The following is a 57,194-nucleotide window of genomic DNA, read 5'->3' as shown; positions in this document are numbered from 1 at the left end:
CACTTCGATTGTATTACCATCAGTTTCTGCTTGCGGAATGTAACGGATAAAGAAAAAGCGCTTCGTTCAATGTATCGCGTGCTTAAGCCTGGTGGTCGTCTGCTGGTTCTGGAATTTTCTAAACCTGTATTCGAGCCGCTTTCTAAAGTCTACGACGCGTATTCGTTCCATTTACTGCCTAAAATGGGCGAGTTGATTGCCAACGATGCTGAAAGCTATCGCTATTTGGCGGAATCCATCCGAATGCACCCAGACCAAGAAACACTGAAAGGCATGATGGATGAAGCTGGTTTTGAGCAAACCAAATACTACAATTTAACGGGCGGTATTGTTGCATTACACCGTGGCTTTAAATACTGAGGTTACTATGCCATTTGAACCTTTGGTCACCGCTGTGGTGGAAACCACGCTTAATACCCTGATTCAGGATGACCCTGCCTTAGTGAAACGCATGACCCGTCTGAAAGGGCAGGTGATTCAGGTTCACGTAAAAGAAATCAACAAAACCCTCACCTTTATTTTTAGCCAGCAGATTGATGTGCTGGCACATTTTGAAGGGGATGCAGACTGTTATCTGTCTTTGAGCCTAAGCGTTTTGCCCGAGTTACGTGAACAGGCGAATATTACGCAACTGATCAAACAAGACAAACTGGTGCTGGAAGGCGATATTCAACTGGCACAAAAGTTCTCTCAATTATTAACGGATGCCAAACCTGATCTCGAAGAGTGGCTTTCTCGTGTAACAGGGGATGTGATTGCCCATACATTTGTCTCTGGCGCGAAGCAAAGCGTTGAGTGGGTTAAAAAAAATGCCGAAAAAAAGCAAGACCATATCGCTCAAGTTTTGACGGAAGAGTGGCGTATTGCGCCTCCTCCTCTTGAAGTCGCACATTTTTGTGATCAAGTGGACGATATTGCCAGTGCTGTGGCACGCACAGAATCTCGCCTAAATGCACTGCTGGAGAAAGTATGACACCAGCTGAATTACGCCGCCTATATCGAATTGTAAAAGTTCAGCTTGAATATGGGCTGGATGAATTATTACCCGAACATCACCTGACCCGTGCTCCACTTCTTGCTCGTAAAGGGCTGTTTTGGCTTAAAAACAAACATCAAGACAAAGAGCTCGGCAATCGCATTCGTTTGGCGCTGCAAGAGCTAGGTCCTGTTTGGATTAAATTCGGTCAAATGATGTCGACTCGCCGCGACCTCTTTCCTCCTCACATCGCCGACCAATTGGCGTTGTTGCAAGATCAAGTTGCCCCTTTTGATGGTCAGCTAGCGAAAGATCAAATGGAGAAAGCGCTTGGCGGCAGCCTAGATAACTGGTTTACAGATTTTGATATCAAACCGCTTGCCTCGGCTTCGATTGCCCAAGTACATACTGCAAAGCTGAAAGACAGCGGACGCGAAGTGGTGTTGAAAATTATTCGTCCAGACATCAAACCCGTGATCGACGCGGATTTGAAGTTAATGTATCGGATGGCGAAAATCGTTGCCAGAGCATTACCAGAAACTAGGCGATTAAAGCCTGTTGAAGTGGTTCGAGAATACGAAAAAACTTTGCTGGACGAACTCGACCTGAGACGAGAAGCCGCCAATGCGATTCAGCTAAGACGCAACTTTGAAGGCAGTAAAGAGCTGTATGTACCCGAGGTGATTTCGGATTTAAGCAGCGAAACCTTGATGGTATCTGAACGGATTTATGGCATTCAGGTGTCTGATATAGCGGCGCTTCACGCTAACGGTACGAACATGAGCCTGTTGTCTGAGCGCGCTGTTAGCGTTTTCTTTACTCAGGTATTTCGCGACAGCTTCTTTCATGCCGATATGCATCCAGGAAATGTCTTTGTGAAGCCTGAACATCCAGACGACCCAATGTGGATTGGCTTGGATTGTGGCATTGTCGGCACTTTGAACAGGGAAGACCAGCGCTACTTGGCTGAAAACCTGTTGGCGTTTTTCAACCGCGATTATCGTAAAGTTGCCGAGTTACATGTGGATTCTGGCTGGGTACCCGCCGACACCAATGTGCAGGAATTTGAATTTGCTATCCGCATGGTGTGTGAACCGATATTTGCCAAGCCACTGGGGGAGATCTCGTTTGGGCATGTACTGCTCAACCTTTTCAATACCGCCCGACGCTTTAATATGGAAGTGCAACCACAGCTGGTACTTTTGCAGAAAACGCTTCTATATGTGGAAGGGCTGGGGCGTCAGCTTTACCCTCAGCTTGATTTGTGGAAAACCGCGAAGCCATTTCTAGAAACTTGGATGGCAAATCAAGTAGGTCCACAGGCAGTGATCAATGCAGTAAAAGATAAAGCACCATTTTGGGCAGAAAAACTGCCAGAATTGCCAGAGCTGTTGTACGATAGCCTTAAGCAAGGTAGGGCTTTAGATCAGCGCATGGATAGGCTTTATCAAGGATACCGTCAATCCAAACGCCAACAAGGAACCGGAAGGTTTTTGTTTGGGATTGGGGCAACTTTAATTGTGTGCGGGGCTATCTTACTTGATAGTCAATATGAACCATTTGCTTTAAGCAGTGGCCTCGTTGGTGTCACATTTTGGTTGTTTAGTTGGCGTGCTTACCGTAAATAGGCGGTAGACTTTCTTTAAAAGATTATATTTTTACAAAAACTAACCCGAGGTGAGCGAAATGGGTATTAGTGTAACTCAACTAATTATTATAGCCGTTATTGTGCTATTGCTGTTTGGAACTAAGAAGCTTCGTAACATTGGTGGCGACTTAGGCGGTGCTGTAAAAGGCTTCAAAAAAGCGATGAGCGACGAAGACAAAGCATCGACTGAAAAGAAAGACGCTGACTTTGAGACGCAAAACATCGAACAGAAGAAAACAGACGCAACTTCTGATACTGATACCGCTAAAAACAAAGAGCAGGCGTAACACGTGTTTGATATCGGTTTTTGGGAACTGGTATTAATATCTGTCGTCGGGCTGGTGGTTTTAGGTCCGGAGCGGTTACCCGTTGCCATTCGTAGTGTTTCCCGATTCATCGGTGCAGCGAAGAGCATGGCAAATAACGTTAAAGACGAATTGTCGCACGAGCTGAAAGTGCAAGAGCTGCAAGATAACCTGCGTAAAGCGGAACAAATGGGGATGGAAGATCTCTCTCCCGATTTGAAAGCGTCTGTTGATGAACTTAAACAGGCAGCGCAGGATGTACAGCGACCCTATGCAAATAAAGAAGATGCCCCGGCACCTTCCGATAAAAAAGCCGATGAGTAAAGTAAAGAGCTGCATCAGGCAGCTCTTTTTTGATCCCCGTTGTTGAGGTTCGATATGTCTTCTGTTGAGCAAACGCAACCATTGATCAGTCACTTAATTGAACTGCGCAACCGACTATTGAAAGCAATCGTGTCGGTTATGGTGGTTTTCTTAGGGTTGATCTGGTTTGCCAACGAAATCTATGAGTTTGTTTCCGCGCCTTTAATTGAAAGGTTGCCGGAAGGTGCGACGATGATCGCGACCGATGTAGCATCGCCATTTTTTACGCCCCTGAAGTTAACCTTGGTGGCGTCGATTTTTGTTGCTGTTCCTTTGATTCTTTATCAAATCTGGGCTTTTGTTGCCCCTGGTCTTTATAAGCATGAACGCAAGTTGATCATGCCACTGCTGTTTTCGAGCTCAGTGCTGTTCTATTGCGGTGTCGCGTTTGCGTACTTTGTGGTTTTCCCACTGGTGTTTGGTTTCTTTACTGCGATTTCCCTTGGTGGCGTTGAGTTTGCGACGGACATTTCCAGTTATCTAGATTTTGTGCTGGCTCTGTTTATGGCGTTTGGCATAGCGTTTGAAGTGCCTGTTGCGATTATTTTATTGTGTTGGACTGGTGCCACGGATGTCAAAAGCCTCAGTGAAAAGCGCCCTTACATCGTTGTCGCAGCGTTTGTTGTTGGTATGATGCTGACGCCGCCTGATATGATCTCTCAAACATTATTGGCGATTCCAATGTGTTTGTTGTTCGAGGTAGGGCTGTTCTTTGCTCGCTTCTATGGGCGGCGAGAACCTCAAGAAATCGGGCAACCGGAAGAATAAAAAAACTGCGCCATTCGAGCGCAGTTTTTATTTTTAGAGGCGATGTTTTCACACCAAGTCTTACGATAAGCGGAACAGTTTTTTCGCATTCTGCGTCGTCAGCTGATCGACTTGGTCTAATGATAACTCTCTAAGATCGGCCACACGCTGAGCAACAAGCTGAGTGTAAGCAGGCTCGTTTCGTTTTCCACGATGAGGGACTGGTGCTAGGTAAGGGCAGTCGGTTTCCACAATCACGTAATCCATATCTAAATGAGGGATCACTTTGTCCATTCCGCCGTTTTTGAACGTAGACACACCACCTAACCCAAGATGAAAGCCTAAGTCATTGATCGCTTTGGCTTCTTCTAAGCTTCCACCAAAACAGTGGAATACACCCGAAAGGCGACCGTCTTGTTCTTTAGCAAGTAAAGGCAGAGTTTGCTCTATGGAGTCTCGAGTGTGGATCACAACCGGCAAATCTAACTCTTTTGCCCAATTGAGCTGGGTTGTGAAGGCTTTTTCTTGTTCGGTTCTAAAGGTTTTGTCCCAATACAGGTCAATACCTATTTCACCGACGGCAATGAAATTATGTTTATCAAACCAAGAATAAATTTCTGCTAGAGTGCTCTCGACGTCGGCATTCACGTAGCAAGGATGCAGCCCCATCATAGAGTGGCAAACATTGGGAAATTGTTCCTGTGTTTTTAGCATGGGTACTATCGAATCGAGATCGATATTCGGCATCAAAATTTGGTCTATATTTTGTTCTAAAGCACGAGCAATAACGGCTTCTCTGTCTTCATCAAATTCTGCGGCGTAAATGTGAGCGTGAGTATCTATCATATTGGTACTTGAGCGTTGATGACAAAATTCTCGTCTCAGTATACCCGAGATTTTAAAACTCATACTCGGGATTTTAAAACTCTCGCTCGGAACTTTAAAACCATGCGTCTAAGGGCATTTTTGTCGATTCTTACTGGCGTGATCAGGCGAGAGTGATATAGTTTCTGCCAGAATTTTTCCAGACAAGGAGAAGAGCGTGTCTGTTTCCATCCAAGGTCAATTTCCAGGTCGCCGTATGCGACGTATGCGAAAGCATGATTTCAGCCGCCGTTTAATGGCAGAAAACCAAGTAACAGTTAACGATTTGATTTACCCAATCTTTATCTTGATGGGTAAGAACCGACGTGAGCCAGTAGAATCGATGCCGGGTATTGAGCGTTTATCGATCGACTTGATGCTAGAAGAAGCGGAATATTTGTCTAAATTGGGTGTTCCAGCGATTGCGCTTTTTCCTGTTGTTACTCAAGACGCTAAAAGCCTATGTGCGACAGAAGCGTATAGCCCTGATGGGTTGGTGCAGCGTGCTGTGAAGTTGTTAAAAGAGCATATCCCAAATATTGGTGTGATCACTGACGTTGCGTTAGACCCTTTTACGACACATGGGCAAGACGGCATCATTGATGACGATGGCTATGTGTTGAATGACGAAACGACGGAAGTACTCATCAAGCAAGCTATCTCTCATGCCGAAGCAGGCGCTGATGTTGTCGCCCCTTCCGATATGATGGATGGTCGAATTGGCAAAATCCGCGAGGCGTTAGAAGAAGCCGGTCATATTCACACTCAGATCATGGCCTATTCTGCGAAGTACGCCTCTCACTATTACGGACCTTTCCGTGATGCGGTCGGATCGGCATCTAACCTTAAAGGTGGCGATAAGAAAAACTACCAAATGGACCCTGCTAACAGTGATGAAGCATTGCAAGAAGTCGCAATGGACATCAACGAAGGCGCAGACATGGTAATGGTTAAGCCTGGCATGCCATATCTGGATGTGGTTCGCCGCGTGAAAAGCGAATTACAGGTTCCAACTTTTGCTTACCAAGTCTCTGGTGAATATGCCATGCACAAAGCCGCTATCCAGAACGGTTGGCTAAAGGAGCGCGAGACTGTACTTGAATCTCTGTTGTGCTTTAAACGTGCAGGTGCAGACGGTATTTTGACTTATTTTGCTAAAGACGTCGCTGAGTGGCTTGCGGAAGAAGGCGCTCAAGCAAAAGAGAATACCCAGCCAGAATAAATGTTGACCGGTATTTTTTATCAATTAGAAGCTGAGCCTTATGGTTCAGCTTTTTTGTATGGAATCATTATGAAAATTCGAACGGGAAGCCTAAATGAGTGTATTGAGGTGGCGAACGCTATCCCTGAATTTGTGCAAAAAGAAACTGTCACTAACTTAGCCAAGAGGTTACAAGACAAGGTGAATCTCATCCTCATTGCAGAGGAAGGTGATAATTTGCTTGGTTTCAAAATAGGCTACGAACTGGATAAAGACAGCTTCTATAGCTGGTTTGGCGGTGTTTTACCTGAAGGCAGAAAAAGAGGAGTTGCCCAACTTTTACTGGAAGAACAGGAGAAATGGGCGATAAAAAGTGGGTATAAGCAAATAAATGTGAAGTCTCGTAATGAATTTCCCGCTATGCTGCGCCTTTTAATACGTAACGGATATCTGGTTGATATGGTTGAAAAATATCCTGATGTCATAGAGTCTCGAATCCATTTTATAAAAGAAATTAAAAAATAAATGAGAAAAATTCTCGTTTAGCTATTGACCTGCAAATGAGAATCATTATTATTGAACTCGTCTTAGGGAATAAGGAACAGTTCAAAAGGAATTGATTTCAGTTTCAAGCGAACTTGCACTGATTCTTGAATGACACGACATTGCTCACATTGCTTCCAGTGTAATTTAGCTTTAAGGCGAAGTGATATATTTCATCATTTCGGCCACTTCTGCTAGGCGACATCATTAGATGTCGCTTTCTTTTATCTAAAATTTATTTCTTTCTCTCCATCATTGCTTCGTTTTCCATTACCTCAATATCATCTCGACAGATCAACAAACCCTTAATAGCGGTATCGTATTTAGATGATACAAATGGCGGCAAATTCGCCTCAAATGGTCCATAGATCGTTCATTATCGACTATTCAATACTCAGTATGATTCTTTCTTAAGTTACATTTGAATGTCGTACTCTAAATACTGATTAAAATATCAAATATTTCTATTGATTTTTTAGATTATTTTCTCTAACTCAAATTATTTTCCACAAGGCATGATCATAATAAGATCAAAGATCTTAGGATCTTGTTTTGCTTAACTTGTTGTATTTATTGATTTTAAAAAGAAAATGAGTGTGTGTTTTTGACTGTTAATCATCTGTGGGTAACTTTTACCAACAGAGTTATCCACAGTTATGGTTATGATTTGTTGCGCAACATACCTACTTTCAGGCTCGCTTTTTAAGACGGCTGAGAAATTGCACTCCGGCTTCATTTTGAGTTTGCGAACGTGGTATCCCAAGTCGAGTCATGGCATTCTAAGCCCATTATTTCTCGCACTGTATTTGGACAGACAGATTATGGCAACCATACCAGACAACCCTTTGATTCTCATCGATGGCTCATCGTATCTTTATCGGGCGTTTCACGCTTACCCCGGTACCATGAGCAATGGCGACATACCGACCAATGCGGTTTATGGTGTGGTGAACATGCTGCGTAGTATGATGCGTCAGTTCAGTTCTGAACGAATTGCAGTCATCTTTGATGCTAAGGGCAAAACATTCCGTGATGATATGTATCCGGAATACAAGGCTAATCGCCCACCTATGCCGGACGACTTGCGTTGTCAGATAGAACCTTTACACAATGTTATTAAAGCCATGGGGCTTCCACTTATCTGTGTACCTGGTGTTGAAGCCGATGATGTGATTGGCACATTGGCGGCTCAGGCTTCAAAAGCGGGAATGCCGGTATTGATCAGTACTGGCGACAAAGACATGGCGCAGCTAGTGGATGAAAATGTCACACTGATTAACACTATGACGAATGTCGTCATGGATCGTGAAGGCGTTGTGGACAAGTTTGGTATCCCTCCTGAATTGATTATCGACTACCTCGCATTGATGGGGGATAAAGTCGATAACATTCCAGGTGTTCCAGGTGTTGGTGATAAAACCGCAACGGCTTTGCTGCAAGGCATTGGCGGCTTGAGTAAGCTTTATGAAAACTTAGACGATATTGCACCTCTTGGTTTCCGCGGTTCAAAAACCATGGCGAAAAAGCTAACAGACAACAAAGAGAACGCATACCTATCTTACGAGCTAGCGACCATTAAACTGGATGTTGAGCTAGAAGAGACGCCAGAAACTCTGAAAAAAGAAACCCCCAATAAAGACGAGCTGATCAAGCTGTATGGGCAATTGGTTTTCAAATCTTGGCTAAATGAATTGCTTGAAGGCGGTACTGGCGAAGTAGAAGCCATTGGTAACAATACGTCTGGGTCAAGCTCTGCTTCTTCTGCTTCTGCTTCTGCAGATAGCATGGATACCAGCGCAGTTTCGATTGATCGCAGTCAGTACGAAACGGTGCTAACACAAGAGAGCTTTAGCAATTGGTTAGAAAAACTGAAAGCTGCTCCGCTGATAGCATTTGATACCGAAACAGATAGTTTGGATTACATGGTCGCGAATCTTGTTGGCTTATCGTTCGCTACAGAAGAGGGTGTGGCTGCGTATGTGCCCGTCGCACATGATTACTTGGATGCACCAGAGCAATTGGATCGAGACTGGGTACTGGCGCAGCTCAAGCCTTTACTAGAAGACAGTAATGTTGCCAAAGTGGGGCAGAATTTGAAGTACGACGCCAGTGTATTGGCTCGCTATGACATCGAAATGCAGGGCATCAAGCACGACACCATGTTAGCGTCTTATGTGTATAACAGTGTCGGCGGTAAACACGATATGGACAGCTTAGCGCTTCGCTTCCTACAGCACAGCTGCATGTCGTTTGAGTCGATCGCAGGTAAGGGAAAGAATCAGCTGACGTTTAACCAAATCGATTTAGAAGAAGCTTCGCCATACGCTGCGGAAGATGCGGATGTTACTCTTCGTTTGCATAATCGTATTTACAGCAATTTAGAGCAAGATGAAAAGCTTAACCATATATATAAAGACATCGAGATGCCTTTGGTTCCAGTGTTATCACGTATTGAGCGAACGGGCGTTATTATTGACGACATGTTGTTAGGTGCTCAATCACAAGAAATTGCTGTACGGTTGGATGAGTTGGAACAAAAAGCGTACGAGCTTGCTGGTGACAAATTTAACCTGAGTTCTCCAAAACAGCTTCAAGCCATATTGTTTGAAAAAATGGGGCTGCCCGTTTTAAAGAAAACACCATCGGGTGCGCCTTCTACGAATGAAGAAGTCCTGCAAGATTTAGCCTTAGATTATCCGTTGCCGAAAGTGATTCTTGAGTATCGCGGTTTGGCAAAACTGAAATCTACTTACACCGATAAACTTCCGAAGATGATCAACCCGACAACTGGTCGAGTGCATACGTCGTATCATCAAGCGGTAACGGCAACGGGGCGTTTCTCTTCTACCGATCCTAATTTGCAGAATATCCCTATTCGAAATGAAGAAGGTCGACGAATTCGCCAAGCATTCGTTGCTCCTCATGGTTGGAAGATTCTCGCGGTCGATTACTCTCAAATTGAATTGAGGATCATGGCGCACTTATCGGGCGACCAAGCGCTTCTGGATGCCTTTAGCCAAGGGAAAGACATTCACTCAGCAACAGCCGCAGAAGTTATGGGTGTTGATATTGAGCAGGTCAGCAGCGAGCAACGTCGCCGTGCTAAAGCCGTCAACTTTGGACTCATCTACGGTATGAGTGCGTTTGGGCTTGCTAAACAACTTGGTATTCCCCGTGGTGAAGCGCAGGGTTACATGGATAAGTACTTTGAACGTTACCCTGGTGTGATGCAGTACATGGAAGACACTCGGAGCAATGCGGCAGAGCAAGGGTTTGTCGAAACTCTTGAAGGTCGTCGTTTGCATCTGCCAGAAATAAAGTCTCGTAACGGTATGCGTCGTAAAGCTGCGGAGCGTGCTGCGATTAATGCGCCAATGCAGGGGACGGCGGCAGACATTATTAAGAAAGCCATGTTATTGGTGGATGAGTGGATACAAGCTGAAGGCGACGGCAAAGTGAAGCTGTTGATGCAGGTACACGATGAATTGGTGTTTGAGGTAGAAGAGTCAGTTCTTTCCGAAGTTGAAAGTAAAGTACAAAAACTGATGGAATCTGCAGCAGATCTAAATGTCCCATTAGTGGCGGAAGCTGGGCATGGTGACAACTGGGATCAAGCCCACTAGCCAAATCTTGCTCTAATCCAGCAAATATATATGAGCCAGCGCACATGCTGGCTTTTTTATAGGCTAAAAAAAGTCGTGTAAAATAAAGTGTTAATGTACTTTTACAAATTATTGATGAAAAAAAACTACAAAAATAGTTTTCATCCCTGAGTAAATGTTGTACATTATCTCTCGTAGGGTACAGAGGTAAGATGTTCTATCTTTCAGACCTTTTGTTTCACGTTATTGGATTAGGCTGATTCAGCCGCCCCAGTCAGTTTTTGACTGGGGCGTTTTTTATTGTAATAAAAACAACATATTGCTGTAATAATGAGCATTTGATGCTTCTCTTTTCCACATATTATTATTTCTCCATGGAAAACCTTTCCAAACGTATTTGCTAGAAATTCGTAAAACAATTCTTTCATAGCCAAGCTAATGGCTTCGATTTTATGTAAATAAATACATTCAGACTTTTTTACTGAAGAGATTTTTGTAGTAAAAAACCGCATTGTCAATAAGATGATTTTTGTTGAAAAATAAGCTTGATGTGAAATTTAGTTATGTAAGGCATGAAACAAGAGCTTTATGCAAATAAGCCCTGATGGTAAAAGGTGCCGGGTGGCAAGGTTTTAAAAAAAAGTAGAGAAAGACCTTGAGTTTTGATGGGAGATCATGAATGCTTTTTACCTATAATAATAATACCTCCTATTTCTCTCCCGTTGCCCCACCAAAAAGGTGGGGACTTTTGTCTTTAAGAGAAAAATTGCTTACTCTTCAGTGGGTTGTTCTGGGTCTTCGCTCTCTTGAGTTTCTTCTATCAATGCTGGAGCAAACCACTCGTCCATCTTGGATCTTAGTTGGTCAACACCAATGCCTTTCAAAGAAGAAAATACGTCAACTTTTACTTCACCACCAAATGTCAGTGACGCTTCACGGATTTTAAGTAGCGTGGCTTTTCTTACTCCGCTTTTCAGTTTGTCTGCTTTTGTTAGCAGTACTTGAACCGGAATGCCAGAATCGACTGCCCAGTAAATAAGCTGCTGATCCAATTCTTTCATTGGATGGCGAATGTCCATCAGAACCACTAAACCTTTAAGAGACTGGCGTTTTTGAAGGTATTCCCCTAATGATTGCTGCCACTTCTTCTTCATTTCTAAAGGAACTTGAGCAAATCCGTAGCCAGGAAGATCAACAATGTGGCAGTTGTCGTATACTTTAAATAGGTTAATTAATTGAGTACGGCCTGGAGTTTTACTGGTTTTTGCTAAACTTCTTTGGTTAGTTAGTCGATTTAGTGCACTGGACTTACCGGCGTTAGAGCGGCCAGCAAACGCAACTTCTATTCCCTTATCCTCTGGCAAGTGACGTATGTCAGGGGCGCTGGTAATAAAATGTGTGTTCTGGTAATGAATTTTTGCGCTCACTGTTAACTCCATCTCGTCTTTGTGTAGTCGATTGATTACTTTTTTGTGAATTTGTGTAAAATATCCTTGCTCGGCATAAGGTCGTTTTATTGTACCAATAGCCAACCACATCATGTGGTACTGGAAGCTTGATAATTATAATGGAATGTCATGAAAAAATTAGTGCTAATCTTGAGTTTATTAGCCAGCTGCTCTGTATGGGCCCAAGGTAGTATTGAAGCTGGTAAAGCAAAATCTCTTACATGTGCAGCCTGCCACGGTGCAGACGGTAACAGTTTGATTCCAATTAATCCAAAATTGGCTGGTCAGCATGCCAAATATCTTGAGAAGCAGTTACAAGATCTCAAGCTAGGCGGGCAGACAGGCGGAAAGCAAGGTCGTTATGATCCTGCTATGAGCGCCATGGCCGTTCCATTGTCAGACGAAGATATCGCAGATCTTTCTGCTTATTATTCTTCACTGACAACCGCAGAAAGTACGACTCCTGATGAAGTAGTTGATCGCGGTAAAGTACTGTACGCCGCTGGTGATATGCAACGTGGCATTACAGCTTGTATTGCTTGTCATGGTCCTCGTGGTAACGGTACTGAGCTTTCAGGGTTTCCTAAAGTGTCGGGTCAACACCCTGACTACATCAAAGCTCAATTGGTTAAATTCCGCTCTGGAGATCGCAACAACGATATGAACGCTATGATGCGTGATATCGCGAAAAAGCTGACAGACGAAGACATCGACATACTGTCCAAATACATGGGCGGTTTGCACTAAGCCTTATTTGAAGACAACCCTATATTGTCTTTATTAAGACTAAAAAGCGGCGATTTTTTTGCCGCTTTTTACGTTTCAATCCCATCAACGGCTCTTTTTACCATGATTAAGCAGAAAGTGCTCAATAAAACTCCACTCTAACCTCACTTTCTGGTATGTTTCGCATCCCTAACTGAGGATGCCTACATGCATGTATGTCCGCTCTGCGACTCATCGCAGACTTCAGACTACTTTGAAGACCGTCGTCGACGTTATCATCAATGTCAGCAATGTGAATTGGTGTTTGTTGATCCCGCTCAGCGCTTGACGGCTGAAGAAGAAAAGACCATGTATGACTGGCACGAGAATGATCCTTCTGATGAAGGATACCGCCGTTTTTTGAGCCGAATGTCCACGCCTATAGTTGAGCGAGTCAAACCCCATTCGCATGGGTTGGATTTCGGTTGTGGACCAGGGCCAACACTGTCTCTCATGTTAGAAGAGAGCGGACATACCGTTTCTCTTTACGATCTCTACTATTATCCTGATAAGAGGGTACTTGATAGAGCGTATGATTTTGTAACTGCCACTGAGGTAATAGAGCATCTCTATCAACCTGATGAAGTGTGGCAGCAATGGTTGAGTTTAGTCAAACCAGGCGGATGGCTAGGGATAATGACCAAAATGGTGATTAGCCTTGAAGCTTTTGCGGGATGGCATTATAAAAATGATCTTACACATGTGATCTTTTTTAGTCGTGCAACGTTTCAATACTTAGCGCGACGGGACGGACTCCAACTCGAGTTTATTGGCAATGATGTAATTTTACTGAGGAAACCCAGTAATGAGTCGAAGTAAAAAATCTAGAAAACCAGGTGCTGTAATAGGCGAACCTGACGTAATTGTAACGCGTAATCGCAGCGAATCTGACGTTGAAGGTCGCTTGCGTAAAAAGCTGAAAAAACGTAAAGGTTTGAAGTCGGGTAGCCGTCATTCTGAAGCCTCTGAATCGAAGCACTCTGGCAACGGTCAAAAACGTGACCCTCGCTTGGGTAGCAAGAAAAAGATTCCGTTGATTATTGAACCAACGAAAAAGCCAACGAAGCAAGAGCGTCGCCTTTCCGCTGAGCAAGAGCTTGAAATGTTGGAAAATGATGCACAGCTGGCTGTACTCCTAGATCGAATCGACGCAGGTGAAAGCTTGGGTAAAGGTCTACAGCAGTTCGTGGATGAAAAACTGGATCGCATCGAAGTTCTGATGAATCAACTTGGGTTGATGGAGCCAGAAGTTGAGGAAGTAGAAGAAACGTTTGAAGCGCCTGCTAAAGCGAAATCTGACGATGATTTACTCTCTCAGTTCGAAGATCTAGACATAGATAACTTGAAAGAATAGGCGAGAAAGTAATGTCAGTAACCGCATTAGCTGTGATAGGTGGGCTCATCATTTTAGGGCTGGCCTCGTACGCAGGTTATCTTTTACTGCAACTGAAAAAGCAGAAGGAACTGCAAGCGAAACATAAAGCGCTAGCGATTAATAAGCGTAATGCCAACATTTTTGAAAATGTAGATACCCTGTGTGCTGCTGGTATTCAGGGGCAATGCGACTTGTCTGAAATCAGTATTCGCGTGTATTGCATCCTAGATTACGTGCAGGGTGAAGATCGAATTGACTTCGATAAAGAATACCCTGCAATTGCCGAGTTGTATCATGTCGTTAAGGATATGGCTCGCGGAGAAGATAGGCAAACACTGGCAAAAAAAGAACGCATGCAACAAACTCTGGCTCGCCAGAAGGCAGAAGTCCGCTTAAATGATGCTATTGTCGAAGAGCTTAAAATACTCAAAGACAAAATCAAACCGCTGAACAACCAGATCAATATCAATGTGGTCGCTTCCTGATTTATCTATCATCATGTGAATCGACCCAGATCGTGTTCTGGGATCGATCACAGAGTGCGAGTGATCTCACTAGCACTTCTGAACATTTCTATTATTAAATCTGACAGCGTATACCGTCACTGTCATTGTGATATGGCAAAATACGCCCCTAAGCACTAAACCGGAAGCACAAAGCAATGTCGAGTCACAAAGCTATGTCGAGTCATAAAACGATGTCGAGTGAGCAAATTGTTTGGGATCAAACTGTATTAGATAAATACAATTACTCAGGGCCGAGATACACCTCTTATCCAACCGCGTTGGAGTTCCATGAAGCCTATACCATTGCTGAATTCGATATGGCCTGCGCGCAATACCCAGAGCGCCCACTGTCACTGTACGTGCATATTCCGTTTTGCCACAAGCTTTGCTATTACTGTGGCTGCAATAAAGTGATCACTCGTCATCAGCACAAAGCGGATGAATACCTAGATGTACTAGAGCATGAAATTCGACAACGTGCTTCTTTGCTGCACCATCGTCATGTGACGCAATTGCATTTTGGAGGGGGAACGCCAACTTTCCTAGATAAGGCTCAAATATCACGCTTGATGTCACTCCTTCGGGAAGAGTTTCAATTTGACGCGAGTGCTGAAATCAGTATCGAAGTTGACCCAAGAGAAATTGAGCTAAATATGCTTGATCATCTGCGTGCTGAAGGGTTTAACCGTTTAAGCATTGGTGTTCAAGATTTTGATAAAGAAGTGCAAAAGCTGGTTAACCGTGAGCAAGATGAGCAATTTATCATCGACATGGTTGAAAAAGCCAAGCAGCTTGGCTTTCGCTCTACCAATCTGGATTTGATTTATGGTTTACCCAAGCAAACCCAAGCTTCTTTTGCGAAAACGTTAGAGCAAGTGCTGAAAATGCAGCCAGGTCGTTTATCGGTGTTTAACTATGCTCATATGCCTCAGTTATTCGCAGCACAGCGTAAAATCAAAGATGCCGATTTACCTGCGCCAAGTGAGAAGATGGCGATTCTTCAAGATACTATCGGTACTTTGACGGGCGCAGGTTACCAATTCATTGGAATGGATCACTTTGCTCAACCAGACGACGAGCTTGCAGTCGCGCAGCGAGAAGGCATTCTGCACCGTAATTTCCAAGGCTATACCACACAAGGCGATTGCGATTTAGTTGGATTTGGTGTGTCTGCGATTTCTATGATCGGAGACAGCTATGCTCAGAATCAAAAAGAGCTAAAGAAATACTACGCTCAAGTTAATGAACTGCGTCATGCACTTTGGAAGGGCGTATCACTGGATTCCGATGACCTACTGAGACGTGAAGTCATAAAGCAGCTAATCTGCAACTTTAAGCTGGATAAAACGTTCATTGAAAATGAATTTGATGTTGAGTTTAATCATTACTTCAAAGAAGACTTGGAACTGTTGCAAACTTTTGTGGATGACGGGTTGGTCGAAGTGGATGACAGCGAAATTCGCGTCACGTTGCGAGGTCGCCTGTTGATTCGAAATATCTGTATGTGCTTCGATAAATATCTACGAGATAAGGCACGTCAGCAGCAATTCTCACGAGTGATCTAGAGAAACTCAAATATTTGAATAAACAAAAGGGGCTAGATGCCCCTTTTTGGTGTCTTGCGTAGGTATATGGCTTTTGTGTATCTCGAACGAAGGCGACTTATAACGAAGGCTGTTTAAAGTTCGGCTCATTTAAGCTTCGCCAAGAATTTATCTGATTCTGTTATGGCTGACTTCATCTCTTTGATCGCCACTTCAATGTCTTTCTCTAAACTCATAAACTCGCCTTGCAGTGACCCAATGGCACTCGCATTCAAGTTATGCTTTAAATAGAGTGTGTTGTCTTGCAAGGTGTTGAGTACGGGCGTCATTTTTTTCTCTGCCCGCTTCATGGCACGTAGCATGGTATTGTATGACGCCTTGGTTTGCTTGAGTTTGGATTCACTATCGCGGCGCAGTTTGCTACTAGTGTAGAGGGTGAGTTCCTCTTCCCATTCCTCAAAAAGGGCATCCGACACATCTTCAATGGAACTGATTCGGCTAGAAACCGTTTCAGCTGCATCTACGCTGTCTTCATACTTGGCGTTGATTTTCTTATACATTGATTCCAAATCACCGCCATCAAATTGTGTTAACGCAGAAAGGGCTTCAAGTGCACTCGAAAATTCTTCTTGGGCTTCTTGTTGTGCGGTTCTGGCATCTTCAACCCTATCAACCATGATGTCACGTTTGTGAACGCCCACTTTCTCCATCGCTGAGTAATATGTTGATTGGCAGCCTGTAATAAAAAGCAAAGACATCGCCATAGCAAAAACAAAACGCATTTGGATTTCCTTTTCGTATAGAATTGAAAGAACTATGGACGACTTAACAAGGAGATACAAGTTGAAGTTCGAAGAGATAGCCGTTCATTCTCAACAATTTTTCCGCTATCTACTTGGACGCATGGGACGCGATCGTTTAACCGTGAGTGCAGGGTACATGGCGTACATTACGCTATTGTCGCTTGTTCCTATGTTGACAGTATTGCTTTCAGTGCTTTCTAAGTTTCCGGTATTTGCCAATGCAGGGGACGTGCTTCAGGAGTTCGTGATCACTAACTTCGTGCCAGCAGCCGGAGCCGCAGTGAAATCGGCGCTGAATGACTTTGTCGCTAACACTGGCAAAATGACCGCGGTTGGTGGTGGTTTTCTGTTTGTGGCCGCCTTGATGTTGATTTCCAACATCGATAAAAACTTAAACTATATTTGGCGTGTAGAAAAAAAACGTCGCCACGTGTATTCGTTTTCAATGTACTGGATGGTGTTAACGCTAGGACCGATCCTGGTCGGAGCCTCTATTGCTGCTACATCTTATGTCACGTCTCTCAATTTGATCGAAAGCGAAGCTATTTCTACGGTCTACTCAGAAATACTGAGTGGGTTGCCCTTTATTTTATCTTTTTGTGCATTTATGGGGCTTTACATGTTGGTGCCCAACAAGAAGGTAATGTTGAAAGACGCGGCGCTAGGCGCTCTCGTGGCTGCCATACTGTTTGAACTGAGTAAAAAGGGTTTTGCCATGTATATTACTCAGTTCCCGTCTTACCAGCTTATTTACGGTGCATTAGCAGCAATACCGATTCTTTTTGTTTGGGTTTATCTCTGTTGGTTGATTGTTCTGGTAGGAGCAGAAGTGACAGCAAGCCTTGGAGAACGAGAAATGTGGTACAGTACCGAGCCTGAAAATAAAGAAGAACAACAAGGAAGCGGCGGATGATCGCCTTAATTCAAAGAGTCAGTGAGGCTGCAGTCCACGTTGATGGCGATGCAGTTGGCGAGATCAATAAAGGGATTCTTATCCTGCTTGGCGTTGAAAGAGAAGACGATGAAGCCAAGGCGAAACGCCTGATGGAACGTGTTCTAACCTACCGAATTTTTGAAGATGATCAGGGAAAAATGAACCTGAACGTCCAAGAAGTGAACGGAAGTGTTTTAGTCGTGTCTCAATTTACATTACCGGCGGACACGAAAAAGGGAACACGACCGGGTTTCTCTAAAGGTGCCCATCCCGTTGAAGCGGAGCGTTTGTACGATTATTTCTCTGATCGATGCGCTGAAAAAATCAGTACAGAGAGAGGACGGTTTGGGGCTGATATGAAAGTGTCTTTGGTCAATGATGGACCAGTGACTTTCTGGCTACAGGTATAGCCAACAAAGCCAAGCTTCAAATCTCCGTACAAGCTTTCAATGTGCATATAAGCTTTCAATCTGCATACAGGCTTTCGATCTCAAAAGAGTGCTAACGAGCAAAGGAATCTCATGTTTAAACTAGTCACCCCAAAAACAGCGAACCAGCTGAATAAGTACTATCACTTTCGCTGGCAAATGCTGCGTGAACCTTGGCGCTTGCCTGTCGGTTCGGAAAGGGATGAATACGATGAACTTAGCCACCACAGAATGATCGTGGACGGTAAAGGTCGTCCGATGGCTATTGGGCGTTTATATATCACGCCTGATAACGAAGGTCAGATCCGCTACATGGCGGTGAAACCGAATCGCCGAAGTAAAGGCATCGGATCGTTAGTCATGGTGGCGCTGGAGTCATTTGCTCGTCAAGAAGGGGTTAAGCGCTTAGTGTGTAATGCACGTGAAGATGCGATTGCCTTCTACGAGAAAAATGGATTTGAAAGCCAAGGTGAACTCAATGACGAACGTGGTCCTATGCGTCACCAACAAATGGTGAAATCGCTGGATCCATTAGCGAATGTATTGCGACGCCCGGAATGGTGTGCAGAATTGCAAGATCGTTGGGAAAGCCAAATTCCTATCAGTGACAAGATGGGGATTAAAATCAATCAATACACGGGTTACCGTTTCGAGTGCAGCGCTCAGCTAAATCCCAATTTAAACCCTCACAACACCTTGTTTGCTGGTTCAGCGTTTACTTTAGCCACGTTAACGGGCTGGGGTATGACTTGGCTTTTGATGAAAGAGCGTGAATTGGAAGCGGACATTGTGCTGGTGGATAGCCGCATACGTTACTGCCATGCGGTTGAACAAAGCCCAATTGCGGCGACCTCGCTCGATGGAATCAGTGGTGACTTAGACAGGCTGGCCGCCGGGCGTAAAGCACGCGTGGTTATTAATGTAACTATTTACAGTGGCGAACATGCTGCTGTGGAGTTTACTGGCACTTATATGCTTCTGCCTAATTATCAGGGAATGCTTGGGCGCTAGGCATACTAAGGTATGAGCTTTTCTAACACCTTGCAGTCTTCTCGTGTAATAGGGGCATTAGAGAGTGGTTGATACCTCCACTCTCCACATTCTCCTTTTAACATGAGCGTAATGCTCCCCTTTTCTGCATTTACCAAATCAACATTTCCATGTATCGAACCGGCAAAGTCACCTCCTTGAATGCGTGACTGTTGCATTGTAATTCTTCCTCGGTCGACATCAATGATAAAGTCAGACACAGAGACGGGCTCAGGATCTTTCTTTGATAGCTCAAGGGGGATGCTTGGATCCATTAATGCAGCAAAGTGAGAAGCGGTTGTTAGGTCACGAAATTGGGTTGAAATAAAGCCTGAAACGCTGTGATTGAACGAAGCCGCATCACCAGACAACCCCGAGAGCTCAAATTGGGTATCAGTCAGGCCCGACAAGTCGAGAGGCAGCGGATGAACATACTGAAGTGTCTCTATCGGAATGCCATCACCTTGGAATTTGAGCGCCCATGGGCGGCTGTGTTGACGATAATCCCACTGCCCTTGCGCGCGAATAAGCCCATCATTAACTGGAATGATGACTTTATCCAAATAACTGATACCAGCATTGGCATGAGCTTCTATAAGCAGTTGAGAGCCAATCAGTTTTCCAAAGTTAGCGCTGTTTGCCGTTAGTGATAGTCGCCCTTGCCATAAGCCAACTTGACCATTTCTAAGTACATCTAATTGATTACCCTGAATATTTAACCCGGAGATCTGGCGCTTTGGCTCTGACTCTAGATCAATGTACTGCGCGCGTTTTACGGAAAGTTGGTCAATGGTTAGGTTGGCGAGACGGTCGATTTGTTCTTTAAAAGGCGTCAGTGACAGTTCGCTGTCGGTATGCCATTCAATACCTGTTAAGTTAAGTTGAGCTAAATGCCAGGTATCTGGCGTAAACTCACCATTAACCTGGATATAGCCTTGATCCATTCCGAGGTTGGCACTGTGCACAGTAATAAGATCAGGTGAAAAGCTGGCTTCAAGAGCGGGCTCTAGCCAAAGTTGATCGGCATAATCAATGCTTTCAGCATTGAGTGAAATCGAGCCTGAGGGCTGTTTCCATAATTCGAAAGGAAAGCGAATGTCTTCCAGTGTCATATCTGCCTGAACCATCGCGAAAGTTGGGAATTCAAGATCGCTGCGCAATACATCTAGGCGCTTTATGGCAATCTCAGAACTGTCGGTACTTGCCCATTTGAATTTCTTGAGGGTTTTCCAATCGTCTTTCGTTACCGTCAGTTCATTCAGTGCGGCGTTAACGACGTTCCAACGTCCATCTTCCCATTCAGCTTGCCCAGATAGCGTTCCTCCACGCCAACTGAAGGAGAGCCCATATATCTTTTTGCTGTCCGCAAAAATGTCGGCGTCTAACAATGCATGATTGAAAGCTTCATTTTGCCAATAGATTTGATCAGCGCTCAATTGAATTTCACCATACCAACGCCATACAGGATGATCACTAACAACAGGTTGTTTTATTTGGAATTTGAGCCCTCTTACTATCCATTCCGGATTGGAGAAATCGAGGTTGTCCACGGCGATCTGGTGAACTTTGACGAAAGAGAGTGGGCGAATATTGGGCACACCTTTTTGCAGTTGAAGTCCACTGAGCTGCAAACTCGCAATACTGATTTTTGTGCCATTAAAGATTTCAGGGTCGAGCCAGATATTGGCCGTTTCGATGAACATGGGCTCAGGCTGCGTTGAAAGCTCAACACCATGAAGGGTTAATTGATAAGGGGATTGATACTCCACGTTTTCTATTTGGATCGTGAGGTTACTCACTTGATTGGCAATGAAATTCACCACCGACGTAGCGTAGCGGGTATGCAGGCTGCCAAATAATGCCAGCACTGAAACAACGATCAGCAGTAAGAATAAAACCACAACCGTGGAGGCTTTTCTCATCTTCCTTGTTCCAAATTTCTCAATCCAGCTTTCAGATTGGCTCAATTATCGATTGGATTCAATAAAAAGCCCCTCGAAAGAGGGGCTTGGTAATGGATTTGCTACTTTAATCCACTTTCGTAAGCATTAGCCGAGTTGAGGACCAGCTGCAACTAATGACTTACCTTCATCATTGTCAGTGTATTGGGCAAAGTTATTGATGAAGCGATTGGCTAAATCTTCTGCTTTGCTATCCCACTGAAGTGGATCGGTGTATGTATCACGAGGATCAAGAATGCCTGAGTCAACACCATGTAAAGCGGTTGGCACTTCAAGATTGAAGACTGGAATGACTTTCGTATCTGCGTGGTCAATCGAGCCATCCAGAATCGCATCGATGATTCCGCGAGTGTCTTGAATAGAAATACGTTTGCCTGTTCCATTCCAACCCGTGTTGACGAGGTAAGCTTCTGCTCCAGCGGCTTCCATACGTTTCACCAGTACTTCAGCGTACTGTGTTGGGTGCAATGTTAAGAATGCAGCGCCAAATGCAGCAGAGAACGTTGGCGTAGGTTCAGTGATACCGCGCTCTGTACCTGCCAGTTTTGCTGTGAAGCCAGACAAGAAGTGGTACTTCGTTTGCTCTGGTGTCAGCTTCGATACTGGAGGGAGAACTCCGAAAGCATCTGCAGTAAGGAAAATAACTTTCTGTGCATGACCTGCTTTCGATACTGGTTTAACAATATTATCGATGTGATGAATCGGGTAAGAAACACGTGTGTTTTCAGTCTTAGAGCCATCATCAAAGTCGATTGAACCATCACCACGAACTGTCACATTTTCCAGCAAAGCATCACGGCGAATAGCATTGAAGATATCGGGTTCTGCTTCTTTGGATAGACGAATTGTTTTGGCGTAGCAGCCTCCTTCGAAATTGAAGATGCCGTCATCGTCCCAGCCGTGTTCATCGTCACCAATAAGTTCGCGTTTAGGGTCGGTTGATAAGGTAGTTTTCCCCGTACCTGATAAACCGAAGAATACGGCGACATCCCCTTCTTTGCCTACGTTAGCACTGCAGTGCATGGAAGCAATACCTTGCAAAGGTAGAAGGTAGTTCATTACGGCAAACATCCCTTTCTTCATTTCACCGCCGTACCATGTTCCTCCGATGATTTGCACGCGCTCTGTCAGGTTGAAAGCAACGAAGTTTTCAGAGTTCAGACCTTGGGCTTCCCAGTTAGGGTTGGTTGTCTTCGCTCCATTCATAACAACAAAATCTGGCTCGAACGAGGCGAGTTCTTCATCGGTAGGACGAATGAACATGTTTTTTACGAAGTGGGCCTGCCATGCCACTTCTGTAATGATTCGCACACTTAAGCGAGTATCAGGGTTGGCACCGCAGAAGCCATCAATCACAAAAAGACGCTTACCTGAAAGCTGATCCGTCACCAAATCTCTTAGCTCAGTCCATGTTTCTTGGGTAATCGGCTTATTGTCATTTTTCCCTTGATCAGACCACCATAGAGTGTCTTTCGTCGTCTCGTCTTTAACGATGTATTTATCTTTTGGTGAGCGACCAGTAAAAATACCAGTGTCGACAGCAACGGCACCAAGTTCTGTAACTGTGCCTTTTTCGTAGCCTTCAAGCTCTGGGCGTGTTTCTTCTTCGAACAACTGCTCATAACTTGGGTTACGCAAAACCTCAGTCACGCCAGTGATTCCGTGTCGGGTAAGATCGATGTGTGCAGCCTTTGTATGTTCCATAACGGTCATAGGTGCTCCTTGTAGGGTATAAATTGTAGGGGTTTTGTAATTATTTATAGTTTTCTGCTCACCACTTTGGCAACTTTGAGCAATTCTCATCTCAGGTCTTGTTGAATATTTTATCCCTGAGAGGAGTGGGGTTTTTACACTCTTGTCACAGTTTGGCTTGCTCATTTTATCGCTCGCGCAATCCTTTGCGCTAGATCAAAAGGATTAATACTTTGACAAAAATAAGTATAGCGTACGGTGATATAAATGCGTGTTTTAGTAGCGAAAAGGCATTAAAAAAGCCAGCATAGAGCTGGCTTTTAGAAAGTATTCACGGAGCTTATTAAAGCGTGAAAAATAATGGATTAATGAAGGGTGTCGTTGCTGTCAGTAGCTTGCTCATAAAGCTCAGACACATCATCCTCGTCAAACGAGTAATCTGTGCCGCAGTAATCACAATGTAAAGAAACGGATCCTTCAGTCGCTAAAATGTCATTAATTTCATCTCGCGAAACCGTGATTATGGCAGCCCCACTTCTTTCGCGTGAACAGCCGCAGAAAAACTCAACGGGTTGCGCTTTAAATAGTTGTACCTTTTCTTGGTTATAAAGACGATACAGTACATCGTTAGCGGGTAATCCAAACAATTCTTCATTTTTCACCGTGTCGGTGAGTTGCTCTAGGTGCTCAAAATCATTCGCTGAGCCTGTGCCATCTGGCATGGTTTGCAACAACATACCTGCTGCATGCGCTTTGCCTTCATGTTCACCAAGGCGGAACCATAGACGAGTTTGAAGCTGCTCAGAGCGTTCAAAATACCCTTCAAGTACTTCCGACAACGTTTCTCCTTCTAGACCAACTACACCTTGGTAACGTTCGCCTTGCTTGGGAGCAATAGTGATCACTAGATGGCCTTTACCCACCAATTGATGAAGCGTTGCGTCATCGGCGAGATCACCTTCCCAACGAGCGACTCCACGAACTTTCTGGTCATGATCGCCATTGATAACAACTAACGGAACAGGACCGTCACCCTGCAATTGAAGTGTGATAGATCCTTCGAATTTTAAAGTGGCAGTTAGTAGCGTTGTGGCAACGAGAAGCTCACCCAACAGGTTTTTAACCGGTACTGGGTATTCCTTGCTTGAAATGATTTCTTGGTACGTACTATCCAGTTGTACCAATTCGCCACGAACGGATAAATTTTCGAATAAGTAGCGATGCAATTGGTTGTTTGCCATGCGAGGAGCTCCAGCATTTATTGGTTCTTGAACTTAATGATGTCTCGACGCTGTTTTTTATCCGGGCGTCTTTCCGGGCTTGGGCTGTACAGGGTATTCAGCTTTCTTTTTTGCGCATTGTCTTCACGTTTAAGAAGGCTGTCTTCGGTTTCTCGGTAAAGCAGTTGAGCTTCTGGAGCACCGCGACGTTGATCCGATATCTTTTCAATGACCACCGTTTTTTCTTCATGCCCCTGTCTCAGCACTATGGTTGCACCAAGTTCGACAATTTTGCTCGGCTTGGAACGTTGACCATTATAATGGACTTTTCCACCATCAACCATATTCCGTGCTATAGATCGCGTTTTGTAGAAACGAGCGGCCCAAAGCCATTTGTCGAGCCTAACCGTGGCAGTATTTGAACTCATAGTAAATTCGTGCCTCTAATGATTGACTTGCCTCATTATTTACACAATGGTGACGAGTATGGGGGTTTTCAACCTAAAATGGGATGAAACGTAATCAGTCTAAAGTCTGTTAATGTGAATTGTTGCTAATCTTTATAAGAACGATATTTGGTATCACTCAATTTATATGACAATGCGCAAGCCTTTGTGTAGGCTTTGGCTTTTATTTATCAGACTGCCTTAACATATCTGAAGTTTTAATACAGGGAGCGCATGATACATGTCATCTTCGGTGGTGCAAAAATATCAATTAGATCAGAAGTTCACCGCTTTTCTGGCGTTCGTCGTCAAACAACAAGGAAAGCTGAGTGCCTGGTTGACATTATTGCTGATTGCCATCTCTGCTTGGATTGTCGGGCAGCTTAGTTGGCAATTGATTCCTCAAGACAGCAGTGTTACTCGCTGGTCACCGACAACAGTGGCTTCACAGGCTGGTCCGGGCTCTAACGAAGCGGCATCAGGTGATGCTATTGCTTCTTTACTCGATGCGCATTTATTCGGTCGTTACTCTGATAAACCAGTAGCAAAACCTAAACCAAAGCCTGTCGTGAAAGATGCACCCAAAACCCGTTTAAGTTTGGTATTGGTTGGGGTGGTTGCAAGTTCCTCAATAGACAGCAGCTTGGCTGTTATTGCTAACCGAGGTCAGCAACAAACATATGGTATTGGTGAGCAGATTGAAGGCACACGTGCATCACTCAAAGGGGTGCTGGTTGATCGTGTCATTATCGACAATCAAGGGCAAGATGAAACTTTGATGCTAGAAGGTGTCGAATACAGCAAACTGGCGCAACAAAATACATCAGAACCACCGCCGCCATCCGATTCAAATGTCGGAAGCTTTCCAGATGTAAACGAGATTGAGCAGATCAGACGCGAAATTTCTCAAAATCCTCAACAAATAATGCAATACATTCGTCTTTCTCAGGTCAGAAGAGAAGGCGATATTGTTGGGTATCGAGTGGGGCCAGGTAGCCAAAGAGATTTGTTTGATGCGGTAGGACTAAAAGAAGGCGATATAGCGACGCAACTTAATGGTGCGGATCTGAGTGACCCTTCTGCCATGGGAAAAGTATGGCAAAGCATATCTGATATGACGGAATTGAACCTGACAGTCGAGCGAGACGGTCAAAGGCACGAAATCTTTATTGAGTTTTAATACCGGCGCAGAACTGCGTTGGGGTATGAGTGGGAGTATCACGTGAAACAGTGGTTAAACAAAGGAACCTGGTTGCTTGCTGGTAGCCTTGCATGGTCACCAGTGTTGGTGGCAAGCGAGTTTAGTGCCAGTTTCAAGGGAACCGATATTAAAGAGTTCATCAATATTGTTGGACGTAACCTCGAAAAAACCATCATTGTCGATCCGGCAATTCGAGGCAAAATCGATGTTCGAAGCTATGACGTGTTGAATGAAGAGCAGTACTACCACTTTTTCCTAAATGTTTTGGAAGTGTACGGCTTTGCAGCAGTTGAAATGGAAAATGGCGTACTTAAGATCGTACGTGATAAAGATGCCAAGACGGCTGCTATCCCTGTTGTTGGAGACGAGACTCGTGTACAAGGCGATGCCGTTATCACGCGAGTTGTGGCAGTACGAAATGTATCCGTAAGAGAACTTTCTCCATTATTACGTCAGTTAAATGACAATGCAGGTGCAGGTAACGTCGTGCACTATGATCCTGCGAACATCATTCTGATCACCGGTCGTGCAGCTGTTGTTAACCGTCTTGCTGAAATTATCGAACGTGTTGACCGTGCAGGTGACAAAGAAATCGAAGTTGTAGAGCTTAGAAATGCCTCTGCAGCGGAAATGGTTCGTATTGTTGAGGCATTGAATAAATCAACGGCTCAGAAAAACACGCCTGCTTTCCTTGAACCAAAATTGGTCGCGGATGAGCGCACTAACTCGATTCTTATATCGGGCGATCCGCAGGTTCGTAAACGTCTGCGTAAGCTTATCATGCAGCTGGATGTTGAAATGGCAACTAAAGGCAACAACCGAGTTGTCTACCTTAAGTATGCTAAAGCGGAAGACCTCGTTGATGTACTTAAAGGTGTCTCCGACAATCTGCAAGCTGAAAAGCAAGGTGGAGCTCAAGGTGGCGGTGGCGCAAAAGCGCGTAACGAAGTCATGATTTCTGCTCACGTTGGTACTAATGCACTAGTTGTAACAGCTCCGCCAGATATTATGCGTGCCATCGAAGATGTGATTTCCCAATTGGACATTCGTCGTGCGCAAGTTCTTATCGAAGCGATGATCGTGGAGTTAGATGAAGGGGATGGCGCTAACCTTGGTGTTCAATGGGGTAACTTAAATACTGGTGCAGCCGTACAGTTTGCAAACTCCGGAGCGTCTATTGGCAGTGTTATGGTTGGCTTGGAAGAAGCGAAAGATACCACTGAGACAAAAGCGGTGTATGACTCCGATGGTGAGTTTTTGCGAAATGAAACGACCACCACTAAAGGTAGCTACGACACTTTAGCTAAAGCGCTTGGTGGTGTGAATGGTGCTGCGCTTAGTTTTATCGCTGGTGATTGGACTGCGTTAGTGAGCGCTGTTTCCAGTGATTCCAATTCGAATATTCTTTCTTCTCCAAGCATTACAGTGATGGATAACGGTGAAGCGTCATTCGTTGTTGGTGAAGAAGTACCTGTTTTGACTGGTTCTGCTACGGGATCTAACAATGACAACCCATTCAGTACGGTTGAACGAAAAGAAGTCGGTATCAAACTGAAAGTGGTCCCTCAAATCAACGAAGGCGATTCAGTTCAATTAACCATAGAACAAGAAGTGTCGAACGTATTGGGTGCAGATGGAGCGGTCGATGTGCGATTCGCTAAGCGTCAACTTAACACGTCGGTGATGATTCAAGATGGTCAAATGTTGGTGTTAGGCGGTCTGATTGACGAACGTGCTTTAGAAAGTGAAGCGAAAGTACCACTGCTAGGTGACATTCCGATACTTGGGCATTTGTTCAAATCAACCAGCACAAAAATATCGAAGAAAAACCTAATGGTCTTTATCAAGCCAACCATTATTCGAGATGGCGTAACCGCCGATGGCATTAGCCAGCGCAAATACAACTACATTCGTGCCGAGCAACTTCTTAAAGCAGAAGAAGGTTTGAAATTACTGAGTGATGAATTTGTTCCTGTGCTTCCTAAGTATGGTGAAGATATTCGCCACCCTGAAGAACTGCGAGCATTCATTGAGCAGCTGGAGGCGAAATAATGGCGGATACGCTGGTCGTTTCTGAAGGCTTTGTTCGCTTACCTTTTGCTTTTGCTAACCGACATAAAGTGGCGATGGAAGTTGCCGCTCAGCCGGGTGCTTTACCTAGCCTTTATTATGTAGAACCCTTGGCACTTGACGTACTCACTGAAGTACGTCGAGTGGTTCGAAAATCATTTACACCTGTTGCTCTTGCCGCTCAAGACTTTGAAAGCAAGCTGACAGAGTTGTATCAACGAGATTCTTCTGAAGCGCGTCAATTAATGGAAGATATCGGTGCCGACAACGACGACTTCTTCTCGTTGGCCGAAGAGCTGCCACAAAATGAAGACTTGTTGGAATCAGAAGACGATGCGCCAATCATCAAATTGATTAACGCCATGTTAGGCGAAGCAATCAAAGAAGGCGCGTCGGATATTCACATCGAAACCTTCGAAAAATCTCTTTCTATTCGATTCCGTGTTGATGGCGTTTTGCGTGAAGTTCTCGCACCAAGCCGAAAGCTCGCACCACTGCTGGTTTCTCGCGTTAAGGTTATGGCGAAATTGGATATTGCTGAGAAGCGGGTTCCACAAGATGGTCGAATTTCACTGCGAATAGGTGGACGAGCTGTCGATGTTCGTGTGTCGACTATGCCATCATCACACGGTGAGCGTGTGGTTATGCGTCTTCTTGATAAAAACGCTACTCGCCTTGATCTGCATAGCCTTGGTATGACACCTCGCAATCATGATGGCTTCCAAACTCTGATCAAACGCCCTCACGGTATCATTTTGGTTACCGGCCCTACGGGTTCCGGTAAATCCACCACTTTGTATGCGGGTCTTCAAGAGCTGAACAGCACAGAGAGCAACATCTTAACGGTGGAAGATCCGATTGAATTTGATATCGACGGTATTGGTCAGACTCAGGTAAACCCAAAAGTAGACATGACGTTTGCTCGTGGTTTACGTGCAATCCTTCGTCAGGATCCAGATGTGGTGATGGTCGGGGAAATACGTGACTTAGAGACCGCCCAAATTGGTGTTCAAGCATCATTAACGGGTCACTTAGTGATGTCGACTTTACACACCAATACAGCGGTCGGTGCGATTACGCGATTACGTGATATGAGCATCGAACCGTTCTTGATTTCATCTTCCCTACTTGGTGTTCTTGCACAGAGGCTGGTTCGTACACTTTGCCCTGATTGTAAGCAGCCATATGAAGCGGATAAAGAACAGAAAAAGCTGTTCAACCTGACTGAATCTGAGCCCCTCACTTTGTACAAAGCGTGTGGTTGTGAATCGTGTAACTTTAAAGGTTATCGTGGGCGTACTGGTATCCATGAATTGTTGGTTATCGATGATGACGTTCAAGAGCTCATTCACAGTGAAGCCGGAGAACAAGCCATTGAGAAACATGTGCGTGGTGCGACGCCAAGTATTCGTGATGATGGTTTGAGTAAGGTCCGCCAAGGGAAAACGACCCTTGAAGAAGTCATGCGAGTGACCAAGGAAGTATAATGGCGGCATTTGAATACAAAGCTCTGGACGCTAAGGGAAAACAGAAGAAAGGTGTTATTGAAGGGGATAACGCACGCCAAGTTCGTCAAAAATTAAAAGAACAAGGCTTGATTCCTGTTGAAGTGATTGAAACAAAAGTGAAAGAAGCGAAAGCCTCTTCTTCTGGTTTCTCCTTCAAGCGTGGGATCAGCACCAACGATTTAGCACTACTGACTCGTCAGCTCTCAACGCTCGTTCAAGCGGGTATGCCGCTAGAAGAGTGTTTGAAAGCCGTCGCGGAACAAACCGAAAAAGCGCATATTCGTACCATGATGGTGGCAGTTCGCTCTCGTGTTGTTGAAGGGTATACGCTTTCAGACAGTTTAGGTGATTATCCACATGTGTTTGATGATCTTTTCCGCGCTATGGTCGCAGCGGGGGAGAAATCAGGGCATTTAGATACGGTTTTAGATCGCCTTGCCGATTACGCAGAAAACCGTCAGAAGATGCGCTCTAAGCTTCAACAAGCCATGATATATCCTGTTATGCTGACGTTGATAGCTGTGTCTGTTATAGCTTTTCTTCTCGCGACGGTTGTTCCTAAAATTGTCGACCAGTTTGTTCAAATGGGACAAAAGCTGCCTGCATCCACCGAATTCTTATTACTGGCAAGTAACTTTGTTCTGAACTGGGGTGTGGTTTTGGTTGTGGTGGCTCTAGTCAGCATTGTGTTGTTTCAAGCTGCGCTGCGAAAACCGTCTATTCGCTTAAAGTGGGATCGTTGGATCCTCGGATTACCCGTTATTGGCAAAGTAGCACGCGGCCTTAATACCTCTCGTTTTGCACGTACGCTGTCGATTTGTACTTCCAGTGCCATCCCTTTGTTGGATGGTATGAAGGTAGCGGCAGACGTAATGAGTAACCAGTTTGTAAAAGAACAAGTCTTGTTGGCGGCAGATAAGGTCCGAGAAGGGGCCAGTTTGAGAAAATCCTTGGAACAAACTCGTCTTTTTCCACCCATGATGTTGCATATGATCGCCAGTGGAGAGCAAAGTGGTGAGCTTGAACAAATGTTGACTCGTGCTGCGGACAACCAAGACCGAGATTTTGAATCTCAGGTCAACATGGCGTTAGGGGTATTTGAACCGCTATTGATTGTTTGCATGGCAGGTATTGTTTTGTTCATTGTAGTGGCGACGCTTATGCCATTGCTAGAGCTGAACAATTTGGTGTCGGGTAAATAAGAATCGAGTTAACGAAGACGCTTTATCTTAATTTATTTAGTTTCATTTGTGTTTAAAGCGGATCAGAGTATTGAACTGGCTTTAAGCAGATTGGATGTCGGAATGTAACGTGCGCGTAGAATGATTACAGCGCGCATTTTGGAGGAAATATGCATAAAAAAAGTAATAAAAAGCAGTCTGGTTTTACGCTATTAGAAGTCATGGTTGTGGTCGTGATTTTGGGTATTTTGGCGAGTTTCGTTGTTCCTAACTTACTCGGGAATAAAGAAACGGCAGACCAACAGAAAGCCATTACTGACATTGTGGCTCTAGAAAATGCTTTAGACATGTACAAGTTGGATAACAGTGTGTACCCATCAACGGATCAGGGTCTTGAAGCGTTGGTTTCCAAACCGTCTGCTTCACCAGAGCCACGTAACTACCGCGATGGCGGATACATCCGACGCCTACCTAACGATCCTTGGGGTAATGAATATCAGTATTTGAGCCCAGGTGACAACGGCACAATCGACATCTTTACGTTAGGTGCCGATGGTCAAGAGGGCGGTGAAGGTGCTCAAGCCGATATTGGCAACTGGAACATGCAGGACTTCCAGTAATTTTACTGGCTTCCCATTTTGCATTTGGTAAGTAAGCAAATACGTATGCACAAGCTACGCGGCTTTACGCTGATAGAAATCATGTTGGTATTGGTTTTGTTGTCGCTCAGTGCAGTAGCGGTTATTACGACGCTGCCTTCCTCAAGTGATGATCGGCTTGAGGAGCATGCGCAGCGATTTTCTCAGCGCTTACAGCTTCTTAATGAAGATGCCATGTTGAATGGGAAAGATTTAGGTGTTTGGTTTGATGAAGACAAAGGGCAGTATCGATTTGTCACGCTTACCAGTGAAGGCTGGGAAAAAATGGCAGAAAACCGATACTACTCAGAATCGGATTTAGAAGCTGAATTTGCGATATCTTTGCAATTAGGTAGTGATGAATGGGGCGACGATGATCGCTTGTTCGAGCCAGGAAGCCTGTTTGATGAGGAGATGTTCGCCGATGAAGAAAAGAAAAAGCAATCACCTCCACCTCAGGTTATGGTTCTTTCAAGTGGTGAGATAACGCCTTTCCAAGTCGCATTTTATCCCAACGTTGGGGATGAATTTCGAGATGGATGGCGTATTAAAGCCGCAGATAATGGGCTAATAAGCATATTAAAGCCAGGAGAGCGCGATGAAGATGAATAGGCCAAGTGCCCATCGTACTCGTGGCATGACTTTGATAGAAGTGCTGGTAGCGCTCGCAATTTTCGCAACTGCAGCCATTAGTGTAGTAAGGGCGGTCACTCAGCATATCAATACGCTCGGTTACCTAGAGGAAAAAATGTTTGCTGCCATGGTAGTGGACAACCAAATGGCGAAAGTCCTGCTTGGTAAAGCCCCAAAAAAAGAAAGTAAAGGCAAGGAAGAATTGGCAGGGCAGACATGGTATTGGTCGGTTAAACCGGTACCAACGGATAATGGCGTAATCAGTGCTTTCGATGTGTCTGTTTCTAAAGAGGCAGATGGCAAAAGTGCGATAGTGACGGTGAGAAGTTATGCGTCACCATAAAACATCGGGATTTACTCTTATTGAAGTGCTGGTGGCGATCGCGGTATTTGCCAGCCTAAGCATGGCAGCGTATCAAGTTGTTAATCAGGTACAGCTGAGCAACGCGCAGTCGATTGAAAAAACAGAGCGCCTGCAAACTATGCAGAGAGCGCTTATCTGGATGGATAACGATTTCAGACAGATGGCGTTACGCCAGATGAGAAGCAACGGAGAATCGCCGTCTGAAACCTTGTTAAGTTACGGAGACTACGTCTTAGAATCTGATGATAAAGGCATTATTTTTAACCGATTAGGTTGGCAAAACCCGCAAAGTGTTTTCCCTAGAGGGGAAGTCACAAAAGTAGGGTATAGAATCCGTGAAGAAAAGCTTGAAAGGGTATGGTGGCGATACTCAGACACCCCAGCAGGTCAATTACCATTATCTCGGCCAATTTTGGAAGATGTTGAAGCCTTTTCCGTAACGTTTTACGAAAATGGTGAATGGAAAGAGGAGTGGATTAAGCCTAGAGCATTACCTGCAGCGATTGCGATAACTCTAACATTGAAAGATTACGGTGAAATAGAGCGAGTGTATCTGACGCCTGGCGGTGAACTTTCTATTGTTACTCCCAAGCAGCAACAAGGGTCTGATGGAGAAAATTCTGGCGGAGGAAATAATGGTTAAACGTTCCTCCCAATCTGGTGTGGCTTTAATCGTAGTTTTGCTCTTGCTGGCTGTCATGACGGCAATAGCGGCGTCGATGTCTGAGCGCTTGTTCATCAATTTTCATCGTGCGGGTAATCAGGTCAATCACCAGCAAGCCTATTGGTATAGCCTTGGTGTTGAGGCGTTAGCTAAAGTAGGTATTGAGCAAAGCTACAAAGATAATGAAACAATCAACCTCAGCCAGCCATGGGCGTTAAAAGAACAAACATACCCACTGGACTACGGCACTGCTAAAGGCAAGTTGGTTGATATGCAAGCGTGCTTCAACATTAATGTATTGACCAGTGTTAAAGCTCGTGTCGAAACTGCGCAGAAGCCGTTCCTCGTTAAGGTATGGCAAAACATAATTGAACAACAAGATGTCGAGCCCTATACCGCAGAAGTGATCGCGGATTCCAGTTGGGATTATGTTGATAATGATGCCAATGTGCTCACAAGTTATGGCGCAGAAGACAGTACCTATGAGGGGTTTCAGCCTCCTTATTTGACTGCGAATGGATTTTTGGCAGATCGCTCAGAATTAAGAGCGATCCAGCAGGTAAGTGCGCCTATTATGGATAAATTATCACCTCTAGTATGCGCATTACCAACCAACGAGTGGAAACTCAACGTAAATACAATTTCCGAAGATCAGGCAGACATTTTGGCGGCCTTATTTCAACCGCACTTAAGCAGCAGCAACGCCAAAGAGCTTATCGCCAATCGAAAGTTTGATGGGTGGGACAGCATAGACAGTTTTATGTCAGAGCCAGTCATTAACGGAATTGAAGAAAAAGTGCGTAAGGAAGCACAGGCGCATATTGCAGTAGACAGCCGATACTTTGAGCTGGATGCTCAAGTGACGGTCGATGAGTCAAGGGTCAGGATACGTAGCCTGCTCTACAGTAAGGATAGAAAACAAGCGACGGTCGTCCGTCGTAGTTTTGGAGGAATCAGTGAGCGAGTTTCTGACCGTAAGAGTAAGTAGTCAGGTAGACGCCCCAATACAGTGGCTGGTTTGGTCTCCGAGTCAGCAAGAGGTGATTGCAAGTGGCGATCTGAGTCATCGCGATCAACTGGGTGACATAGCGACTTATGCCGCACAGCGCCCGACCATTGTGTTGTTGTCTAGCAGTGATGTACTGCTTAAAGAAGTAGATATACCTGCAGGTGGAGCGCGACAGCTAAACACCATGTTACCGTTTTTGGTCGAAGATGATGTCGCGCAAGATGTTGATGAGTTGCACTTTTCTGTGTTGGCTAAACGAGGTGTAAAAGCCGATGTTGCCGCTGTAGATCGTCAATTTTTAGATAACCTATTAAGTGATTTACGAGAGCACCATATTAACGTCAGGCAAATTATGCCTGATTGCCTTGCGCTTCCTTGGCAAGACAGCGAGATAAGCGCACTCCAAATTAACAGTCAATGGCTGTTTCGTAGCGGAGCCCATTCTGGGTTTACTCTTCAAGATGAGTGGCTTTCATTACTGCCATCTGAACCATTTAGTTTGGTTTCAAATCAAGATGACGATCCAGAAGCGTCTACGGACGAAGAAACACTTCACGAGAAAGTCGTATCCAGCTATAGCCCTTTACCAGAAGATCATGAACAGCTTCCAGGTCGTTGGAAGGCAGAAAATGCTGAATTAGTGATGTCGCTGCTGACGCAAGGCGCGCTGGCATCGAAAGTAAACCTTCTTACGGGTAGCTTTAAGCCATCATCTTCTCTAACTAAACATTGGAAAGTGTGGCAGAAAGCCGCCATTGCTGCGGTGCTTTTATTAGGTGTACTGACCACAAAAAATGTACTTCAAGTGAATGCATTTGAAGCACAAGCAGCAGAGTATCGAGCGGAAAGCGAGCGCATTTTCCGTCAGGTATTTCCTAATAAGCGGAAAATTCCGACCGTCAGTTACCTAAAAAGACAAATGCGTGATGAGGAGTCTCGTTTGTCCGGTGGTGGAGGTGATGAATCCATGTTGGTTTGGTTGGCTCAGTTGCCACAAGCCTTGAAAAAAAATGGTGCTATTGACGTCTTAAGTGTGAAATACGACGGCGCTAGAAACGAAATTCGTATTCAAGCGAAAAGCAAAGATTTTCAAACCTTCGAAACAGCACGAGCGGATCTCGCGCAACAATTTGAGGTTGAGCAAGGTCAGTTGAATAGAAGTGGCAGCGAAGTGTTTGGCAGCTACGTGATTAGGAGAAAACCATGAATAAAGTTAATGCATGGTGGCAATCCATATCGCAAAGAGAGCAGCGTTTAATGGCTGGTTGCAGCTTTTTGGTGCTGGCATTTGCTATATATTGGGGTGGCATTGTGCCGCTAAATGAAAGAGCGGATACAGCACAGACTAAAATCGCTAGTGAAAAACAGCTCTTAGATTGGGTGACAAAAAGTGCGAACTCCATTACGACGCTTAGAGCGGCGTCGGGTGGAAGTGTGAATGTATCTGGACAACCACTTAACCAAGTCGTTTCTTCGACCACTCGACGTTATCAAATCGAACTCATTCGAATGCAGCCACGCAGTGAAAGCTTACAAGTATGGGTTCAACCAGTGCCATTTAATCAGTTAGTCTCTTGGCTTGCTGATTTACGCGAGCAACATGGTATCGAAGTGGAATTTCTTGATATCACTCGTACAGAAACTACTGGTCAAGTTGAAGTAAACCGATTACAGCTAAAAAGAGGCAGTTAACTTGAAGCGTATAATTGGGTATGTGTCCGTTTTTGTTTTAGTGCTCATCGTAAGCCTTGTTGTGCACATGCCAGTTGCATTTGTGTATCAATATGCCCCAAAAATTCAAGGGCTGAGCGTGGGAAGCTTGTCTGGAACATTGTGGCGTGGACAAGCTTCCAAGTTAACTTGGCAAGGTCAAAATTTTGGTCAACTTAGCTGGGACTTTCAACCTTCAGCCCTACTGACAGGCAAGGCTGAATATCAAGTCCGTTTTGGTCGTGGTAGTGAGCTTCAATTGCACGGTAAAGGTGCTCTGGGTATGGGCTTTGGCGGGCTTTATGGTCACAGCATTTTTGCGTCGATGCCTGCTGAAAAAGTATTAGGATTCGCGCAGATTCCTGCTCCAGTTCAGGTAGAGGGGCAATTTGAACTAGCGATTAAAGAGTTCCAATATGCTCAGCCATGGTGTGAAAGTGCAACGGGTAATTTGGCTTGGAATGGTGGCACGTTAGGCACGCCACTAGGCAGCCTCATCTTAGGTGAAGTCACTTCTGACTTGGCATGCCAAGATAATAAATTAACTGCAAAAGGCGAGCAGAAACATGCTCAAGTGACGAGCGCGTTTGACGCAAACTTGACGCCTGATCAGCAATACAGCGTGAATGCATGGTTCAAACCGGGAGCAGATTTCCCTCCATCGATGGGGAGTCAGCTGAATTGGTTGGGCAACCCGAATAACAAAGGGCAATTTCCTTTTCAGTACTCTGGGCGTCTTTAGAAGCGACTAGATGAATAAGAATGGCTCAGCATTGCTGGGCTATTTTGTTATTGATAACGTTATACTTATACCCAAGTAACCTCAAGATGCTAGGTTCAGCGAGAGTTAAATGGCTTTCAGGCAAGGCATCGAGTTGTAGATCTAGTGGTTCTAAATCAAGAATCGATAACGCAGTATGAAAGCCAGTTAAACTCGCCCTTGGGAGCTCATATTCTGCCTCACTTCCTCGTCAAAGAACTTGGAAAGGACTCGTCATTCCGCTGCGTTCCTGATTTTGAAGTAGAAAGGCTTGAATTGAAACAGAATATGAGGCTCTGAATCCTGCACCTTGAGGTTACTTGGGTATATACCACTTCAAGTTGTTAGCTCTGAATCCTGTATCTGGAGATGGTTTGCGTGTAGATTGAGCTAATACGAACAAAAATCAATCTCGAAATGCCAACAGTTCATTATTTTTGATGATATATTGTTCCATGTTAATGATTGGGTCAGATTTTTAAGGAAAGGTTATGGCAAGTGAAAAAAAGCCACAAATTTTAGCTACAAAAACGGTCGCCCAATCTAAACTATTTACTATAGAGTCGCTGGATTTACGTTTTTCTAACGGGGAAGAGCGAATCTATGAGCGAATGAAGCCCAGTGGTCGCTCAGCGGTCATGATTGTACCTGTGACGGAGCAAGGAGACTTACTCTTAATTCGTGAATACGCAGCAGGTACAGAGCGCTATGAGCTCGGATTCCCTAAAGGTTTAGTGGATCCTGGTGAGTTGCCAATTGAGGCAGCAAACCGAGAATTAAAAGAAGAAATTGGGTATGGAGCGACAGAATTAACCCCTCTAAAAGAGGTGGTGCTGGCTCCATCTTACTTCTCAAGTAAGATGACGTTGTTTCTGGCACGCGACCTATACTCAGAATCACTGGAAGGGGATGAGCCTGAGCCTCTAGAATTGGTACGTTGGCCATTACAGCAAGCTGATGAGCTGCTGACCCATCTGGATTTTTGTGAAGCCCGCAGTATTACTGCACTGATGTTAGCTCAGCGGTATTTAAACACGTCTGAGTAAGGAAATGCCCTATGGCGGAAGATCTTTCTCACCTTATCCCTTCAGTTATCACGGTTGCCCGCAGTGCTGGTCAGCTCATACATGATATCTACGAAAACAAACAATACGAAGAATACACCAAATCGGATGCTACGCCGGTTACGAGTGCAGATATTGCCGCGCACAAATTGATCCTTGAGCGGCTAACTGAATTGACTCCCGATATTCCTGTTTTGTCGGAAGAAGATTCGGATATCAGCCTTGAAAAACGGTGTCAATGGAGCCGTTACTGGCTCGTCGACCCTTTAGATGGCACTCAGGAGTTCATTGCACGCAGTGGCGACTTTGCCACGATTATCGCTTTAGTTGAAGACAACGAACCCGTTATGGGTGTGGTATATGCGCCAGTTTCGGGCGTCACTTATTATGCCTACAAAGGGAAAGGCGCTTGGAAAATCCCAGATATGGACGAAAGTGTGGCGATTGAAACGCATCGTCATCACAGCGAAAGCCAATCTTTAGCGATTGCCATTAGCCGCCGTCAAGACATCAATAGCATTACCAGTAAGTTGTGCCCATCTTGGAACTTTGACTTGGTGCCATTAGGTTCGGCAGCGCTCAAAGCCTGTTTAGTCGCAGAAGGGGCGGTAGATTGCTACTTAAGACTAGGTCCAACTGGGGAATGGGACACTGCCGCGACTCAGTGCATTGTCAGTGAAGCGGGTGGTCGTATTCTCAGCACCAAATTAGAACCACTTTCTTATAATGAAAGAGAAACATTAGAAAACCCTAATTTTATTGTTTTAGGTGATGAAGAACTGCCATGGAATTCGATTCTATTGGCTCATAATTAGTTCAATCTTTCTTTTTTATGCGCTTATTATTTGAGTGCACTTCTCAATTGTCATGAATGAGATTCCTTCTAATTACAGTGGGTTATTCTGTAATTAGAAGGGGTTCAATCAAAAAAAAATCACTGATAAACAGGTTAATTACCTTTTTATAAAATCACGCTCACAGCGTGAAATTTTTCCTATATCCAGCCCTTGGTTTTTTCAGAAAACATGCTTGTGTATTAAAGGTCGCTCGATACCTAAGAACGGCATTACACAAAAAATATGAGGATAATATTTTGAAAATAACAAGGAATATGGCCCTAGTCACAGCCATGCTTGCACCTATGACAACCATAGGTGCTGAAATACAAGGTGCTGGTTTTGAGATCTCACCGCGCATTGTTGGAGGAGGCAATGCAAATACGGCCAACTGGGGTTTTTACACCTATCTACTGACCACGAGAAACAATAAACGGTACGCTTGTGGAGCAAGCTATTTAGGCGATGGTTATGTGCTGACTGCGGCGCATTGTGTGGAGGGTGCAGCACCTTCCGGAATGTCGGTCAGGGTTGGAGCTACGACTCGCCGCGGTAACGATGGGCAGAGCGCGAAAGTTAGCCAAGTTTACATGCACCCTAACTATTCTTCTCGCACACTGACTAACGATGTCGCTGTGCTTAAGTTAGATAAATCCCTTCCAACTGCAACTACGGTAGAAATTGCGGATGGCTCGCTGAGTCAGTATGTCAGCATTGGTGACATGCTATCTGTCGCTGGTCTTGGTCGTACTTCAGAAGGTGGCTCATCGCCATCAAAGCTACAAGAAGTGGATGTTCCGTTGGTCTCTGATGCAACCTGCCGTGCAGCTGGCGGTAGCTATAACAGTGTAGGAGAGGTTGCATTCTGTGCTGGTTTCCCAAATGGCGGGAAAGATTCCTGTCAGGGTGACAGCGGTGGTCCTATCGTAATCAATCGCTCTGGCACGATTACTCAACTTGGTATCGTGAGTTGGGGGATTGGTTGTGCTCAAGCTGGCAAGTATGGCGTTTACAGCGATATTGCTGCTTTACGCAGCTGGCTAGATACGGTGATTACATCTAATCCTGGTGGAAGCTACGCAGTTGGGTACACCAAGAACCAGACATTGTCTTCGTTTAAAGTCGGTGAAACGAAATCCCATACGTTTAGCATTAAAAATAACGGCACACAGTCGTTTACTTTGAACAACGTCCGCGCATTGGCTTCGGGTGTTGCTACCTCAGCAGTTATCGGTCGTGATACCTGTTCTAAAACAACGTTGACTGCGAATCAAAGCTGTCAGGTCGCAGTTGAGTTTGGGGCAACCAAAGCGGGTCTAGCGAAGGCACAGCTTTCCTTCTCAACAGATCAAGGCACAAGTACGTACCAAGCAAATGTGAGTGCAGATGCTACAACGGCTGGTGGTGGCGGTGGTAATTATGATCACGTGTACCCACAAAATATTGGCAGCTACACATTTGGTACGGTGGTTCTGGCTGAAGATGGCAATCGTTACCAATGCCTAGGATTCCCTGGCGGACTTTGGTGTTCTGCTGGTGGGGCATACGCACCAGGTACAGGCTGGGCTTGGAATGATGCTTGGAGCAAGCTGTAATCGATGTGTTTTAAGTTTGCGGTAAAGCACCGCAAAACCAAATAAAAAGCCGGGAATCATGATTCCCGGCTTTCGTCTGTTTGGTTCTTTCTACCTGCGGCTATTTAGAGCTTAGTAGTAAGAATGTTCTCCTCGGTCGTGCTCGGTAGAGTCACGTACCGCTGTCAACTCACCTTCGAATTGAGCCAAGAGTTCTTTCTCAATGCCTTCTTTCAAAGTAACATCAACCATGGAACAACCATTACAGCCACCACCAAATTGAACCAGTGCGACACCGCTTTCTGAAATTTCAATAAGGCTAACATGACCACCGTGTCCTGCCAGCTGAGGGTTAACCTGAGTTTGAATGGCGTATTCAACTCGTTCCATTAATGATGCATCATCAGACACTTTACGCATTTTTGCATTGGGCGCTTTAAGTGTAAGCTGAGACCCCATTTTATCTGTGACGAAGTCGATCTCAGCATCCTCAAGGAATGGCAGGCTTAGCTCGTCGACAAACGCAGAAAAGAGTTCAAACGTTAGTTTAGTATCGCTGGCTTCCACAGCTTCTGGTGGGCAGTAAGACACGCCACACTCAGCGTTTTGCGTTCCTGGGTTTACCACAAAGACACGAATGTTTGTGCCTTCAGGTTGCTGCTCAAGCAATTTCCCAAAGTGCGATTGTGCGTTTTCCGTAATAGTAATTGTATTTGACACGACCAATACCCGAGTGATTTTGTAAAGTATTTAACCATTTTACCCCTGTCGATATTTCGATCCAGCTTTTTAAGTCATAACTTATTTACACTAGGTCGGATCAGGGGTTCGGCATACGCAGTAAATATCGACCCTTTCTACTCCAACATCAAGTAGTAATTGGCATAATTGTCGGATAGTGCTGCCCGTTGTCACTACGTCATCAACAATCGCCATGTGTTTTGCCACGCGAGACGAATCGAGAGTGAATGCGTTTTTTAGATTGAGAAGGCGGGCTTTTCTATTGAGCCCTTGTTGTGCACTAGTGTGCTTTATACGTTTGAATATTTGGTTATCAAAGCGCTCGGTGACACCAAGGTGCTGACATAATGATTTCGCTAGGTAATCACTTTGATTATAGCCTCGCCACAGTTGCCGACGCCAATGGAGTGGGACAGAGGTAATAATTTCTGCGGGTTGAGAAATTTGTTCAGCAAGGAGATAGGTTAGATCACCAGACAACCAGAATTGATGTTGATGTTTGAAGCTGTGAATATAGTTCGATAATGGTGGCTGATAATCTCCGACGCAGTGTAAGCGCCGCCATGGTGGAGGGGTAGAGAGGCATTGACCGCATTGTTCAACCGTATTGAAAGTGGGCAGCCCACATTGTAAACATCGGTGTTTTTCTCTCAGATCACCTAAACAAGCGTCACACCATCTGGTTTTTGGTGTACTTTCCTCAATGTTCAGACCACATGAGGGGCATTGAAGTTTAAAATGGTGGTGAATTTGAATTTTCAGCCAGTGAGAAAAAGCCATACTAAGTCTTTTGTATTCATTATGTTGAATATGTTACTAAATACACTCGCTGTACTAAATACGTTTTAAGGAAAAAGCATGACAACATCGTTGTATTGGCAATCATTCGGACAGGGGCCCGATCTGATATTGCTTCATGGATGGGGAATGAATGGTGCGGTGTGGCAACAAACGGCAGAGCGCTTGGCTCGCCACTTTTCTGTTCATGTGGTTGATTTACCTGGATATGGGCATAGTCATCAAGTTCATGCACAAGATCTAGAAACGATAGCAAATAGCATTCTGCAAGATGCGCCTGAAAAAGCAATTTGGGTCGGGTGGTCATTGGGCGGTTTAGTGGCAACCCACATAGCACTAAAGCATAGCGAAAGAGTCACCAAGTTGATCACGGTAGCCAGCTCGCCAAAATTTGCAGCCGAAAAGCCTTGGCGTGGTATTCAGCCTAACGTACTGACCTTATTTACAGAGCAGTTGGTTGAGGATTTCCAGCAAACCGTTGAACGTTTCATGGCACTCCAAGCCATGGGCAGTCCATCCGCTCGCCAAGATGTGAAGCAATTAAAACAAGCAGTGCTATCACGCCCACTACCTGATCCTAAAGTGCTGCTAGCGGGTTTAGACATGTTAGCGAATGTTGATCTCAGAGCGGAAGTGGCTGAGATCAATGTGCCTTATCTCCGAATGTACGGTCGCTTAGATGGACTGGTCCCCATTAAAGTGTCAAAAGACATGCAAACATGGGCTCCCAGCAGCCATCAGCACACGTTCGAACAATCTTCGCACGCTCCTTTTATGACAGAGCTCGAACAGTTTTGTGAAAAGATCACCGACTTCTGTAAATAAATTGAACAATCTGCCGTTATAAGAGTAAGCAGGCTAAACTGTAACCAGGTTGGTTTTGCCATTGCCATTATTGGCAAGAGGTCGTGAGGCTCGTTATATACTTGTTTCACGGCAACGTTACCGTTGTGGGAGGTTTGTTATGTTAGTGAACCCGACCAGTGCCAGCGTTCCGCTGATTGCCCCGTCGGTCAATATACAAACCGAACAAGTCGCACGAGACAATAAAGTCAAAGAGCCTGTGGCTCCCGCTACAGAATTGACCAAGTCGAGTGCAGAGCGAAAGGCAACGCTAGAGGAAAGGCGTCGAAAACGTGCCACTTGGAATGCAGATGACCATCCCGACTACGAGTTGGATTCCGATGCAGAAACTGAGTATCACGAAGAGCCTATCGATAAGCTTGAACGGTTGTTTGATTTAATTGCACTGCAATCTTACAGTGCCCAGCAAGGAAAGGGGTATACCATCCGTTTCCGTTTGCCAGCCAGTGTGCTGAACGATGCGATTAATGAAGGGAAGATGGCGAAACGCCGCACCATTATTAAATACCATTATGGGCATTCTGTCGCGCCTCATACGCCATCAGAAGTGATTGCGATTACTTAAATCGCCAAATCAAAAAGACCACCTTTTTTCGGTGGTCTCTTTTTTTAACGTTATGAGCGCTTTTTAACTTTCTGATTGCCGGCTTTCTTGTATGGTCAGTTTTACTTCCGTGGGCAGTAGCTTAGAAAGTGTTTCTGCCAACTGTTTGGTCTTGTCCAAATCACATTGTCCATCGACATCCAAGTAGCCTTGCTCTTTCAGAGTACTAAATAGAGCGGCGAATACACCTTTGTCAAAAAACTCTGGTGCGTTGATACCATGTAAACGCCCAAGCCTCTGTGCCACTTGTTGGCTGTGTTGCTCGAGTTCCGTTCTGCCCAATTCAGGTGCCGCTACGAGTTGGGTAATCGCTATGGAATATCGCTGTAGCGTTTCCTGTATGGTTCTGGCGTACAAAATCAGAGATTGTATCCGGCATTGGCTTAAGGACACGTTTCCATCATTGAGAATCACCAGTTCTTGTCGAGCAAATTCTTCGATTGTCTTGTTAACTACATCCGAGATATCACTTTCGTCATAATGGATAAACAGCTCTTTCTTTAAGAATGGGTACAAGGTTGTGACTGAATCCACGATTGCAGACAGTTTGATATTCTCATGCTGAACAACCAGTTGAGCTATCAAAGAGGGAATAGCAAACAAGTGGATAATGTTGTTTCGGTAGTACGTCATCAGAATGGATTGTTGGCGATCAAGTGAAATGATGTCGCCCATGCTGTCTGGTTCAATGACAAACTTATCTAAACTTATGGCGTGATGAACCAAGTCTTCCGCATTGTTATCTGGTGTAGTGCTGGTACAGGAATAAGGGACTTGGCGAAGCAACGCAAGATAGCTGTCTACCTGTTGAACTAAAGTTTCGCGAGACAAAGCACGTTGCCTGGATGCCGATAAAGCAAGAGCACACAAGGTTAGAGCATTAGTGGCCGCCGCTTTGTTTATGTGCGTCATCATTTTCTCAGCCAAATGGTTAACCACGGGAGTCATCCATTGGGGTTTAGGGCTGTTAACAGCGTCTATGTCGCTTGTCCAATCTGGTACATGTTCATTAAGGTATTGGTTCAGTGGAATAGGTTCGCCAAAGTTGACGTACCCTTGCCCAAAGTTACGAAGTTTGCGCAATGTTTTCAGAACAAGGCCCGCATTTTCTTTTTCTTTGCGTTTGCCTCTGAGTTCTTTTGCGTAGGTAGAAACTTCCATAACATGTTCGTAGCCGATATAGACAGGCACTAGAGTCACGGGGCGATTTAACCCTCGAAGCATTGCTTGAATCGTCATGGCTAGCATGCCAGTTTTCGCTTGCAATAAGCGCCCTGTCCTAGAACGACCACCTTCACTGAAGTACTCGACGGAATACCCTTTGGCAAACAGTTCTGCAAGATATTCACGGAAGATCGTGGAATACAGTTTATTGCCTTTAAAGCTGCGACGAATAAAGAACGCCCCTCCTCGGCGGAAGATAGGACCCGCCGGGAAGAAGTTCAGGTTAATCCCAGCTGCAATGTGCGGTGGAACCATCCCTTCTTGATACAACACATAGGACAACAGCAGGTAATCCATATGGCTACGATGACACGGTATGTACACAATTTCGTGACCATCCTGCGCCAGCTTTCGCACTGTGGAAGCGTTGTTGATGCTGAGACCTTGGTACAGCTTGTTCCACAACCAACCTAAGAAGCGGTCGCCGCGTTTCACCAATGAATAAGAAAAATCGGCGGCGATTTCATCCATGATCGCTTTGGCTTCTTTTTCGGCTTTTTCTTGGCTAATGTTTTTGCTTTTGACTTCGTCTGCGACCGCTTTTTTAATGGCTTCAGATTTCAATAAGCGTTGAAACAAAACTTGGCGGTTAGGAAGATTTGGACCCGACGCCGCCAATTTTTGGCGAGAAAAATGAATTCTAGCGACTCGTGTTAATTTGTGAGCGATTTCTTGGTCGGTACCGTGGCTATCTGCCATTGAACGCAGCGAAACCACAGGGCTAAATCGCACTAGACAGTCTCGCCCTGAAAGCAGTAATGCTTTTGCTTTTTGAGGACCATTTAAACTTTCAAGGTACGGTTTTTGGTTCTCTTCTTTTCCTGGTTTTCGGCCCCAAAGTACACTTACAGGCAGTACTTGAACATCTAAGTCACTGTCACTGTTGTGTAATCCGAGCAGCTTCGTAAACAAATCAACGGACTCAGAGGGAGCATCGTGATCATTTTGAATCAACGTCGGTCGTGAAGAGGTAAACACAAAACGTCCAAACGGTTGACCATTAATTTCCAGCGGAGCCAATGGATCAGGTAACCCTTTTTCTAGGGCATACCTTTGGAACGTCAGTAGGTCGACGTTAGAACGAAACGGCAGTGCGTAAACGATGGGTTTGGAAATATCGATTCCCAAATCTTCCACCGGATTCGATGGGATAGTTGTCCCTTTTACCAATACCGACAAAGGTAACTTCATCAAAGCTCGAGAAAGAGATTGTCCAGAAGACATAGCGAATGTTTGCCTCAACATGTTTGTTTCGATGGCGATTTGTATAGGGGCTGCTTATCTTTCGTGGTTAAATTTTGTTCGAGTTCTATGTCTTTTAATCGCGGCGCAAGGTGTGACGCCTAGTCATTCTAAGCAAATACCTTGCAACAAAGAGTAAAAGGCATAGAAACGAACCCTTCGAGCAGCATTTGTGGCTTATTTCTACTGCGTTATCGCTCATTGATGTAGAGCGACTACACCGAATGAGCTCTGCCTTGTATAAATCACCCACAAATTGCTGCAAAAATCATCTCGAAAGATAAACAGCCCCTAAAACATCACCACTTGATTAATTGCGCTGCAAGGATAGCAGAAACTGGTCTAACCTTTTATTCAAATTTGTCACTATCTCTAAAGCGCTACATCGGCTCGCATCAATGAAACGGAGATGAATCGAGCCCTTATTTTGCAAAGCATATCGAAGGCAAATGGAGATAGCATGAATGTAAAACAACAAACCCGTTAAAAAATAGACAATTGTCTTTGATTTCGTCGATTTACTGGATATACTCACAGTTAACTGTATAAAAAGACAGGTGGATCATGAAGCCATTAACGCCGCGCCAACAACAAGTTTTCGATCTAATCAAAGATAAGATCGATGTATCCGGTATGCCACCCACTCGTGCAGAAATTGCCCGTGAGTTGGGGTTCCGTTCTGCCAATGCAGCAGAAGAACATTTAAAAGCTCTTGCCAGAAAAGAAGTGATTGAGATTATTCCCGGTGCTTCACGCGGCATCCGAATTCTTCTAGAAGATGAAGAAGAAGACGGTTTGCCCTTGATTGGTCAGGTTGCAGCAGGTGAGCCTATTCTGGCTCAAGAGCACGTTGAAACACATTATCAAGTTGACCCGGCCATGTTTAAACCGCAAGCCGATTTTTTACTTCGTGTTAATGGTATGAGCATGAAAGATATTGGTATTATGGATGGCGACTTATTGGCTGTTCATAAAACCTCAGATGTGCGTGACGGGCAGGTTGTTGTTGCTAGAGTCGATGAAGACGTTACGGTTAAGCGTCTTGAGCGCAAAGGCTCCACGGTTCTGCTTCATGCTGAAAATGAAGAGTTTGAACCGATAAAAGTTGATCTCACATCGCAGCACTTAGCGATTGAAGGTATTGCCGTTGGTGTTATCAGAAATGCAGATTGGATGTAATTAAATTTTGCATTATTAAATGATAGTCATTATCATCTAGCTATTATTGTAGGGAAGATGATAATGACACAACCTCACTTCAAACGACCTAAGTCTCACTACCAGATTCCAGCGAATCTGCTTCAACCTATGTGGTTGCGAAGCAGAGAAAGCTTGGTTGACGATGGATTGGTTTACGATCCTATTGCTGCTAGTGCGTGTCAGCGTTGTGAGTTAGCGCCTGAGTGTTTGTCTGGCGATGTTGATCAGAAGCAACTTTTGAATGCCACTCTAACCCAGCTGTGTGATGAAAGAGTGAAAAGCTTTTTGATGGATAACCCTGAAGCTTGGATCTTGAACGTTGGAGCTGGATTGGATACCCGCTTCTACCGTTTAGATAACGGTCGTTGTCATTGGCTGGAACTTGATATCAGCGAAAATTTACTCTGGCGGCAAAAGCTTTTTCATCCAAGTGAGCGTTATCAACTTCGATGTGGCAGTGTGGTGGATACCGACTGGCTTGACGATTTCCCCGTTCCTGAATCTTCCCCTGTTCTTATCGTCTGTGAGCATGCACTCCTTGATTGCGATGAATCTCAAGTTGCTCAGTTTATTAGAACATTGGGTCGTCGATTTATTCATGCTCAAGCGTGTTTTGTTTTGGCGGGTGACTTAGCGAATTCTCATTGGGGTAAAAAGCTCGGTGGCGGTGGTTACAAGCACGCAATCAGCCGACCTAAAGAGAAATTGCTTAACTGGCTTCCTTGGTACCAATGGGTTACGGTCCATTCTCCTATGGATAAAAACTGCAGCCGATGGAAACGCTGGCAACGCTGGCTATCAAAAATGTCCTTCTTCAAGCACCGAATGACCCCTGTCCTTCTGCACATGCGATGGTGATTGATTAATCAATCGCTAAACGCTAACCTCGATGCCTTAATTGTCGAGGTTCCACGTGATTAAATCTCAATACCTATCCTTTCTTTCTAATTGGTCTTTGCACAAGCAAGTGCTTTGGCTCGCTATTCCTATGGTTTTGTCCAATATCACCATTCCTTTACTTGGGTTGGTGGATGCTGCGGTTATCGGGCACCTAGATCATGCATGGTATTTGGGTGGAGTAGCATTGGGCGGCACGATGATAAGTGTGTCATTTTGGCTGCTGGGCTTCCTGCGTATGGCAACAACCGGGTTAACGGCGCAAGCAACGGGAGCAAAAAGTGGAGAGCAGCTTTGCCTTGTTTTACTCCAAGGCTTAATGATGGCTGGAATGTTCGCGTTATTATTCCTTTCCTTTCACCCATGGGTTTCTGAGTGGGTGTTTGCGCTGAGTGACGCGAGCGATCAGGTTAAATTCTATGGTCAGCAATACTTTTCAATACGCGTATGGAGTGCGCCAGCCGCGCTCGCTAATTTCGTTATTCTTGGATGGCTACTAGGAACACAAAACGCGAAAGCCCCAATGTGGATCGTGATTGTGTCCAATATGACGAATATTGTGCTCGATCTTCTTTTCGTTGTGGGTTTTGGTTGGAAAGTCGAAGGCGCGGCGTTGGCATCCGTGTTGGCCGACTATACGGGCATGTCTTTAGGCTTATTCTTCGTTTATCGCACTTGGATTAAGCTCGCGCTGCCATCTGTTTTCAGCCAACTAGGTGCGCTCACCAATGGAATGGGGCGGTTTGTTCGTCTTAACCGCGACATATTTTTGCGTTCATTGTGTTTACAGGCAGCGTTTACGTTTATGACTTTCCAAGGTGCCAGTTTTGGTGATGACGTGGTGGCAGCAAATGCTGTATTGATGAGCTTTTTGATGATGATCTCTTACGGCATGGACGGGTTTGCCTATGCGATGGAAGCAATGGTAGGGAAAGCCATCGGAGCAAAAGATGAAAAGCAGTTGAAACTATCGCTGATAGGAACGTTTTTCTGGAGCTTAATTATTTGCGCACTGCTGACGCTGGTGTTTGCCTTGGGGGGATCGCTGCTGATCTCGATGATCACAGACATTCCTGTCGTACGAGAACATGCCAACGTTTACTTACCGTGGTTAATCGCAATGCCTTTGGTTTCTATGTGGTGCTTCCTATTCGATGGCATCTTTATTGGTGCCACAAAAGGCAAAGAAATGCGCAATAGCATGTTTGTTGCGATGTGCAGTTTCTTCCTTGTCTTTTTCGCTTTTTCTGACTTCGGTAACCATGCTTTATGGCTGGCTATGTTGAGCTTTATGGGGATGAGAGGGCTGGGGTTAGCAGTTGTATTTGTCTATCAATGGCGAAGAAATCTGTTTCTAGCATAGTGTTTATATGCAGTATCGTTTTAAAAAGAGGGTCAGCGAATGCTAACCCTCTTACTTTCTTTGAAGCTTTGAAGCTTTGAAGCGCTGAAGCTGTGAAATCAGAACAAACGGTTTAAACCATTCAATGCCGCGACTCGGTACGCTTCTGCCATTGTCGGGTAGTTAAAGGTAGTGTTGACGAAGTACTCAATCGTGTTCGCCTCGCCTTTTTGTTCCATGATGGCCTGCCCGATATGGATAATTTCCGCTGCACGCTCACCAAAACAGTGAATGCCCAATATTTCTTTTGTCTCACGGTGGAAAAGTATTTTTAAAGAGCCAATATCTTTTCCTGCAATTTGAGCCCTTGCAAGATGTTTAAATGACGAACGCCCCACTTCATACGGGATCTTCGCAGCTGTTAGCTCTTGCTCGGTTTTACCCACAGAGCTGATTTCAGGGATGGTGTAGATACCCGTCGGAATATCTTCAATCAGGTGATTGTCGGCCTGACCTTTCGTGATGGCCTGAGCAACAAATCGACCCTGATCGTATGCTGCGCTAGCAAGACTTGGGTAACCAATTACATCACCAACAGCGTAAATGTGTTCTACATCGGTTTGGTAATTGGTGTTCACGCTAAGTTGACCACGAGAATCAGGTGTTAGACCCACATTATCTAAATTCAACTTATCCGTATTACCTGTTCGTCCATTGGCGTACAGGATACAGTCTGCTCGCATTTTTTTCCCCGATTCTAAATGAATCACAACACCTTCATCGGAGGCTTCAATTCGCTCATAAGTTTCATCATTGCGAATGATCACGCCACTGTTCCAAAAGTGATAAGACAGTGCATCGGAGGTTTCGTTATCTAGGAAAGATAGCAGCCTGTCGCGTGTGTTGATGAGGTCGGTTTTTACACCGAGCCCACGGAAGATAGAAGCGTACTCACAGCCGATGACACCAGCACCATAAATAATGATATGGCGTGGGTCGTGCTCGAGCGACAAAATTGAATCACTGTCGTATATACGGTCATGAGTGAAGTCAACATCGGCTGGTCTGTATGGGCGAGAACCTGTTGCGATGACAAACTTATCTGCGGTGTATTGTTCCACAGTGCCATCGGGTTGAAGCACTTCTATCGTATTGCTGGCGATGAATCGAGCTTCACCAAAAATCAGAGAACACTCATTTCGGTCGTAAAAGCCTTGTCTTAGGCGAGTTTGTTTGTCGATAACGCTTTTAGCGTGACCAAGAATATTGGAAAACGTAGAGTGGAGGCTGGAATTATTGTGGCAGAAGAGAGGATTATTATTGAATTCTATGATGCGGCTAACCGCATGTCTTAGTGCCTTTGACGGTATGGTACCCCAATGAGTACAACCCCCGCCAACACTGCTCTCCCGCTCAATGATTGCAACGTTTAACCCCGATTTTGTTAAGCCCATTGCAGCCCCTTCACCACCAGGACCACTGCCTATTACTATTGCATCGAAGTGCGTTGAGGTCATATATTTGCCTTTTGTAATGATAGTTAACATTGCTGTAGCGATATTTTAACGACTTCATTTTACAGGTAAATGGTCTCACCAGTAGACAGTGGTGAGGATCACGTTGTGTTTCAATCAGAATTTGTGAAGTCATCAGTAACTTCGAATAACAGGCGAGCATTTCCGCGAAAAATCCGTAAAGTATCCGCGGTTGTCTCATAGACTCTTACTGCATTCACGGTATAGTAAGGCTTGCCTGTTAGGTCAGTTTCTCTATAAAGCGTAGTTAAGAATGACAAACGAGAATATAAAAAAGAGTTTGGGTATCCGAGCTCAACAAAAAGAAAAAACCCGACGTTCAGTAATCGATGCCGCTTTTAGTCAGTTAAGTGCCGATCGCAGTTTTTCTAATCTAAGCTTACGTGAAGTGGCGAGAGAAGCGGGCATCGCTCCTACGTCTTTCTATCGTCACTTTAAAGACATGGATGAGCTTGGATTGACGATGGTCGATGAAGGCGGTTTACTGCTCCGTCAATTAATGCGCCAAGCTAGGCAGCGTATTGCCAAAGAAGGCAGTGTGATTAAAACATCGGTAGACACTTTTATGGAGTTTATCGAGAGCAGCCCAAACGTTTTTCGGTTGTTATTACGAGAACGTTCGGGGACATCGTCTGAGTTTCGTGCAGCTGTTGCTCGAGAAATTCAGCACTTTGTTGCGGAACTTACTGAATACTTAGTAATCAATGGTGTATCTAGAGAAGGCGCTTTCACTCAGGCCGAAGCATCTGTCACACTGGTTTTTAGCTCTGGCGCAGAAGCTCTAGATTTAGAAAAAGATGAACGAACTGAACTGGCGAATCGCTTGATAACCCAGCTCAGAATGATTGCAAAAGGTGCCCATGTGTACCGAAAAGAAAATGAACTAAAGAAGAATAAGGCAGGACAAAGCAATGTCGAATGAAGCTCCTATCGCTGACCAAGGGTCAGAAAAGAAAACTCTCCTCTTAGCTCTAATCGCGGGTATGTGTGGTAATGCCCTGTTGTCAGCATTGACAGTCAGTGAAGTGGCTTTCTCTGTGTTTCCATTGATAGCGTTGGTATTGGCTGTTCAGAATCTGTATCAAGAATATCTACGCCACCCTGTTTCTGAAGAAATCCCAATGGTTGCTTTAGCATGTTTCTTTGTGGGCGCGTTTGGTTATTCGGCGTTCTTAGGGGCGCAACACCCAGAGTCAGGGTCAAATTTCTTCTCGATTATAGTGACGCTGCTTCTCCTCGTTTGGGTAGGTAAGAAGCTGGGGTATATCGCGAAACCTCAGTAGAACACTGAATTTTAGTTAAAAAAACCGCTCAAATGAGCGGTTTTTTTTGTTTATGCTTTTCTTTCTAAGAAAACACCCGCTTCCATATGATGGGTATATGGGAATTGATCGAATAATGCAAAGCGAGTGATATGGTGAGTTTCACTTAAAATATCTAAGTTGTCTTTCAACGTTTCTGGATTACAAGAAATGTACATAATGCGTTCGTACCCTTGAACCATTTTGCATGTGTCGATGTCCATGCCAGCACGAGGAGGATCAACAAAGATGGTATTGCAGTTATAGCTTGTCAGATCGACATTCTGTTGCTTCAAACGACGAAACTCTCGCTTGCCTTCCATTGCTTCTGTGAATTCTTCCGCTGACATCCGGACAATTTGCACGTTGTCGATGTTGTTCGCTTCAATATTAAATTGTGCGGAATCGACAGAAGGCTTAGCCAACTCTGTTGCCAAAACGCGATCGAAATTCTGTGCCAGCGCCAACGAGAAGTTGCCGTTACCACAATAAAGCTCTAGAAGATCCCCTGTGCTCTCTTGAGTGCAATCAACTGCCCACTCCAACATTTTCTGAGCAACGATCCCATTAGGTTGTGTAAAGCTATTCTCTACCTGCTGATACACATAAGTATCACCATTCACGTTAAGTTTCTCGATAACGTAATCTTTATCGAGCACGATTTTCATTTTTCGAGCTCGACCAATTAAGTTGAGATTAAACCCTTCATCATTGAGCCTTTGTTTTAGAGCTTTTGCCTGCGAAATCCAGTCTTCATCTAATTGACGGTGGTAAAGCAAAGACACCAAAATTTCGCCGCTGAGTGTGGATAAAAAGTCCACTTGGAACAATTTTCGGCGCAACGTATCGTTATCTTTCATCGCGTCGATCAATAAGGGCATAAGATCATTGATCAAACGACTTGCAGCAGGGAACGTATCCACGCGGTACTTTTCACGTGTCTCTTGGTTGAACATGATGTAGTAGAGCTCTTCACCTTCGTGCCAAACTCGAAATTCCGCTCTCATGCGGTAGTGCTGCCCTGGAGACTCATACACTTCCAGTTCTGGTGCATCGAAAGGAGCAAACATCTCAGTCAGGCGCTGGGTTTTCTCAGCAAGTTGTGCTTGATAATGCTCTGGGTTTACATCAAGTGACGCCATGGAGTCATGCCTTATTGCTTAGGTACAGGGAGCGCAGATTTTATTCAATCCACTTTATTTGTCCAGCTTTGTCTTTCTGGTTGACGTATGAGATAGCCCATCGACCCATACCGCCATAGATTTGCTGAATGTTTGTGCTATTGACGAGAGTGATAATAGGTTATAAGAAATACGTCTAGACATCCGTAAGATTGCGAACTAGTATCCTCGCCCAAGCTGGTGGTCAATTTTTGACTGAAAAGGGAATCTGGTGGAAATCCAGAACTGACGCGCAGCGGTAAAAGAGAACGAACGCCTCGGATTAAATCCAAACACTGCTTATTGTTTGTAAGTGGGAAGTGAGGTGCTAGGTATCTGAATCTGTATGGAATTAGTATTCCTATAGACTAGGGTGAGCTCTTAAGTCCGAATACCTGCCAGTAATAAGAGCCAAGCGGATATTAGCAGTGTTGAAACGTACTGCTTGGTCTTAGAAGGATTCTCGCGATTTAGGAAATGACAATGAAAAAAACTCTTCTAGCGACCACAGTAGCGTCGCTGCTTACACACGCCTCCATTTCTGTAGCTCAAGAAGCCGTAGACACCGAAACTCTTGTAGTGACAGCGAACCGATTTGAGCAGCCAGTTGATAGCGTATTAGCTTCAGTCAGTGTATTAACACGTGAAGATATCGAAGCGCTTCAAGCTCAAAGCATATTTGATGTAATTAAAACTCTACCTGGAGTGGAATTCTACACACAAGGTACAAAGGCAAATACGGCAGGCATATATATTCGTGGTACGTCTACAAGACATGCTTTGGTTATAGTGGATGATGTTCGAATTAATTCTGTGACATCTGGTGGAGCGGCAATAGGGCTTATTCCTACTTTCGCAATTGAAAAAATTGAAGTAATTCGCGGTCCTCGTGCTGCTGTTTACGGTTCGGATGCTATTGGTGGTGTGATTAAGATATCGACTATCCCTGTATCAGGTTCGGTTCATCAAGCTAAAGCAGGGTTCGGTTCTAATAACTTTTCAGAAGCAGGGTGGCGCTCTGTAGGTGAAATTTCTGAAGATACACGTGGTAATTTCTTAATCAGTGGTGATAAAACAGATGGGTTTAAAGTTAGTGACTCAGCCAATGATAACGATATTCACGGGTATGATTCCAAAACATTTCTAGGCTCAGTTAAACATAAATTTAATGATTCTTGGGATACTACGTTTAGTGGTTTTTCTCAAGAGAGTTTAAGTGAGTACGATAGTAATGGAACTAAGAAAGAGTCAGAGAAAAATGGATATTCCATTGCTGGTATTTTGAATTACCAACAAGATGCTTTTTATTCATCAGTTCAGCTTGATATGTCTAGCAGCGAAGGTGCTGAAGGCGATGCAGATAATGGTGCCTCAGGTCGCGCTAAAATAACTACTAAACGAAAAAGTGCGACATGGGTAAATACATATACAGGTATTGAAAATGCCATTTTTAATGCAGGCTTGGACTACGCAAAAGAAGTAGCAAATCGTGGTGGGACAAATTCTAGCGATTATGAAGAAACTGAAAAATCGAACTTTGCTTTCTTTGCCACTGGGTTCAAGCAAATTGATGATCTTTCTTTAGAGGTTAGCTTACGCCAAGATAAAGATAGTGTGTTTGGTCGCCATACGACCTGGAATTTGGCTGGCGGTTATGCAGTAAATGATGAGATTGATTTAATAGCCAGCTATGGATCAGCGTTTAAAGCTCCGACTTTTAACGATTTGTACTGGCCCGGTTCTGGAAATGATCAACTAAAGCCTGAATCATCAAAATCAGCAGAACTAGGTATTCGTGGTTATCATGAAGCTGTTGAGTGGACTCTGACGGCATACCATTCAGATATTAAAGATATGATTGCTTGGGCGCCATTGCCTTCGGGCTCATGGGTACCTTCCAATGTAAATAACGCTGAAATTAAGGGGATCGAGCTCGAATTGAGTTTTGATACGGGTCCTATTGAACACAGGGTTGTCGGTGATTGGAAAGAACCAAAAGATAAAAAAGACGGTAGTCAGCTAATTCGTCGTGCAAAAGAAAACTACAAATGGGTTGTGTCTTATAGCTATGAAAAGCTATCAACGTCTATTTCAGCGAATCATGTTGGTAAGCGTTATGACTCAAGTAAGGCAGAGCTAGCGGCATATACTACCGCTGACCTTGGCGCTACTTTTGCAATATCAGAAGATCTTTCAGCTGGTCTTCGTATTGATAACTTACTAGATGAAAAATACGAAACGGCAAAGGGGTATCCTGCTCCAGAGCGCGCATTCTACCTGAATGCATCATACAAATTCTAAAAACAAAAACCGCCTACGGGCGGTTTTTTTCACAATATACGATATGAGAAATCCCAAAAAAGTCATCATCAGTTGGTCATCAGGTAAAGATTCCACGCTAACGCTCATTCGTCTACTCGAAGACCCTCAATATGAAGTTGTCGGGTTGTACACGACTCACGTAGACGGCGAAGTCCCATTTCAGGTAACGCCCATTTCGGTTGTAAAAATGCAAGCGGAACTCGCCAATTTGCCGTTAGTCACGATTCAACTTCCAGAAGTATTTCCACCCAACAAGGTTTATCAGAATTCTATAGTTAAAGGATTAAAAAACTCAAAGCTAGAGATAGATGCCGTTGCGTTTGGAGACATGTTTTGTAATGGCATCATTGAATATCGAAAAAGCTATATTGAGAAAGCAGGATGGGAATGTGTATTTCCCTTGATGGGGACACCCAGTACAGAATTAGCGAATGAAATATTGGATAGAGGCATTAAAACCATTGTAGTGACAGTGGATGGGAACAAATTGCCTTCCAGCCTATGTGGTGAGTGGTATAGCAAAGAGTTGATAACTAATTTACCTAACGGAATAGATCCCTGCGGAGAGAATGGTGAATTTCACACTTTAGTGACATCGGCTCCTTGTTTTAGCCATAATTTATGCTTGCGGTCTATTTCCATTGAGTGCACCGAGCGATTTCACCACTTACGTTATGTGGCTAATATTGGCGAGGAGTCACTTTACCAGTAATATACGTCCAGCTTTTATTGGGGTAAGAACGAACGTGGATAAAAAAACAGAAAAGAGAGTGCTCATTTTTGATTCTGGTGTTGGAGGCCTCTCTGTATACTTAGAACTGAAAGCGTTGCTTCCGCAATTGGAGTACCTCTATCTTTTTGACAACGCGGCATACCCATACGGAGAGCTGGATGGCGATACGCTGGTGTATCGCGTTCAAACATTGATCACCCAATATTGTCGAGAATACGATATCGACTTAGTGGTTATCGCTTGTAATACCGCCAGCACATTGGTCTTGCCTCACTTAAGGGCGGTGTTATCCATTCCTATTGTGGGAGTGGTTCCCGCTATAAAACCAGCATCATTGATCTCCAAAATAGGCGTCGGCCTGATTGCAACTCCAGCAACGATTACACGTGACTACACACACGATCTCATTAAAGACTTCGCTAAAGACACAGAAGTAAAGCTATTAGGCTCCACGAAACTAGTGGAAATGGCTGAGCGAAAGTTACGATCGGAAACGGTTTGCTCGAAAGAAATGACGGCTTTGCTCTCGCCTCTTATTAATCAAATAGACGTTGCGGTCTTAGGGTGTACACATTTCCCACTTCTGAAAGATGAAATTAGTCGAGTGTTGAAAGACGTTGTATTGATAGATTCTGGTAACGCTATTGCTCGCCGCGTCGCTTTTCTACTGAAAGTCAGTACGGGATTAGAGAGGGAAAGGTTAAATTACATTTTTTGTAGTGCACCACCACGAGGCGATGATGCACTTAACTCTACATTAAAAAAGATGGGTTTTTCCGAAACCGTTATTCAGCCGTTTCCGGATGTTTAGGGTCGTTGGCGACTCTAACTTTGAGCGTTCTCTCCATATAGTCCTGTTCATTTAATCCTTGAATGACTTTGTCAGTATCTTCCCTTGATACAACAACAAAGCCGAACCCTCTTCGTTTACCCGTACGTTTGTCTTTCATTAACCTAACAGCGAATACTTGTCCGTGTTTAGAAAACAACTGCCGAACATGGGTCTCGTTAGCTTTATAAGGAAGATTTCCCACATAAAGAGTGGTCGTAGCTGATTTGTCGTTACTTGCTTGCTCTGAAGAAGGGTTAGAAAGGGATAAGATAAGCGCGCAAGTAAAAACGCCAATGATAAAAGCGGTAGCTGGTGGTACTGCAATTTGTGAAAAGGCTGCAGCGCCCAATACTGCCAGTGCGATAACTAATAAATAAGATTTTTTTGAGTTCATATCTGAATACTACATTGAAATTGTGAAGTAATAAGATGCAAAGCGCTATTAACATAATAGACACACAGATCTTACGTTTAAGCATGATGAAATTCCAACCAATTGCTGTGATACCCTTCAAATGTTGAAATTTTATTCGATAATTCGACTTTTGATTGAAAATTATTCACTTGGAAATTAATTTTCAAAAAAGGCTTGTCATCCATTCTTATCTCCCTATAATGCCGCCTCACCGACACGGAGTGAGACGGAAGTCACACGACGAGCTGGTAAGAGAGAAAAAGAAAGTTTGAAAAAAATTCTTGACTCTCAAATACTGGAGCGTATTATACGCACCCCTAGCAGCAAGACGCAGAGCGCCTAGCTAGTTAGAAAAAGCTCTTTAACAATATA

56 protein-coding genes and 1 riboswitch (1 of these 57 running past the window's edge) are annotated in these 57,194 nt (G+C 44.5%); of the genes, 43 read left to right on the top strand and 13 right to left on the bottom strand.

Features of this window, described 5'->3' with window-relative positions:
- The 6 genes in view from ubiE to tatC are tightly spaced (at most 58 nt apart) and all read left to right on the top strand, a layout consistent with a single transcriptional unit that may run on beyond the window.
- Window positions 1-360, top strand: partial view of a bifunctional demethylmenaquinone methyltransferase/2-methoxy-6-polyprenyl-1,4-benzoquinol methylase UbiE gene (ubiE, locus tag VPNCDNU1_RS10080; RefSeq protein WP_104400209.1) — the end only. The gene continues 423 nt to the left of window position 1, outside the view; 360 of the gene's 783 nt are visible here — the last part of the coding sequence; its start codon lies off the left edge, out of view; it ends in the stop codon at window positions 358-360.
- Between the two features lie 7 nt (window positions 361-367).
- Window positions 368-973 carry a ubiquinone biosynthesis accessory factor UbiJ gene (locus VPNCDNU1_RS10075; RefSeq protein WP_104400208.1) on the top strand — a complete coding sequence of 202 codons (606 nt, stop codon included), beginning with the start codon at window positions 368-370 and terminating at the stop codon, window positions 971-973.
- Window positions 970-2,604, top strand: coding sequence for a ubiquinone biosynthesis regulatory protein kinase UbiB (gene ubiB, locus VPNCDNU1_RS10070; RefSeq protein ID WP_104400207.1), 1,635 nt, complete (start codon window positions 970-972; stop codon window positions 2,602-2,604). Before VPNCDNU1_RS10075 ends, ubiB begins: the two co-directional genes overlap by 4 nt.
- Window positions 2,605-2,662: 58 nt before the next feature.
- Window positions 2,663-2,911 carry a Sec-independent protein translocase subunit TatA gene (gene tatA / locus VPNCDNU1_RS10065; RefSeq protein WP_101114556.1) on the top strand — a complete coding sequence of 83 codons (249 nt, stop codon included), beginning with the start codon at window positions 2,663-2,665 and terminating at the stop codon, window positions 2,909-2,911.
- A gap of 3 nt (window positions 2,912-2,914) precedes the next feature.
- The gene (gene tatB, locus VPNCDNU1_RS10060; RefSeq protein WP_104400206.1) at window positions 2,915-3,253 is read left to right on the top strand and encodes a Sec-independent protein translocase protein TatB; all 339 of its coding nucleotides are present in this window, start codon (window positions 2,915-2,917) and stop codon (window positions 3,251-3,253) included.
- Between the two features lie 54 nt (window positions 3,254-3,307).
- Window positions 3,308-4,060: a twin-arginine translocase subunit TatC gene (tatC, locus tag VPNCDNU1_RS10055; RefSeq protein ID WP_101114554.1), complete on the top strand. Its 753-nt coding sequence runs from the start codon at window positions 3,308-3,310 to the stop codon at window positions 4,058-4,060.
- 60 nt (window positions 4,061-4,120) lie between these two features.
- Here tatC and VPNCDNU1_RS10050 read toward each other — a convergent pair whose 3' ends face one another.
- Complete coding sequence (locus VPNCDNU1_RS10050; protein WP_104400205.1) at window positions 4,121-4,885, bottom strand: TatD family hydrolase; 765 nt, start codon at window positions 4,883-4,885, stop codon at window positions 4,121-4,123.
- 196 nt (window positions 4,886-5,081) lie between these two features.
- On the opposite strand from VPNCDNU1_RS10050, the gene hemB reads away from it, so the two are divergent.
- The 4 genes from hemB to VPNCDNU1_RS29405 all read left to right on the top strand — a co-directional run bounded on the left by hemB (window position 5,082) and on the right by VPNCDNU1_RS29405 (window position 10,509).
- Window positions 5,082-6,125, top strand: a complete 1,044-nt coding sequence (hemB, locus tag VPNCDNU1_RS10045) for a porphobilinogen synthase (RefSeq protein ID WP_104400204.1) — start codon at window positions 5,082-5,084, stop codon at window positions 6,123-6,125.
- Between the two features lie 69 nt (window positions 6,126-6,194).
- Window positions 6,195-6,629 (top strand): GNAT family N-acetyltransferase, encoded by a 435-nt coding sequence (locus VPNCDNU1_RS10040; RefSeq protein ID WP_104400286.1) that lies wholly within the window; start codon window positions 6,195-6,197, stop codon window positions 6,627-6,629.
- Window positions 6,630-7,468: 839 nt separating this feature from the next.
- Window positions 7,469-10,270: a DNA polymerase I gene (gene polA, locus VPNCDNU1_RS10035; RefSeq protein WP_104400203.1), complete on the top strand. Its 2,802-nt coding sequence runs from the start codon at window positions 7,469-7,471 to the stop codon at window positions 10,268-10,270.
- A gap of 191 nt (window positions 10,271-10,461) precedes the next feature.
- Window positions 10,462-10,509 carry a hypothetical protein gene (locus VPNCDNU1_RS29405; protein ID WP_438356636.1) on the top strand — a complete coding sequence of 16 codons (48 nt, stop codon included), beginning with the start codon at window positions 10,462-10,464 and terminating at the stop codon, window positions 10,507-10,509.
- A gap of 510 nt (window positions 10,510-11,019) precedes the next feature.
- On the opposite strand, the gene yihA is transcribed toward VPNCDNU1_RS29405, so the two are convergent.
- Window positions 11,020-11,688 (bottom strand): ribosome biogenesis GTP-binding protein YihA/YsxC, encoded by a 669-nt coding sequence (gene yihA, locus VPNCDNU1_RS10025; protein ID WP_104400285.1) that lies wholly within the window; start codon window positions 11,686-11,688, stop codon window positions 11,020-11,022.
- 138 nt (window positions 11,689-11,826) lie between these two features.
- On the opposite strand from yihA, the gene VPNCDNU1_RS10020 reads away from it, so the two are divergent.
- From VPNCDNU1_RS10020 to hemN, 5 genes are all read left to right on the top strand, one after another.
- Window positions 11,827-12,444 carry a c-type cytochrome gene (locus tag VPNCDNU1_RS10020; protein WP_104400202.1) on the top strand — a complete coding sequence of 206 codons (618 nt, stop codon included), beginning with the start codon at window positions 11,827-11,829 and terminating at the stop codon, window positions 12,442-12,444.
- Window positions 12,445-12,630: 186 nt separating this feature from the next.
- Entirely contained in the window at window positions 12,631-13,281 is a 651-nt protein-coding gene (locus VPNCDNU1_RS10015) for a class I SAM-dependent methyltransferase (protein WP_104400201.1), read from the top strand.
- Entirely contained in the window at window positions 13,268-13,816 is a 549-nt protein-coding gene (gene yihI, locus VPNCDNU1_RS10010; protein WP_104400200.1) for a Der GTPase-activating protein YihI, read from the top strand. Before VPNCDNU1_RS10015 ends, yihI begins: the two co-directional genes overlap by 14 nt.
- Window positions 13,817-13,827: 11 nt before the next feature.
- Entirely contained in the window at window positions 13,828-14,322 is a 495-nt protein-coding gene (locus tag VPNCDNU1_RS10005; protein WP_104400199.1) for a DUF2489 domain-containing protein, read from the top strand.
- A 212-nt stretch (window positions 14,323-14,534) separates the two neighbouring features.
- On the top strand, window positions 14,535-15,908 hold the full coding sequence (hemN, locus tag VPNCDNU1_RS10000; RefSeq protein WP_371410786.1) for an oxygen-independent coproporphyrinogen III oxidase: 1,374 nt from the start codon (window positions 14,535-14,537) through the stop codon (window positions 15,906-15,908).
- Window positions 15,909-16,033: 125 nt separating this feature from the next.
- Here the strand turns inward: hemN and VPNCDNU1_RS09995 are convergent, their stop codons facing one another.
- Entirely contained in the window at window positions 16,034-16,669 is a 636-nt protein-coding gene (locus VPNCDNU1_RS09995) for a DUF2959 domain-containing protein (RefSeq protein ID WP_104400198.1), read from the bottom strand.
- A gap of 121 nt (window positions 16,670-16,790) precedes the next feature.
- On the opposite strand from VPNCDNU1_RS09995, the gene VPNCDNU1_RS09990 reads away from it, so the two are divergent.
- From VPNCDNU1_RS09990 to VPNCDNU1_RS09980, 3 genes are all read left to right on the top strand, one after another.
- Window positions 16,791-17,603, top strand: a complete 813-nt coding sequence (locus VPNCDNU1_RS09990; protein ID WP_237324117.1) for a virulence factor BrkB family protein — start codon at window positions 16,791-16,793, stop codon at window positions 17,601-17,603.
- Entirely contained in the window at window positions 17,600-18,034 is a 435-nt protein-coding gene (dtd, locus tag VPNCDNU1_RS09985) for a D-aminoacyl-tRNA deacylase (RefSeq protein WP_104400196.1), read from the top strand. The genes VPNCDNU1_RS09990 and dtd overlap by 4 nt, the downstream gene beginning before the upstream one ends.
- A 111-nt stretch (window positions 18,035-18,145) precedes the next feature.
- On the top strand, window positions 18,146-19,063 hold the full coding sequence (locus VPNCDNU1_RS09980; RefSeq protein WP_101114541.1) for a bifunctional GNAT family N-acetyltransferase/hotdog fold thioesterase: 918 nt from the start codon (window positions 18,146-18,148) through the stop codon (window positions 19,061-19,063).
- Between the two features lie 5 nt (window positions 19,064-19,068).
- On the opposite strand, the gene VPNCDNU1_RS09975 is transcribed toward VPNCDNU1_RS09980, so the two are convergent.
- From VPNCDNU1_RS09975 to hslR, 4 genes are all read right to left on the bottom strand, one after another.
- Entirely contained in the window at window positions 19,069-21,003 is a 1,935-nt protein-coding gene (locus VPNCDNU1_RS09975; protein WP_104400195.1) for an AsmA family protein, read from the bottom strand.
- Between the two features lie 126 nt (window positions 21,004-21,129).
- The gene (gene pckA / locus VPNCDNU1_RS09970; protein ID WP_104400194.1) at window positions 21,130-22,755 is read right to left on the bottom strand and encodes a phosphoenolpyruvate carboxykinase (ATP); all 1,626 of its coding nucleotides are present in this window, start codon (window positions 22,753-22,755) and stop codon (window positions 21,130-21,132) included.
- A gap of 344 nt (window positions 22,756-23,099) precedes the next feature.
- Window positions 23,100-23,975, bottom strand: coding sequence for an Hsp33 family molecular chaperone HslO (hslO, locus tag VPNCDNU1_RS09965; protein ID WP_104400193.1), 876 nt, complete (start codon window positions 23,973-23,975; stop codon window positions 23,100-23,102).
- Between the two features lie 17 nt (window positions 23,976-23,992).
- On the bottom strand, window positions 23,993-24,382 hold the full coding sequence (gene hslR / locus VPNCDNU1_RS09960; protein ID WP_104400192.1) for a ribosome-associated heat shock protein Hsp15: 390 nt from the start codon (window positions 24,380-24,382) through the stop codon (window positions 23,993-23,995).
- 259 nt (window positions 24,383-24,641) lie between these two features.
- On the opposite strand from hslR, the gene gspC reads away from it, so the two are divergent.
- The 15 genes from gspC (at window position 24,642) to VPNCDNU1_RS09885 (ending at window position 39,633) form a co-directional block, all read left to right on the top strand.
- The gene (gene gspC, locus VPNCDNU1_RS09955; RefSeq protein WP_104400191.1) at window positions 24,642-25,580 is read left to right on the top strand and encodes a type II secretion system protein GspC; all 939 of its coding nucleotides are present in this window, start codon (window positions 24,642-24,644) and stop codon (window positions 25,578-25,580) included.
- A 42-nt stretch (window positions 25,581-25,622) separates the two neighbouring features.
- Entirely contained in the window at window positions 25,623-27,653 is a 2,031-nt protein-coding gene (gene gspD, locus VPNCDNU1_RS09950; RefSeq protein WP_104400190.1) for a type II secretion system secretin GspD, read from the top strand.
- A complete protein-coding gene (gene gspE, locus VPNCDNU1_RS09945) occupies window positions 27,653-29,158 on the top strand; it encodes a type II secretion system ATPase GspE (protein WP_104400189.1) in 1,506 nt (501 codons plus the stop codon). The genes gspD and gspE overlap by 1 nt, the downstream gene beginning before the upstream one ends.
- Window positions 29,158-30,381, top strand: coding sequence for a type II secretion system inner membrane protein GspF (gene gspF / locus VPNCDNU1_RS09940; RefSeq protein ID WP_104400188.1), 1,224 nt, complete (start codon window positions 29,158-29,160; stop codon window positions 30,379-30,381). Before gspE ends, gspF begins: the two co-directional genes overlap by 1 nt.
- 149 nt (window positions 30,382-30,530) lie before the next feature.
- Entirely contained in the window at window positions 30,531-30,980 is a 450-nt protein-coding gene (gene gspG / locus VPNCDNU1_RS09935; RefSeq protein ID WP_104400187.1) for a type II secretion system major pseudopilin GspG, read from the top strand.
- A gap of 45 nt (window positions 30,981-31,025) precedes the next feature.
- Window positions 31,026-31,610, top strand: coding sequence for a type II secretion system minor pseudopilin GspH (gene gspH / locus VPNCDNU1_RS09930; RefSeq protein ID WP_104400186.1), 585 nt, complete (start codon window positions 31,026-31,028; stop codon window positions 31,608-31,610).
- On the top strand, window positions 31,597-31,974 hold the full coding sequence (gene gspI / locus VPNCDNU1_RS09925) for a type II secretion system minor pseudopilin GspI (RefSeq protein ID WP_104400185.1): 378 nt from the start codon (window positions 31,597-31,599) through the stop codon (window positions 31,972-31,974). Before gspH ends, gspI begins: the two co-directional genes overlap by 14 nt.
- Window positions 31,961-32,638: a type II secretion system minor pseudopilin GspJ gene (gene gspJ, locus VPNCDNU1_RS09920; protein ID WP_104400184.1), complete on the top strand. Its 678-nt coding sequence runs from the start codon at window positions 31,961-31,963 to the stop codon at window positions 32,636-32,638. The genes gspI and gspJ overlap by 14 nt, the downstream gene beginning before the upstream one ends.
- On the top strand, window positions 32,631-33,647 hold the full coding sequence (gspK, locus tag VPNCDNU1_RS09915; RefSeq protein WP_104400183.1) for a type II secretion system minor pseudopilin GspK: 1,017 nt from the start codon (window positions 32,631-32,633) through the stop codon (window positions 33,645-33,647). Before gspJ ends, gspK begins: the two co-directional genes overlap by 8 nt.
- Window positions 33,616-34,875, top strand: coding sequence for a type II secretion system protein GspL (gene gspL / locus VPNCDNU1_RS09910; RefSeq protein WP_104400182.1), 1,260 nt, complete (start codon window positions 33,616-33,618; stop codon window positions 34,873-34,875). Before gspK ends, gspL begins: the two co-directional genes overlap by 32 nt.
- Window positions 34,872-35,360, top strand: coding sequence for a type II secretion system protein M (locus tag VPNCDNU1_RS09905; protein WP_104400181.1), 489 nt, complete (start codon window positions 34,872-34,874; stop codon window positions 35,358-35,360). The genes gspL and VPNCDNU1_RS09905 overlap by 4 nt, the downstream gene beginning before the upstream one ends.
- A 1-nt stretch (window position 35,361) precedes the next feature.
- The gene (locus VPNCDNU1_RS09900; RefSeq protein WP_104400180.1) at window positions 35,362-36,120 is read left to right on the top strand and encodes a type II secretion system protein N; all 759 of its coding nucleotides are present in this window, start codon (window positions 35,362-35,364) and stop codon (window positions 36,118-36,120) included.
- A 509-nt stretch (window positions 36,121-36,629) separates the two neighbouring features.
- Window positions 36,630-37,184, top strand: coding sequence for an ADP compounds hydrolase NudE (gene nudE / locus VPNCDNU1_RS09895; RefSeq protein WP_101114524.1), 555 nt, complete (start codon window positions 36,630-36,632; stop codon window positions 37,182-37,184).
- An 11-nt stretch (window positions 37,185-37,195) separates the two neighbouring features.
- Window positions 37,196-38,017 (top strand): 3'(2'),5'-bisphosphate nucleotidase CysQ, encoded by an 822-nt coding sequence (cysQ, locus tag VPNCDNU1_RS09890; RefSeq protein ID WP_104400179.1) that lies wholly within the window; start codon window positions 37,196-37,198, stop codon window positions 38,015-38,017.
- 278 nt (window positions 38,018-38,295) lie between these two features.
- Entirely contained in the window at window positions 38,296-39,633 is a 1,338-nt protein-coding gene (locus tag VPNCDNU1_RS09885; protein ID WP_237324114.1) for a serine protease, read from the top strand.
- A 111-nt stretch (window positions 39,634-39,744) separates the two neighbouring features.
- Here VPNCDNU1_RS09885 and nfuA read toward each other — a convergent pair whose 3' ends face one another.
- Together nfuA and VPNCDNU1_RS09875 are read right to left on the bottom strand one after the other, a co-directional pair.
- Window positions 39,745-40,332, bottom strand: coding sequence for a Fe-S biogenesis protein NfuA (gene nfuA, locus VPNCDNU1_RS09880; protein ID WP_104400178.1), 588 nt, complete (start codon window positions 40,330-40,332; stop codon window positions 39,745-39,747).
- Window positions 40,333-40,422: 90 nt separating this feature from the next.
- Complete coding sequence (locus tag VPNCDNU1_RS09875) at window positions 40,423-41,133, bottom strand: ComF family protein (protein WP_104400177.1); 711 nt, start codon at window positions 41,131-41,133, stop codon at window positions 40,423-40,425.
- A 78-nt stretch (window positions 41,134-41,211) separates the two neighbouring features.
- On the opposite strand from VPNCDNU1_RS09875, the gene bioH reads away from it, so the two are divergent.
- Window positions 41,212-41,976, top strand: a complete 765-nt coding sequence (bioH, locus tag VPNCDNU1_RS09870; protein ID WP_104400176.1) for a pimeloyl-ACP methyl ester esterase BioH — start codon at window positions 41,212-41,214, stop codon at window positions 41,974-41,976.
- A gap of 139 nt (window positions 41,977-42,115) precedes the next feature.
- Window positions 42,116-42,580 (top strand): ATP-dependent Lon protease, encoded by a 465-nt coding sequence (locus VPNCDNU1_RS09865; protein ID WP_104400175.1) that lies wholly within the window; start codon window positions 42,116-42,118, stop codon window positions 42,578-42,580.
- A gap of 63 nt (window positions 42,581-42,643) precedes the next feature.
- On the opposite strand, the gene plsB is transcribed toward VPNCDNU1_RS09865, so the two are convergent.
- Window positions 42,644-45,067: a glycerol-3-phosphate 1-O-acyltransferase PlsB gene (plsB, locus tag VPNCDNU1_RS09860; protein ID WP_104400282.1), complete on the bottom strand. Its 2,424-nt coding sequence runs from the start codon at window positions 45,065-45,067 to the stop codon at window positions 42,644-42,646.
- A gap of 582 nt (window positions 45,068-45,649) precedes the next feature.
- Between plsB and lexA the strand changes: the two genes are divergently transcribed.
- The 3 genes from lexA to dinF all read left to right on the top strand — a co-directional run bounded on the left by lexA (window position 45,650) and on the right by dinF (window position 48,545).
- Window positions 45,650-46,264 carry a transcriptional repressor LexA gene (gene lexA, locus VPNCDNU1_RS09850; RefSeq protein WP_104400174.1) on the top strand — a complete coding sequence of 205 codons (615 nt, stop codon included), beginning with the start codon at window positions 45,650-45,652 and terminating at the stop codon, window positions 46,262-46,264.
- Window positions 46,265-46,327: 63 nt separating this feature from the next.
- Complete coding sequence (locus tag VPNCDNU1_RS09845; protein WP_104400173.1) at window positions 46,328-47,143, top strand: class I SAM-dependent methyltransferase; 816 nt, start codon at window positions 46,328-46,330, stop codon at window positions 47,141-47,143.
- Between the two features lie 130 nt (window positions 47,144-47,273).
- The gene (dinF, locus tag VPNCDNU1_RS09840; RefSeq protein ID WP_237324116.1) at window positions 47,274-48,545 is read left to right on the top strand and encodes an MATE family efflux transporter DinF; all 1,272 of its coding nucleotides are present in this window, start codon (window positions 47,274-47,276) and stop codon (window positions 48,543-48,545) included.
- Window positions 48,546-48,643: 98 nt separating this feature from the next.
- On the opposite strand, the gene sthA is transcribed toward dinF, so the two are convergent.
- The gene (gene sthA / locus VPNCDNU1_RS09835; protein ID WP_104400171.1) at window positions 48,644-50,041 is read right to left on the bottom strand and encodes a Si-specific NAD(P)(+) transhydrogenase; all 1,398 of its coding nucleotides are present in this window, start codon (window positions 50,039-50,041) and stop codon (window positions 48,644-48,646) included.
- Window positions 50,042-50,312: 271 nt separating this feature from the next.
- Between sthA and fabR the strand changes: the two genes are divergently transcribed.
- Window positions 50,313-50,981: an HTH-type transcriptional repressor FabR gene (fabR, locus tag VPNCDNU1_RS09830; RefSeq protein WP_104400170.1), complete on the top strand. Its 669-nt coding sequence runs from the start codon at window positions 50,313-50,315 to the stop codon at window positions 50,979-50,981.
- On the top strand, window positions 50,971-51,342 hold the full coding sequence (locus tag VPNCDNU1_RS09825; RefSeq protein WP_101114513.1) for a YijD family membrane protein: 372 nt from the start codon (window positions 50,971-50,973) through the stop codon (window positions 51,340-51,342). The genes fabR and VPNCDNU1_RS09825 overlap by 11 nt, the downstream gene beginning before the upstream one ends.
- A 50-nt stretch (window positions 51,343-51,392) precedes the next feature.
- Here the strand turns inward: VPNCDNU1_RS09825 and trmA are convergent, their stop codons facing one another.
- Window positions 51,393-52,502: a tRNA (uridine(54)-C5)-methyltransferase TrmA gene (gene trmA, locus VPNCDNU1_RS09820; RefSeq protein ID WP_104400169.1), complete on the bottom strand. Its 1,110-nt coding sequence runs from the start codon at window positions 52,500-52,502 to the stop codon at window positions 51,393-51,395.
- A gap of 200 nt (window positions 52,503-52,702) precedes the next feature.
- Window positions 52,703-52,937, top strand: a riboswitch (cobalamin riboswitch).
- A 66-nt stretch (window positions 52,938-53,003) separates the two neighbouring features.
- Between trmA and VPNCDNU1_RS09815 the strand changes: the two genes are divergently transcribed.
- The 3 genes from VPNCDNU1_RS09815 to murI are packed head-to-tail and all read left to right on the top strand — an operon-like array spanning window position 53,004 to window position 56,386.
- Entirely contained in the window at window positions 53,004-54,821 is a 1,818-nt protein-coding gene (locus VPNCDNU1_RS09815) for a TonB-dependent receptor domain-containing protein (protein ID WP_104400168.1), read from the top strand.
- A gap of 43 nt (window positions 54,822-54,864) precedes the next feature.
- Complete coding sequence (locus tag VPNCDNU1_RS09810; RefSeq protein WP_104400281.1) at window positions 54,865-55,554, top strand: ATPase; 690 nt, start codon at window positions 54,865-54,867, stop codon at window positions 55,552-55,554.
- Between the two features lie 34 nt (window positions 55,555-55,588).
- The gene (gene murI, locus VPNCDNU1_RS09805; protein ID WP_237324113.1) at window positions 55,589-56,386 is read left to right on the top strand and encodes a glutamate racemase; all 798 of its coding nucleotides are present in this window, start codon (window positions 55,589-55,591) and stop codon (window positions 56,384-56,386) included.
- Here the strand turns inward: murI and VPNCDNU1_RS09800 are convergent.
- Window positions 56,361-56,801 (bottom strand): RNA recognition motif domain-containing protein, encoded by a 441-nt coding sequence (locus VPNCDNU1_RS09800; protein WP_101114508.1) that lies wholly within the window; start codon window positions 56,799-56,801, stop codon window positions 56,361-56,363. The genes murI and VPNCDNU1_RS09800 overlap by 26 nt on opposite strands.
- Between the last annotated feature and the right edge of the window lie 393 nt (window positions 56,802-57,194).

The sequence above is a fragment of the Vibrio penaeicida genome, assembly GCF_002933855.1.
Lineage (GTDB): Bacteria > Pseudomonadota > Gammaproteobacteria > Enterobacterales > Vibrionaceae > Vibrio > Vibrio penaeicida_A.
This window is presented reverse-complemented; position numbering and strand designations above follow the sequence as displayed.

Excerpts from the sequence above, each read along its gene's own strand:
- VPNCDNU1_RS10075 (WP_104400208.1), top strand. The coding sequence starts at position 368 with ATGCCATTTGAACCTTTGGTCACCGCTGTGGTGGAAACCACGCTTAAT.
- ubiB (WP_104400207.1), top strand. The coding sequence starts at position 970 with ATGACACCAGCTGAATTACGCCGCCTATATCGAATTGTAAAAGTTCAG.
- tatA (WP_101114556.1), top strand. The coding sequence starts at position 2,663 with ATGGGTATTAGTGTAACTCAACTAATTATTATAGCCGTTATTGTGCTA.
- tatC (WP_101114554.1), top strand. The coding sequence starts at position 3,308 with ATGTCTTCTGTTGAGCAAACGCAACCATTGATCAGTCACTTAATTGAA.
- VPNCDNU1_RS10050 (WP_104400205.1), bottom strand. The coding sequence starts at position 4,885 with ATGATAGATACTCACGCTCACATTTACGCCGCAGAATTTGATGAAGAC.
- VPNCDNU1_RS10040 (WP_104400286.1), top strand. The coding sequence starts at position 6,195 with ATGAAAATTCGAACGGGAAGCCTAAATGAGTGTATTGAGGTGGCGAAC.
- polA (WP_104400203.1), top strand. The coding sequence starts at position 7,469 with ATGGCAACCATACCAGACAACCCTTTGATTCTCATCGATGGCTCATCG.
- yihA (WP_104400285.1), bottom strand. The coding sequence starts at position 11,688 with ATGGAGTTAACAGTGAGCGCAAAAATTCATTACCAGAACACACATTTT.
- VPNCDNU1_RS10020 (WP_104400202.1), top strand. The coding sequence starts at position 11,827 with ATGAAAAAATTAGTGCTAATCTTGAGTTTATTAGCCAGCTGCTCTGTA.
- VPNCDNU1_RS10015 (WP_104400201.1), top strand. The coding sequence starts at position 12,631 with ATGCATGTATGTCCGCTCTGCGACTCATCGCAGACTTCAGACTACTTT.
- yihI (WP_104400200.1), top strand. The coding sequence starts at position 13,268 with ATGAGTCGAAGTAAAAAATCTAGAAAACCAGGTGCTGTAATAGGCGAA.
- VPNCDNU1_RS10005 (WP_104400199.1), top strand. The coding sequence starts at position 13,828 with ATGTCAGTAACCGCATTAGCTGTGATAGGTGGGCTCATCATTTTAGGG.
- hemN (WP_371410786.1), top strand. The coding sequence starts at position 14,535 with ATGTCGAGTGAGCAAATTGTTTGGGATCAAACTGTATTAGATAAATAC.
- VPNCDNU1_RS09995 (WP_104400198.1), bottom strand. The coding sequence starts at position 16,669 with ATGCGTTTTGTTTTTGCTATGGCGATGTCTTTGCTTTTTATTACAGGC.
- VPNCDNU1_RS09990 (WP_237324117.1), top strand. The coding sequence starts at position 16,791 with ATGGGACGCGATCGTTTAACCGTGAGTGCAGGGTACATGGCGTACATT.
- dtd (WP_104400196.1), top strand. The coding sequence starts at position 17,600 with ATGATCGCCTTAATTCAAAGAGTCAGTGAGGCTGCAGTCCACGTTGAT.
- VPNCDNU1_RS09980 (WP_101114541.1), top strand. The coding sequence starts at position 18,146 with ATGTTTAAACTAGTCACCCCAAAAACAGCGAACCAGCTGAATAAGTAC.
- VPNCDNU1_RS09975 (WP_104400195.1), bottom strand. The coding sequence starts at position 21,003 with ATGAGAAAAGCCTCCACGGTTGTGGTTTTATTCTTACTGCTGATCGTT.
- pckA (WP_104400194.1), bottom strand. The coding sequence starts at position 22,755 with ATGACCGTTATGGAACATACAAAGGCTGCACACATCGATCTTACCCGA.
- hslO (WP_104400193.1), bottom strand. The coding sequence starts at position 23,975 with ATGGCAAACAACCAATTGCATCGCTACTTATTCGAAAATTTATCCGTT.
- hslR (WP_104400192.1), bottom strand. The coding sequence starts at position 24,382 with ATGAGTTCAAATACTGCCACGGTTAGGCTCGACAAATGGCTTTGGGCC.
- gspC (WP_104400191.1), top strand. The coding sequence starts at position 24,642 with ATGTCATCTTCGGTGGTGCAAAAATATCAATTAGATCAGAAGTTCACC.
- gspE (WP_104400189.1), top strand. The coding sequence starts at position 27,653 with ATGGCGGATACGCTGGTCGTTTCTGAAGGCTTTGTTCGCTTACCTTTT.
- gspF (WP_104400188.1), top strand. The coding sequence starts at position 29,158 with ATGGCGGCATTTGAATACAAAGCTCTGGACGCTAAGGGAAAACAGAAG.
- gspG (WP_104400187.1), top strand. The coding sequence starts at position 30,531 with ATGCATAAAAAAAGTAATAAAAAGCAGTCTGGTTTTACGCTATTAGAA.
- gspH (WP_104400186.1), top strand. The coding sequence starts at position 31,026 with ATGCACAAGCTACGCGGCTTTACGCTGATAGAAATCATGTTGGTATTG.
- gspI (WP_104400185.1), top strand. The coding sequence starts at position 31,597 with ATGAAGATGAATAGGCCAAGTGCCCATCGTACTCGTGGCATGACTTTG.
- gspJ (WP_104400184.1), top strand. The coding sequence starts at position 31,961 with ATGCGTCACCATAAAACATCGGGATTTACTCTTATTGAAGTGCTGGTG.
- gspK (WP_104400183.1), top strand. The coding sequence starts at position 32,631 with ATGGTTAAACGTTCCTCCCAATCTGGTGTGGCTTTAATCGTAGTTTTG.
- VPNCDNU1_RS09905 (WP_104400181.1), top strand. The coding sequence starts at position 34,872 with ATGAATAAAGTTAATGCATGGTGGCAATCCATATCGCAAAGAGAGCAG.
- nudE (WP_101114524.1), top strand. The coding sequence starts at position 36,630 with ATGGCAAGTGAAAAAAAGCCACAAATTTTAGCTACAAAAACGGTCGCC.
- cysQ (WP_104400179.1), top strand. The coding sequence starts at position 37,196 with ATGGCGGAAGATCTTTCTCACCTTATCCCTTCAGTTATCACGGTTGCC.
- VPNCDNU1_RS09875 (WP_104400177.1), bottom strand. The coding sequence starts at position 41,133 with ATGGCTTTTTCTCACTGGCTGAAAATTCAAATTCACCACCATTTTAAA.
- bioH (WP_104400176.1), top strand. The coding sequence starts at position 41,212 with ATGACAACATCGTTGTATTGGCAATCATTCGGACAGGGGCCCGATCTG.
- VPNCDNU1_RS09865 (WP_104400175.1), top strand. The coding sequence starts at position 42,116 with ATGTTAGTGAACCCGACCAGTGCCAGCGTTCCGCTGATTGCCCCGTCG.
- plsB (WP_104400282.1), bottom strand. The coding sequence starts at position 45,067 with ATGTCTTCTGGACAATCTCTTTCTCGAGCTTTGATGAAGTTACCTTTG.
- lexA (WP_104400174.1), top strand. The coding sequence starts at position 45,650 with ATGAAGCCATTAACGCCGCGCCAACAACAAGTTTTCGATCTAATCAAA.
- VPNCDNU1_RS09845 (WP_104400173.1), top strand. The coding sequence starts at position 46,328 with ATGACACAACCTCACTTCAAACGACCTAAGTCTCACTACCAGATTCCA.
- dinF (WP_237324116.1), top strand. The coding sequence starts at position 47,274 with ATGGTTTTGTCCAATATCACCATTCCTTTACTTGGGTTGGTGGATGCT.
- sthA (WP_104400171.1), bottom strand. The coding sequence starts at position 50,041 with ATGACCTCAACGCACTTCGATGCAATAGTAATAGGCAGTGGTCCTGGT.
- fabR (WP_104400170.1), top strand. The coding sequence starts at position 50,313 with ATGACAAACGAGAATATAAAAAAGAGTTTGGGTATCCGAGCTCAACAA.
- VPNCDNU1_RS09825 (WP_101114513.1), top strand. The coding sequence starts at position 50,971 with ATGTCGAATGAAGCTCCTATCGCTGACCAAGGGTCAGAAAAGAAAACT.
- trmA (WP_104400169.1), bottom strand. The coding sequence starts at position 52,502 with ATGGCGTCACTTGATGTAAACCCAGAGCATTATCAAGCACAACTTGCT.
- VPNCDNU1_RS09815 (WP_104400168.1), top strand. The coding sequence starts at position 53,004 with ATGAAAAAAACTCTTCTAGCGACCACAGTAGCGTCGCTGCTTACACAC.
- VPNCDNU1_RS09810 (WP_104400281.1), top strand. The coding sequence starts at position 54,865 with ATGAGAAATCCCAAAAAAGTCATCATCAGTTGGTCATCAGGTAAAGAT.
- VPNCDNU1_RS09800 (WP_101114508.1), bottom strand. The coding sequence starts at position 56,801 with ATGAACTCAAAAAAATCTTATTTATTAGTTATCGCACTGGCAGTATTG.